53 protein-coding genes, 1 tRNA gene and 1 riboswitch (1 of these 55 running past the window's edge) are annotated in these 56,507 nt (G+C 66.9%); of the genes, 33 read left to right on the top strand and 21 right to left on the bottom strand.

Translation table 11 applies throughout. The features are described from left to right. From gap to xth, 9 genes are all read left to right on the top strand, one after another. A protein-coding gene (gene gap / locus QMB55_RS14595) for a type I glyceraldehyde-3-phosphate dehydrogenase (RefSeq protein ID WP_497589465.1) crosses the window boundary here: on the top strand, nt 1-505 show its 3' portion. 497 nt of this gene lie to the left of the window's left edge; the window shows 505 of its 1,002 coding nt (coding positions 498-1,002); its start codon lies off the left edge, out of view; it ends in the stop codon at nt 503-505. Between the two features lie 70 nt (nt 506-575). Next, nucleotides 576-1,745 (top strand): phosphoglycerate kinase, encoded by a 1,170-nt coding sequence (locus QMB55_RS14590; RefSeq protein ID WP_497589464.1) that lies wholly within the window; start codon nt 576-578, stop codon nt 1,743-1,745. Between the two features lie 176 nt (nt 1,746-1,921). Next, entirely contained in the window at nt 1,922-2,713 is a 792-nt protein-coding gene (locus QMB55_RS14585) for a hypothetical protein (protein WP_497589463.1), read from the top strand. A gap of 222 nt (nt 2,714-2,935) precedes the next feature. Next, nucleotides 2,936-4,381, top strand: a complete 1,446-nt coding sequence (gene pyk, locus QMB55_RS14580; protein WP_497589462.1) for a pyruvate kinase — start codon at nt 2,936-2,938, stop codon at nt 4,379-4,381. A gap of 71 nt (nt 4,382-4,452) precedes the next feature. After that, nucleotides 4,453-5,517 (top strand): class II fructose-bisphosphate aldolase, encoded by a 1,065-nt coding sequence (gene fba / locus QMB55_RS14575; RefSeq protein ID WP_497589461.1) that lies wholly within the window; start codon nt 4,453-4,455, stop codon nt 5,515-5,517. Between the two features lie 160 nt (nt 5,518-5,677). Then, on the top strand, nt 5,678-6,616 hold the full coding sequence (locus QMB55_RS14570; RefSeq protein WP_497589460.1) for a phosphoribosylaminoimidazolesuccinocarboxamide synthase: 939 nt from the start codon (nt 5,678-5,680) through the stop codon (nt 6,614-6,616). Between the two features lie 151 nt (nt 6,617-6,767). Further along, a complete protein-coding gene (locus tag QMB55_RS14565; RefSeq protein ID WP_497589459.1) occupies nt 6,768-8,834 on the top strand; it encodes a M3 family metallopeptidase in 2,067 nt (688 codons plus the stop codon). A gap of 22 nt (nt 8,835-8,856) precedes the next feature. Beyond that, nucleotides 8,857-9,411, top strand: a complete 555-nt coding sequence (locus QMB55_RS14560; protein ID WP_497589458.1) for a DUF4124 domain-containing protein — start codon at nt 8,857-8,859, stop codon at nt 9,409-9,411. Continuing rightward, complete coding sequence (gene xth, locus QMB55_RS14555; RefSeq protein WP_497589457.1) at nt 9,408-10,175, top strand: exodeoxyribonuclease III; 768 nt, start codon at nt 9,408-9,410, stop codon at nt 10,173-10,175. The genes QMB55_RS14560 and xth overlap by 4 nt, the downstream gene beginning before the upstream one ends. A gap of 88 nt (nt 10,176-10,263) precedes the next feature. Here xth and QMB55_RS14550 read toward each other — a convergent pair whose 3' ends face one another. Further along, nucleotides 10,264-11,121: an oxidoreductase gene (locus tag QMB55_RS14550; RefSeq protein ID WP_497589456.1), complete on the bottom strand. Its 858-nt coding sequence runs from the start codon at nt 11,119-11,121 to the stop codon at nt 10,264-10,266. A 107-nt stretch (nt 11,122-11,228) separates the two neighbouring features. Between QMB55_RS14550 and QMB55_RS14545 the strand changes: the two genes are divergently transcribed. Continuing rightward, on the top strand, nt 11,229-11,435 hold the full coding sequence (locus tag QMB55_RS14545; protein ID WP_497589455.1) for a YgaP family membrane protein: 207 nt from the start codon (nt 11,229-11,231) through the stop codon (nt 11,433-11,435). 19 nt (nt 11,436-11,454) lie between these two features. On the opposite strand, the gene rsmA is transcribed toward QMB55_RS14545, so the two are convergent. The 4 genes from rsmA to pagP form a co-directional block, all read right to left on the bottom strand. Next, on the bottom strand, nt 11,455-12,234 hold the full coding sequence (gene rsmA, locus QMB55_RS14540) for a 16S rRNA (adenine(1518)-N(6)/adenine(1519)-N(6))-dimethyltransferase RsmA (RefSeq protein WP_497589454.1): 780 nt from the start codon (nt 12,232-12,234) through the stop codon (nt 11,455-11,457). 185 nt (nt 12,235-12,419) lie between these two features. Beyond that, entirely contained in the window at nt 12,420-13,421 is a 1,002-nt protein-coding gene (gene pdxA / locus QMB55_RS14535; RefSeq protein ID WP_497589453.1) for a 4-hydroxythreonine-4-phosphate dehydrogenase PdxA, read from the bottom strand. Between the two features lie 2 nt (nt 13,422-13,423). Next, nucleotides 13,424-14,713: a peptidylprolyl isomerase gene (locus QMB55_RS14530; RefSeq protein ID WP_497589452.1), complete on the bottom strand. Its 1,290-nt coding sequence runs from the start codon at nt 14,711-14,713 to the stop codon at nt 13,424-13,426. A 15-nt stretch (nt 14,714-14,728) separates the two neighbouring features. Next, a complete protein-coding gene (pagP, locus tag QMB55_RS14525) occupies nt 14,729-18,694 on the bottom strand; it encodes a lipid IV(A) palmitoyltransferase PagP (RefSeq protein ID WP_497589451.1) in 3,966 nt (1,321 codons plus the stop codon). Nucleotides 18,695-18,807: 113 nt separating this feature from the next. Here pagP and QMB55_RS14520 point away from each other — a divergent pair, with 113 nt between their 5' ends. From QMB55_RS14520 to QMB55_RS14505, 4 genes are read left to right on the top strand one after another with little or no spacing between them, the layout of a single operon-like run. Beyond that, a complete protein-coding gene (locus tag QMB55_RS14520) occupies nt 18,808-19,833 on the top strand; it encodes an aminoglycoside phosphotransferase family protein (RefSeq protein WP_497589450.1) in 1,026 nt (341 codons plus the stop codon). A gap of 13 nt (nt 19,834-19,846) precedes the next feature. Further along, a complete protein-coding gene (gene murU / locus QMB55_RS14515; RefSeq protein ID WP_497589449.1) occupies nt 19,847-20,548 on the top strand; it encodes an N-acetylmuramate alpha-1-phosphate uridylyltransferase MurU in 702 nt (233 codons plus the stop codon). A 22-nt stretch (nt 20,549-20,570) separates the two neighbouring features. Continuing rightward, nucleotides 20,571-21,869, top strand: coding sequence for an aminopeptidase P N-terminal domain-containing protein (locus QMB55_RS14510; RefSeq protein ID WP_497589448.1), 1,299 nt, complete (start codon nt 20,571-20,573; stop codon nt 21,867-21,869). After that, on the top strand, nt 21,862-23,037 hold the full coding sequence (locus QMB55_RS14505) for an FAD-dependent oxidoreductase (RefSeq protein WP_497589447.1): 1,176 nt from the start codon (nt 21,862-21,864) through the stop codon (nt 23,035-23,037). The genes QMB55_RS14510 and QMB55_RS14505 overlap by 8 nt, the downstream gene beginning before the upstream one ends. Before the next feature lie 72 nt (nt 23,038-23,109). On the opposite strand, the gene QMB55_RS14500 is transcribed toward QMB55_RS14505, so the two are convergent. After that, nucleotides 23,110-23,736, bottom strand: coding sequence for a LysE family translocator (locus tag QMB55_RS14500; RefSeq protein WP_497589446.1), 627 nt, complete (start codon nt 23,734-23,736; stop codon nt 23,110-23,112). Between the two features lie 264 nt (nt 23,737-24,000). Here QMB55_RS14500 and QMB55_RS14495 point away from each other — a divergent pair, with 264 nt between their 5' ends. From QMB55_RS14495 to QMB55_RS14485, 3 genes are all read left to right on the top strand, one after another. Then, the gene (locus QMB55_RS14495; RefSeq protein ID WP_497589445.1) at nt 24,001-24,897 is read left to right on the top strand and encodes a LysR family transcriptional regulator; all 897 of its coding nucleotides are present in this window, start codon (nt 24,001-24,003) and stop codon (nt 24,895-24,897) included. A 198-nt stretch (nt 24,898-25,095) separates the two neighbouring features. Further along, complete coding sequence (locus QMB55_RS14490; protein WP_497589444.1) at nt 25,096-26,316, top strand: hypothetical protein; 1,221 nt, start codon at nt 25,096-25,098, stop codon at nt 26,314-26,316. 118 nt (nt 26,317-26,434) lie between these two features. After that, nucleotides 26,435-26,632, top strand: coding sequence for a hypothetical protein (locus QMB55_RS14485; protein WP_497589443.1), 198 nt, complete (start codon nt 26,435-26,437; stop codon nt 26,630-26,632). Between the two features lie 12 nt (nt 26,633-26,644). Here the strand turns inward: QMB55_RS14485 and QMB55_RS14480 are convergent, their stop codons facing one another. Then, on the bottom strand, nt 26,645-27,529 hold the full coding sequence (locus QMB55_RS14480; protein ID WP_497589442.1) for a DMT family transporter: 885 nt from the start codon (nt 27,527-27,529) through the stop codon (nt 26,645-26,647). Between the two features lie 211 nt (nt 27,530-27,740). Beyond that, nucleotides 27,741-28,043 carry a hypothetical protein gene (locus QMB55_RS14475; RefSeq protein WP_497589441.1) on the bottom strand — a complete coding sequence of 101 codons (303 nt, stop codon included), beginning with the start codon at nt 28,041-28,043 and terminating at the stop codon, nt 27,741-27,743. Between the two features lie 362 nt (nt 28,044-28,405). On the opposite strand from QMB55_RS14475, the gene minC reads away from it, so the two are divergent. The 8 genes from minC (at nt 28,406) to hemF (ending at nt 36,045) form a co-directional block, all read left to right on the top strand. Continuing rightward, nucleotides 28,406-29,206, top strand: a complete 801-nt coding sequence (minC, locus tag QMB55_RS14470) for a septum site-determining protein MinC (RefSeq protein ID WP_497589440.1) — start codon at nt 28,406-28,408, stop codon at nt 29,204-29,206. A 74-nt stretch (nt 29,207-29,280) separates the two neighbouring features. Then, nucleotides 29,281-30,102, top strand: a complete 822-nt coding sequence (gene minD, locus QMB55_RS14465) for a septum site-determining protein MinD (protein WP_497589439.1) — start codon at nt 29,281-29,283, stop codon at nt 30,100-30,102. A 3-nt stretch (nt 30,103-30,105) separates the two neighbouring features. Next, on the top strand, nt 30,106-30,369 hold the full coding sequence (gene minE / locus QMB55_RS14460; RefSeq protein WP_497589438.1) for a cell division topological specificity factor MinE: 264 nt from the start codon (nt 30,106-30,108) through the stop codon (nt 30,367-30,369). Nucleotides 30,370-30,550: 181 nt separating this feature from the next. After that, on the top strand, nt 30,551-31,600 hold the full coding sequence (gene dusB, locus QMB55_RS14455; protein ID WP_497589437.1) for a tRNA dihydrouridine synthase DusB: 1,050 nt from the start codon (nt 30,551-30,553) through the stop codon (nt 31,598-31,600). Between the two features lie 73 nt (nt 31,601-31,673). After that, nucleotides 31,674-31,919, top strand: coding sequence for a helix-turn-helix domain-containing protein (locus QMB55_RS14450; protein ID WP_497589436.1), 246 nt, complete (start codon nt 31,674-31,676; stop codon nt 31,917-31,919). A 117-nt stretch (nt 31,920-32,036) separates the two neighbouring features. Beyond that, the gene (purH, locus tag QMB55_RS14445; RefSeq protein ID WP_497589435.1) at nt 32,037-33,629 is read left to right on the top strand and encodes a bifunctional phosphoribosylaminoimidazolecarboxamide formyltransferase/IMP cyclohydrolase; all 1,593 of its coding nucleotides are present in this window, start codon (nt 32,037-32,039) and stop codon (nt 33,627-33,629) included. Between the two features lie 131 nt (nt 33,630-33,760). Next, entirely contained in the window at nt 33,761-35,041 is a 1,281-nt protein-coding gene (purD, locus tag QMB55_RS14440) for a phosphoribosylamine--glycine ligase (protein ID WP_497589434.1), read from the top strand. Nucleotides 35,042-35,115: 74 nt separating this feature from the next. Next, nucleotides 35,116-36,045 (top strand): oxygen-dependent coproporphyrinogen oxidase, encoded by a 930-nt coding sequence (hemF, locus tag QMB55_RS14435; protein WP_497589433.1) that lies wholly within the window; start codon nt 35,116-35,118, stop codon nt 36,043-36,045. A 114-nt stretch (nt 36,046-36,159) separates the two neighbouring features. Here the strand turns inward: hemF and QMB55_RS14430 are convergent, their stop codons facing one another. The 7 genes from QMB55_RS14430 to QMB55_RS14400 form a co-directional block, all read right to left on the bottom strand. Beyond that, on the bottom strand, nt 36,160-36,393 hold the full coding sequence (locus QMB55_RS14430) for a hypothetical protein (RefSeq protein ID WP_497589432.1): 234 nt from the start codon (nt 36,391-36,393) through the stop codon (nt 36,160-36,162). 185 nt (nt 36,394-36,578) lie between these two features. Further along, nucleotides 36,579-37,763 carry a heme biosynthesis HemY N-terminal domain-containing protein gene (locus QMB55_RS14425; protein WP_497589431.1) on the bottom strand — a complete coding sequence of 395 codons (1,185 nt, stop codon included), beginning with the start codon at nt 37,761-37,763 and terminating at the stop codon, nt 36,579-36,581. Further along, nucleotides 37,760-38,923, bottom strand: coding sequence for a uroporphyrinogen-III C-methyltransferase (locus QMB55_RS14420; protein WP_497589430.1), 1,164 nt, complete (start codon nt 38,921-38,923; stop codon nt 37,760-37,762). The genes QMB55_RS14425 and QMB55_RS14420 overlap by 4 nt, the downstream gene beginning before the upstream one ends. Continuing rightward, a complete protein-coding gene (locus QMB55_RS14415; RefSeq protein WP_497589429.1) occupies nt 38,916-39,713 on the bottom strand; it encodes a uroporphyrinogen-III synthase in 798 nt (265 codons plus the stop codon). Before QMB55_RS14415 ends, QMB55_RS14420 begins: the two co-directional genes overlap by 8 nt. Further along, nucleotides 39,710-40,675, bottom strand: coding sequence for a hydroxymethylbilane synthase (hemC, locus tag QMB55_RS14410; RefSeq protein ID WP_497589428.1), 966 nt, complete (start codon nt 40,673-40,675; stop codon nt 39,710-39,712). Before hemC ends, QMB55_RS14415 begins: the two co-directional genes overlap by 4 nt. Nucleotides 40,676-40,860: 185 nt before the next feature. After that, a complete protein-coding gene (locus tag QMB55_RS14405; RefSeq protein WP_497589427.1) occupies nt 40,861-41,652 on the bottom strand; it encodes a LytR/AlgR family response regulator transcription factor in 792 nt (263 codons plus the stop codon). Further along, nucleotides 41,645-42,700, bottom strand: coding sequence for a sensor histidine kinase (locus QMB55_RS14400; RefSeq protein WP_497589426.1), 1,056 nt, complete (start codon nt 42,698-42,700; stop codon nt 41,645-41,647). Before QMB55_RS14400 ends, QMB55_RS14405 begins: the two co-directional genes overlap by 8 nt. Nucleotides 42,701-42,841: 141 nt before the next feature. Between QMB55_RS14400 and argH the strand changes: the two genes are divergently transcribed. Together argH and QMB55_RS14390 are read left to right on the top strand one after the other, a co-directional pair. Then, nucleotides 42,842-44,260 (top strand): argininosuccinate lyase, encoded by a 1,419-nt coding sequence (gene argH, locus QMB55_RS14395; RefSeq protein ID WP_497589425.1) that lies wholly within the window; start codon nt 42,842-42,844, stop codon nt 44,258-44,260. A gap of 17 nt (nt 44,261-44,277) precedes the next feature. Then, nucleotides 44,278-45,564 carry a protein kinase domain-containing protein gene (locus QMB55_RS14390; RefSeq protein ID WP_497589424.1) on the top strand — a complete coding sequence of 429 codons (1,287 nt, stop codon included), beginning with the start codon at nt 44,278-44,280 and terminating at the stop codon, nt 45,562-45,564. A gap of 6 nt (nt 45,565-45,570) precedes the next feature. Here the strand turns inward: QMB55_RS14390 and QMB55_RS14385 are convergent, their stop codons facing one another. Then, nucleotides 45,571-46,113 carry a hypothetical protein gene (locus QMB55_RS14385; RefSeq protein WP_497589423.1) on the bottom strand — a complete coding sequence of 181 codons (543 nt, stop codon included), beginning with the start codon at nt 46,111-46,113 and terminating at the stop codon, nt 45,571-45,573. Between the two features lie 151 nt (nt 46,114-46,264). Between QMB55_RS14385 and QMB55_RS14380 the strand changes: the two genes are divergently transcribed. Beyond that, nucleotides 46,265-46,624, top strand: a complete 360-nt coding sequence (locus QMB55_RS14380) for a carboxymuconolactone decarboxylase family protein (protein ID WP_497589422.1) — start codon at nt 46,265-46,267, stop codon at nt 46,622-46,624. 60 nt (nt 46,625-46,684) lie between these two features. Here the strand turns inward: QMB55_RS14380 and grxD are convergent, their stop codons facing one another. From grxD to hemA, 4 genes are all read right to left on the bottom strand, one after another. Further along, nucleotides 46,685-47,008 carry a Grx4 family monothiol glutaredoxin gene (gene grxD, locus QMB55_RS14375; protein ID WP_497589421.1) on the bottom strand — a complete coding sequence of 108 codons (324 nt, stop codon included), beginning with the start codon at nt 47,006-47,008 and terminating at the stop codon, nt 46,685-46,687. 56 nt (nt 47,009-47,064) lie between these two features. Then, nucleotides 47,065-47,910 (bottom strand): peptide chain release factor N(5)-glutamine methyltransferase, encoded by an 846-nt coding sequence (gene prmC / locus QMB55_RS14370; RefSeq protein WP_497589420.1) that lies wholly within the window; start codon nt 47,908-47,910, stop codon nt 47,065-47,067. Then, nucleotides 47,907-48,989, bottom strand: coding sequence for a peptide chain release factor 1 (gene prfA / locus QMB55_RS14365; RefSeq protein ID WP_497589419.1), 1,083 nt, complete (start codon nt 48,987-48,989; stop codon nt 47,907-47,909). Before prfA ends, prmC begins: the two co-directional genes overlap by 4 nt. Before the next feature lie 65 nt (nt 48,990-49,054). Then, nucleotides 49,055-50,302: a glutamyl-tRNA reductase gene (gene hemA, locus QMB55_RS14360; RefSeq protein ID WP_497589418.1), complete on the bottom strand. Its 1,248-nt coding sequence runs from the start codon at nt 50,300-50,302 to the stop codon at nt 49,055-49,057. Nucleotides 50,303-50,529: 227 nt separating this feature from the next. Next, a riboswitch (cobalamin riboswitch) is annotated at nt 50,530-50,729 on the top strand. 318 nt (nt 50,730-51,047) lie between these two features. Here hemA and nrdD point away from each other — a divergent pair. Beyond that, entirely contained in the window at nt 51,048-53,249 is a 2,202-nt protein-coding gene (nrdD, locus tag QMB55_RS14355) for an anaerobic ribonucleoside-triphosphate reductase (RefSeq protein ID WP_497589417.1), read from the top strand. Then, nucleotides 53,246-53,704, top strand: a complete 459-nt coding sequence (gene nrdG / locus QMB55_RS14350) for an anaerobic ribonucleoside-triphosphate reductase activating protein (protein WP_497589416.1) — start codon at nt 53,246-53,248, stop codon at nt 53,702-53,704. Before nrdD ends, nrdG begins: the two co-directional genes overlap by 4 nt. Before the next feature lie 97 nt (nt 53,705-53,801). Here the strand turns inward: nrdG and QMB55_RS14345 are convergent. Continuing rightward, nucleotides 53,802-53,878 (bottom strand) — tRNA-Met (locus QMB55_RS14345). A gap of 175 nt (nt 53,879-54,053) precedes the next feature. On the opposite strand from QMB55_RS14345, the gene QMB55_RS14340 reads away from it, so the two are divergent. From QMB55_RS14340 to QMB55_RS14330, 3 genes are all read left to right on the top strand, one after another. Beyond that, nucleotides 54,054-54,416, top strand: a complete 363-nt coding sequence (locus QMB55_RS14340; RefSeq protein ID WP_497589415.1) for a hypothetical protein — start codon at nt 54,054-54,056, stop codon at nt 54,414-54,416. A 12-nt stretch (nt 54,417-54,428) separates the two neighbouring features. Beyond that, a complete protein-coding gene (gene miaB, locus QMB55_RS14335; RefSeq protein WP_497589414.1) occupies nt 54,429-55,766 on the top strand; it encodes a tRNA (N6-isopentenyl adenosine(37)-C2)-methylthiotransferase MiaB in 1,338 nt (445 codons plus the stop codon). Continuing rightward, nucleotides 55,763-56,507 (top strand): PhoH family protein (locus QMB55_RS14330; RefSeq protein WP_497589413.1); only part of this gene is annotated, 745 nt, incomplete at its 3' end. The genes miaB and QMB55_RS14330, both read left to right, overlap by 4 nt.

Here is a 56,507-nt window from a genome sequence, read left to right as displayed (position 1 = left end):
CACCTGGGGCATCAAGCGCGGCCTGATGACCACGGTGCACGCCGCCACCGCCACCCAAAAGACCGTCGACGGCCCGTCGAACAAGGATTGGCGCGGCGGCCGCGGCATCCTCGAGAACATCATCCCGTCCTCGACCGGCGCCGCCAAGGCCGTCGGTAAGGTCATCCCGGCGCTCAATAAGAAGCTCACCGGCATGGCCTTCCGCGTCCCGACCTCGGACGTCTCGGTCGTCGACCTGACCGTCGAGCTCAACAAGGAAGCCACCTACGCTGAGATTTGTGCGGCGATGAAGGCCGCCTCGCAAGGCGCGCTCAAGGGCGTGCTCGGCTACACCGAAGACAAGGTCGTCGCCACTGACTTCCGCGGCGAGCCCTGCACTTCGGTGTTCGATGCCGAAGCCGGCATCGCGCTCGACAGTACCTTCGTCAAGATCGTCGCCTGGTACGACAACGAGTGGGGCTATTCGAACAAGGTTCTCGAAATGGTGCGCGTGATCGCCAAGTAATTCACGCCAAGGAAGGGCACTGCGCGTCAGTGCCCTTTTTTTCTCTTCATTTTGTGCATCGGACACCACCATGACTTTCAAGCGTCTCACCGACCTTAACGTCAAAGGGCTGCGCGTCTTCATCCGCGCCGACCTCAACGTCCCGCAGGACGACTCTCTCGCCATCACCGACGACACCCGCATCCGCGCCGCGTTGCCGGGCATCCGCTACGCCCTCGAACAGGGCGCGGCGGTGATGGTCACCTCCCACCTCGGCCGCCCCACCGAAGGCGAATTCAAGACCGAGGATTCGCTCGCACCGGTCGCCCAGCGCATGGCCGAGCTGCTCGGCCAGCCCGTCCGCCTCGTCCAGAACTGGGTCGACGGCGGCTTCGAGGTCAAGCCCGGCGAAATCGTGATGCTGGAGAACAGCCGCTGCAACAAGGGCGAAAAGAAGTGCAACGAAGAACTCTCCCAGAAGATGGCCGCGCTGTGCGACGTCTGGGTGATGGACGCCTTCGGCACCGCCCACCGTGCCGAGGCCACGACCTACGGCATGGGCAAGTTCGCCAAGATCGCCTGCGCCGGCCCCTGCGTCGCCTCCGAACTCGAAGCCCTGACCAAGGCCCTCGCCCAACCGGCGCGGCCGCTGGTGGCCATCGTCGGTGGCTCCAAGGTGTCGACCAAGCTGACCGTCCTCGAAAGCCTCGCCGACAAGGTCGATCAGCTGGTCGTCGGCGGCGGCATCGCCAACACCTTCCTGCTCGCTGCGGGCAAGAAGATCGGCAAATCGCTCGCCGAACACGACCTCGTCGACCAGGCCAAGGCCGTGATGGCCAAAGTCAAGGTACCGCTGCCGACCGACGTCGTCTGCGCCAAGGAGTTCTCGGCCACCGCCGTCGCCACGGTGAAGAGCGTCGATGAAGTCGCCGATGACGACATGATCCTCGACATCGGCCCGCAATCGGCGCAAGCGCTGGCCGCAATCATCGCCCAGGCCGGAACCGTGGTCTGGAACGGCCCGGTCGGCGTGTTCGAAATGGACGCTTTCGCCAACGGTACCAAGGCACTGGCCGCAGCGGTCGCCAGCTCCAAAGCCTTTACCTTGGCCGGCGGCGGCGACACCGTCTCGGCAATCAATGTCTTCGACATCCAGGACAAGGTCGGCTACATCTCGACCGCTGGCGGGGCCTTCCTTGAGTTCCTCGAAGGCAAGCGCCTGCCTGCCGTCGACATCCTCGAAGCGCGCAACGCAAACTAGATGCCACAGTCGCCGGAGCGCCCGCCCCTAGGGCGCTTCGGCCGCGATGACATCCGCCCGCCAGCCCCCTATAATCGACTCGACGGCCACAGGGTGAGCCGTTGGCACCGTGAAGAAGCGGTGCACAGCCGGCCTCGGTCGGCTGACGAAAAATAATTTTTGAGAAGGGTATGGCAATGACCGTTCATCTGTATTTTTCGCTGATCCCCGAAGCGCTCATCGCTTCCAACCTGCCACCGGAAGAATTCGGCCAGTACTACGCCACCGGCAGCGGTTTCAAGTCCAAAGGCCAATGCCTGTTCTTCGAAGTCGATCCGACCTTCCGTCACCCGTATTTCGAGATCGATACCGCCTTCGCTCGCTGCGTCCCGGCGCCCGACGGCACGCCCAAGCACTCGGTCTATGTTTCGACCTACCGCGTGCTCGAGCACCTGCCGCTCAGCGCACTGGGCAAGCTCTACCTGACCACGGCCTACGGCCACACGCTGGGCCTTGAGCGCGGCGACGCCCTGCCCGCGCGCGACAGCAGCGGCCGCCACCTCTATCAAGACCTCTCACCGGTCAACAGCCTGGTGGTCAGCAACCTTGAGCCGCATGGCTTCTACGAGAGCGTCACCGTAAAACCGACCAAGTTCGTGCGCTTCCCGGCGCTCGTCTTCGTCGAACTGCGCCTCGACGACCTGGCCACCGACCCGGAAAATGGCCAGGCCAACGACCTGCCCTACGACTACCTGCATCACCTGCGCGAAGCCCTGATGATCCTGACCCCGCGTCGCAGCAACGACGATACGCCGACGACGAAGGACAGCAAGATGGTGCAGCGCGTCCACCCGCTCGACTTCCCGTTCCGCATGGTCAAGAACGGCTTCTTCGTCGGCAACGGCAATGACTTCGCCTACTACCCGATGCCGTCGTACCGGGAACTGCGCGACAACCACAACCACTGGTGGCGTTCTGCGAACGCCTGACGCGAGGAAATCCATCGCACCAAACGACAGCTCTGTGCCGGCCAACACTGGGACAGGGCTGTTTTTCCATCCACCACAATTTATCTTTTTGTCATAACTATAACCTTCGTAAGCCCGTGTTTACTGGCACTGCAGGGAGCAATAGGCTAAAATCGACATCTTGCCTCAAGGAAATGTAACTTCGGGAGAACGCATCTCCCTCGACAAAAAAAAGGACGCACCATGAATCGCCACACCAAGATCGTCGCCACCCTCGGCCCCGCTTCCTGCGCCCCGGAAACCCTCGAAAAACTGATCCGCGCCGGAGTCGATGTCTTCCGCATGAACTTCTCGCACGGATCGGCGCAGGACCACATCGATCGTGCCGCGCATGTGCGCCAAATCGCCGCCACGGTCGGCCGCCCGATCGGCCTGCTGGCTGACCTGCAGGGTCCGAAAATCCGGGTCGGCAAGTTCGAGAACGGCAAGATCAACCTCAAGGACGGTGACAAGTTCATCCTCGACGCCAAGTGCGAACTCGGCAATCAGGAGCGCGTCGGCCTCGATTACAAGGACCTGCCGAACGACGTCGAAGCCGGCAACATCCTGCTCCTCGACGACGGCCGCATCGTGCTCGAAGTCGAGCGCGTCGTCGGTGCCGAGATCCACACCTTCGTCCGCCACGGCGGCGACCTCTCGAACAACAAGGGCATCAACCGTCAGGGCGGTGGCCTCTCGGCCCCGGCGCTGACCGCCAAGGACATGGAAGACATCAAGACGGCGGCCAAGATCGGCGTCGATTTCGTCGCTGTGTCCTTCCCCAAGAGCGCCTCCGACATGTACATGGCGCGCCAGCTGATGCGCGCCTCGGGCGGCCACGCCCTGACCATCGCCAAGATCGAACGCGTTGAAGCCGTCGCCGCCCTCGAGGAAATCCTCGACGCCTCCGACGGTCTGATGGTCGCGCGCGGCGATCTGGCGGTTGAAGTCGGCGACGCTGCCGTGCCGGCCCTGCAAAAGCGCATGATTCATCTGGCGCGCGAGAAGAACAAGCTGACCATCACAGCAACGCAGATGATGGAATCGATGATCCTGGCCCCGACGCCGACCCGTGCCGAAGTCTCCGACGTCGCCAACGCGGTGCTCGACGGCACCGACGCGGTGATGCTCTCGGCCGAAACCGCCGCCGGCAACTACCCGGTGCAAACCGTGCAGGCGATGGCCCGCATCTGTCTCGAAGCCGAAAAGTCGCTGCAGATCACGCTCGACCGCGAGTTCCTCGACCGCACGTTCACCCGCATCGACCAGTCGATCGCGATGGCCTCGCTGTTCGCCGCCTACCACCTCAAGGTCAAGGCCGTCGCGGCGCTGACCACCTCGGGTTCGACGGCATTGTGGATGAGCCGCCTCAACTGCGGCATCCCGATCTTCGCCCTGACGCATGAGCCGACCTCGCAAACCAAGATGACGCTCTACCGCGAAGTCTTCCCGCTGCTCCTGCCGAATGCCAAGAACGATCGCGATGACATGCGCTACAACGCCGAGCAACGCCTGCTCGAAGCCGGCGTCGTCGAGAAGGGCGATCTCATCGTCATCAGCTACGGGGACCAGCACGGCGTCTCGGGCGGGACCAACACGCTGTCCATCGTCCGCGTCGGCGAACGTCAGCCGCCGAGCCGCAAAAAGTAAGGGGAAACGGCGGCGCGCCGCCGTTTTTATGACTATCATGTAGTCTTTCACCCTTTTGCACGGAGATCACCATGCCTCTCGTCTCGCTTCGCCAGTTGCTCGACCATGCCGCCGAACACGACTACGGTCTGCCGGCTTTCAACGTCAACAACATGGAGCAGGTCTGGGCCATCATGGAAGCCGCCAATCAGGTGGACGCTCCGGTGATCATGCAGGCCTCGGCCGGCGCGCGCAAATACGCCGGCGAGCCCTTCCTGCGCCACCAGATTCTGGCGGCGCTCGAAGCCTATCCGAACATCCCGATCGTCATGCACCAGGACCACGGCCAGTCGCTGCCGGTGTGCATGGCGGCAATCCGCTCGGGCTTCTCCTCGGTGATGATGGACGGCTCGCTCGAAGCCGACGGCAAGACCGTCGCCTCGTACGAGTACAACGTCGCCACGACCAAGAAGATCGTCGAACTGGCGCACGCGATCGGCGTCTCGGTCGAAGGCGAACTCGGCGTGCTCGGCTCGCTCGAGACGATGAAGGGCGACAAGGAAGACGGCCACGGCGCCGAAGGCACGATGACCCGTGAGCAACTGCTCACTGACGTCGAACAGGCCGCCGATTTCGTCCGCCAGACGCAGTGTGACGCGCTGGCCATCGCCATCGGCACCAGCCACGGCGCCTACAAATTCACCAAGAAGCCCACGGGCGACATCCTGGCGATCGACCGGATCAAGGAAATCCACGCCCGCATCCCGAACTGTCACCTGGTCATGCACGGCTCGTCGTCGGTGCCGCAGGAACTGCTCGCCGAGATCCGTGAATTCGGCGGCGACATGAAGGAAACCTACGGCGTCCCGGTCGAGGAAATCGTCACCGGCATCAAGCACGGGGTGCGCAAGGTCAACATCGACACCGACATCCGCCTGGCGATGACCGGCGCGATCCGCCGCTACTTCGTCGAGAAGCCCGGCATGTTCGACCCGCGCGACTACCTCAAGCCGGCGCGCGAAGCGGCCAAGAAGATCTGCCTCGCCCGCTTCGAAGCCTTCGGATGCGCCGGCCAAGGGAGCCGCATCAAGCCGATCTCGCTCGACAAGATGGCCCAGCGCTACGTCAACGGCGAGCTTGCCCAGACCGTACGCTAAACCGCTCCGCCGCTGACCGCGCGGTCGTTTTTCCCGCCGTCCGGTCACGACGACACAAGCTCACGAGGCCGGCCCATTGCCGGCCTCGTTCTATTTTATAATTCGACCTGCGGCAGCCTTGCCGCACCGCCCCCTACGTTCACCCCTCTGGATCGGAATCATGACCCAAGCCCTGTTCGAATCGAACATTAAGAGCCTGCAACTCCTCGGCCGCGGCAAGGTACGCGACATCTACGCCGTCGACGCCGACAAGCTACTGATCGTCACCAGTGACCGCCTCTCGGCCTTCGACGTCGTTCTGCCCGACCCCATTCCGGGCAAAGGCATCGTGCTGACCCAACTGGCCAACTTCTGGTTCGAAAAGCTCGGCCACATCATTCCGAACCAGCTCACCGGCATCGATCCGGAAAGCGTCGTCGCCCCGGAAGAGCGGGCGCAAGTGCGCGGCCGCGGCCTCGTCGTCAAGCGTTTGAAGCCGCTGCCCATCGAAGCCGTGGTGCGCGGCTACCTGATCGGCTCGGGCTGGAAGGACTACCAGGAAACCGGCGCCGTCTGCGGCATCAAGCTTCCGGCCGACCTGCCGCTCGCCGCCAAGCTGCCGACACCGATCTTCACCCCGGCGACCAAGGCCGAGCAGGGCGACCATGACGAGAACATTTCGTTCGAGCACGCCCAGACGAGTTGCGCCGCCGCGCTCGCCGAAGTCCTCAAGGGCACGGGCAAGAACGGCGCCGAGATCGCCACCCAGGCCCGCGATGCGGCCATCGCCCTCTATTCCGCCGCGGCCGACTACGCCCTGACGCGCAACATCATCATCGCCGACACCAAGTTCGAATTCGGCCTCGACCAGAACGGCACCCTGCACCTCATCGACGAAGCGCTGACCCCGGATTCGTCGCGCTTCTGGCCGATGGACGCTTACCAGCTGGGCAGCAACCCGCCGTCGTACGACAAGCAGTACGTGCGCGACCACCTGGAAACGCTGACCTGGAACAAGAAGGCCCCCGGCCCGGCCCTGCCCGCCGAAGTCATCGCCCGCACCAGCGCCAAGTACCGCGAAGCCTACGAACAACTCACCGGCCACAAGCTGCCCGAGTAAGCGCGGCGTTTTAATCGACGCACCAGGGCGGCTTCGGCCGCCCTTCTTTTTTTGCCCTGCCCCTTGTTTTTTCGGGCGCCGCCGCCAACTCCAAAAGATACGCCCCACACTCCTCGTCCCACATTCCGCATTCGTCGCCCGAGAGGACCCCATGACCGTCTCCGCCAATCCGCTGCTCGACTTTTCCGGCCTGCCACGTTTCGACACCGTTGAACCGGCGCACGTCGAACCGGCGATCCGCCAACTGCTCGCCGAAAGCCGTGCGTTGATCGAGCGCCTGACCGCCCCGAACGCGGATGCGGCAACGCCAAGCTGGGACAACTTCGCCGCGCCGCTGACCGACGGCATGGAGCGCCTGTCGCGCGCCTGGGGCATCGTCGGCCACCTGCACTCGGTGCTCGACATCCCGCCCTGGCGTGAGGCCTACAACGCCATGCTGCCCGAGGTTTCGCGTTTTTACGCCGAACTGGGACAGAACCTCGCCCTCTTCGCCCGCTACAAGGCGCTGCGCGCCAGCCCTGAATACGCCACACTCAGCGCCGCGCGCCAACGCATCCTCGACAACGAGATTCGCGACTTCCGGCTCTCCGGCGCCGAACTTCCGGAAGCGCAGAAACCGCGCTTCCAGGCCATCCAGGAAGAACTCGCCGCACTCGGCGCCAAGTTCTCGGAAAACCTGCTCGACGCCACCAATGCCTTTGCCGAATACGTCAGCGACCCCGCCGAGCTTGCTGGCCTGCCGGCCGACGCCATCGAAGCCGCGCGCGAAGCGGCCGAGAAGGATGGCAAACCCGGCTGGAAGTTCACCCTGCACATGCCGTCCTACCTGCCGGTGCTGCAGTACGCCGACAGCCGCCGCCTGCGCGAGACGCTTTACCGCGCCTCGGCGACGCGGGCTTCGGAATTCGGCCCGGAGGCGCTCGACAACGCCCCGTTGATCCGTCAGATCCTGGCGCTGCGCCACGAAGAAGCCGGGCTGCTCGGCTACGCCAGCTTTGCCGAAGTCTCGCTGGTGCCGAAGATGGCCGAGTCGGTCGCGCAGGTCCGCGCCTTCCTCGACGATCTCGCGCGCAAGGCCAAGCCCTTCGCCGAACAGGACATCGCCGCCCTGCGCGCCTACGCGCGCGAGACCCTGAAGCTCGAAACACTTGAACCCTGGGACGTCGCCTACGTTTCGGAAAAGCTGCTGCAGGCCCGCTACGCCTTCTCCGAGCAGGAGGTGAAGCAATATTTCACCGAGCCCAAGGTCCTCGCCGGCCTGTTCCGCGCCATCGAGGCGCTCTACGGCGTGCGCGTCGAACCGGACCACGCACCGGTGTGGCACGAGGACGTGCGCTTCTTCCGCATCTCGACCCCGGACGGCGCCCTCGTTGGCCAGTTCTACCTCGACCTCTACGCGCGCGAGACCAAGCGCGGCGGCGCCTGGATGGACGAAGCGCTGACCCGCCGGCGGGTATTCAAGGACGGTGCCACCGGCGTGCAGACGCCGGTCGCCTACCTCAACTGCAACTTCCCGCGCCCGGTCGGCGGCAAGGACGCCACCTTCACCCACGACGACGTCATCACCCTGTTCCACGAAACCGGGCACGGCCTGCACCACCTGCTGACCCACGCCGATGAGTTGGGCGTCTCCGGCATCCACGGCGTCGAATGGGACGCCGTCGAGCTGCCCTCGCAGTTCATGGAAAATTACTGCTGGGAATGGTCCGTCGTCGAAGGCATGAGCGCCCACGTGGACACCGGCGCGCCGCTCCCGCGCGCGCTGTTCGACAAGATGCTCGCCGCGCGCAACTTCCTTGCCGGCATGCAAACCGTGCGTCAGCTCGAGTTCTCGCTCTTCGACCTGCGCCTGCACGCCGAATACGCGCCCGCCGCGCCGCGCGAAGCCCTCGACCTGCTCGCCGAGGTCCGTCGCGAGGTGGCCGTCATCGTCCCGCCGGAATGGCACCGCTTTCCGAACAGCTTCTCGCACATCTTCGCCGGCGGTTACGCGGCGGGCTACTACAGCTACAAGTGGGCCGAAGTCCTCTCGGCCGACTGCTACGCGGCCTTCGAAGAGGCTGGTGATCCCTTCGATGCCGCCACCGGCCAGCGCTTCCTCGACGAAATCCTGGCACGCGGTGGCAGCCGTCCGGCACTTGAGAACTTCCGCGCCTTCCGTGGCCGCGAGCCGCAGGTCGAAGCCCTGCTCCGGCACAGTGGTATGATCCCGGCGTAAGCATCGCCCCAAAGGAGAGGCCATGACCCCGCACCGTCCGCCCCCGTCCATCGCGACCGCACTGGCCGTGCTGCTGGGCATCGCACTGACAGCCTCCGCCAGCGCCCAGACCACGTACCGCTGGGTCGACCGGACCACGGGCCAAACCGTTTACTCCGACCAGCCGCCTCCGCCCGGCGTCCGCTACACCACGCAAGGCAGCACGCGCGAAACGGAGACCAGCGAAGCGATGGCAAGTGACGCCCCCTCCTCGCCTTCCTACGCCGTGCGCCAAGCTGCGGCCAAATACCCGGTGGTGCTCTACACCGCCGCCCACTGCACCGAGCCCTGTCAGCAGGCGCGCAGCCTGCTCAACGGGCGCGGCGTCCCGTTCGCCGAGCGCATGCTTGCCAGCCCGAAAGACATCGAGGACTTCAGCAAACGCTTCGGCGAAAGCGCCGGAATCCCCTCGCTCAGCGTCGGCCAGCAGATCGTCTCCGGGCTTGAGAACGGCGCCTGGAACAACCTCCTCGACCTCGCCGGCTACCCCAAGACCGCCCCTTACGGCAGCAAGCCCTCAGGCACCTTTACCCCATGAAACTCGCCGCCTGGAACGTTAATTCCCTCAAGGTTCGCCTGCCGCAGCTGCTGGACTGGCTGGCGTCCGCACAGCCCGACGTGATCTGCCTGCAGGAGACCAAGCTCGAGGATCACAACTTCCCGCAGGCCGAGATCGAGGCCGCTGGCTACCACGTTGCTTTTTCCGGGCAAAAAACCTACAACGGCGTCGCCCTGCTCTCCCACGCGCCGCTCACCGACGTCATTTGCGGCAACCCGCATTACCCCGACGCGCAAAAACGCCTGATCGCGGCGACTGTCGGTGATTTGCGCGTCATCTGCGCCTATGTGCCGAACGGGCAGGAGGTCGGCAGCGAAAAATACGCCTACAAGCTCGACTGGCTCGCCGCGCTGGAAAAATGGCTGGCCGAGGAAATCGCCGCGCACCCGCAGCTGATGCTCGCCGGCGACTTCAACATCGCTCCCGACGACCGCGACGTGCACAACCCCCAGGCCTGGGCCGGCAAGATTCTCTGCTCAGAACCCGAGCGCGAGGCCTTCCGTCGCTTGCTGGCGCTGGGTCTCGTCGACAGCTTCCGCCTGTTCGAGCAACCCGAAAAGACGTTCTCGTGGTGGGATTACCGCATGCTCGGTTTTCAGCGCAACCTCGGCCTGCGCATCGACCACGTCCTGCTGACCGCGCCGCTCGCCGCGCGCTGCACGGCCGCCGGCATCGAACGCGAACTGCGCAAGCTCGAACGCCCCTCGGACCACGCACCGGTCACGGCGACGCTCACCGAGTAGGAACCTTGCCGCCGCGCGGCTGGGGAGCCCCCTGCCCGCAGGGGCGCATCCACAAAGGGCTGGCGCCCGGCTGCAGGGCGCGCCCTGCTTAGCCTCCGGCGGGCCCGTCCGCAGCCCGTGCGCGGGCTTCGCCGGCCAGCATCTGGGCACGCAGTTCCTCGATCTTCTCGAAGGCGCCGTCGATCGCTACGTTGCCGAGCGGCATCCGGTGCGGCGGCTGCCCCGAGGCGACCGCTTCGATCACGCTGCGCACCAGGCGGGCCGGGTCGCCGGCTTGTTTGCCCGAGTTGCCGCGCACCTTGTCGCGACGTTGACCGGCCGTCGCCGCATAGGCGTCGATGCGCGCTGCGCTCTCGGCCGCCGAACGCCCGGCCCAGTCGGTACGAAAGCCGCTCGGCTCGACCAGCATGACCTTGATCCCGAGCGGTTCGACTTCCTGCCAAAGCGCCTCGGAAAGGCCTTCGACGGCGAATTTGCTGGCGTTGTAGTACCCGAGCGAAGGCGCACCGCGCAGGCCGGCGATCGACGAAAGATTGACGATGCAGCCGCGCTTTTGCCGGCGCATCGTCGGCAGCACGGCACGGGTCATTGCCGCCAGACCGAAAACGTTGATGTCGAACAGCCGCCGGATCGCCGCTTCCTCGCCTTCCTCGACGGCGGCAAAATAGCCGATGCCGGCGTTATTGACGAGCACGTCGATGCGTCCGAAACGCTGCTCGGCCGCCGCCACCGCCGCGGCGATCTGGGCCGCATCGGTGACGTCGAGCGCCAGCACGCAAGCCGCAGGATGTGCGGCGAACTCGGCCAAATCGCCCGCCCGGCGGGCCGTCGCGACGACGCGATAGCCGCCGGCCAGCAGTTGATGAACGAACTCCCGGCCAAAGCCGGTCGAACAGCCGGTGACGAACCACACCGGTGCGGAATCTTGGGACGTGCTTTCGGACATTGCCTTCTCCTGGGAGGGGAAACCGCGAGGCTGGCAAGTGAGAGCGCCTAGGCTACACTCGTGCCGTCGCAAGCCTTGAATGATGCCCCAATCGTGGAGGACTCGCCATGCAAAAGAACGTCGGCGGAATCGACAAAATCGCCCGTCTGGCGGTCGGCCTGGTGCTCTGCATCCTCGCCCTGGCCGGAACGATCGGCGCCTGGGGCTGGATCGGGCTGGTGCCGCTGGCCACCGGACTGATCGGCTGGTGTCCGGCCTACCTGCCCCTGGGCCTCAACACCTGCCGCCGTCCCGACGACGCGCCGCCGGCCTGAAACCCTCGCGCCAGCGCGCTCAGGAAAGCGCGTTGGCCAGCCGCACGTAGTCGGCGACCGCGAGTTCCTCGGCGCGCGCCGTCGGCGCGATACCTTGGGCGACAAGGAAAGCCTCGTCGCAGACGCCCTTCAGGTTGTTGCGCAGCATCTTGCGCCGCTGGGCGAAGGCCGCCGCAACGAGTGTGGCGAAGCGTTCCGGGTCGCGCGCCGTCAATTGCTCGGCCGGGCGCGGAATCAGGCGCACCACCGCCGAATCGACTTTGGGCGGAGGATCGAAAGACTCGGGCGGCACGTCGAGCAGCCAGTCGGCGACGAAACGGTACTGGAGCATCACCGTCAACCGCCCGTAATCCGCCGTTCCCGGCGCGGCAACGATGCGCTCGACAACCTCTTTTTGCAGCATGAAATGCATGTCGACCACCTGCTCGGCATAATCGGCGAGGTGGAAGAGGAGCGGCGTCGAGATGTTGTACGGCAGGTTGCCGACAATGTGCATCTTCTGCGCAGGGTTGGTGCAGACGCTCGAAAAATCGAATTCAAGCGCATCGCCGGCATGGATGATCAGGCGCTCGGCCGGATGCTGACGCTCAAGGCGAGCGACGATGTCACGGTCGATCTCGACCACGTGCAGGCGGTCGATGCGTTGCAGGAGCGGCTCGGTCAAGGCGCCCAGCCCCGGGCCGATCTCGACCACGCAGGCCTCGCGGCTCGGCGCGACGGCATTCACGATGTCGGCGACAACCTGCCGATCGATCAGAAAATTCTGCCCAAACCGCTTGCGCGCAACGTGTTGTTTCATTCCATACCCTTCGATCCAAGCGGTTCAGCGCAGGCTAACCCGCACCAGCGGGTTACGCCGGAGCTAAAACCTTGAAGCCCCAGCAGCTGTTTCATTCGTTCAATCAAACCACAACAAAAACCAAGCACGGGGAACACCAAGAAAGCTTGAATTCTGGTCTTGCGCTTTCTCCGCGCCTTCCGTGGTTAAAGATTTTCAGCCGTCCCCGCCCGCGCCACCATCTCGCACGCCTGCTCAAGCGCAACGAACAGGCTGCCGGGATCGGCACGGCCCGTGCCGGCGAGGTCAAGCGCCGTACCGTGATCGACCGAAGTGCGGATGATGGGCAGACCCAGCGTGACGTTGATGCCGTGACCAAAGCTCGCGTACTTGAGCGCAGTCAGCCCCTGGTCGTGGTACATCGCCAGCACGCAATCGCCCTGGCTCAGGCTCGGCGGGGTAAACATCGTGTCGGCCGGCAAGGGACCGATCAGTTGCAGGCCCTCGCCGCGCAGGCGCTCGAGTACCGGTGCGATGATGTCGATCTCTTCGCGCCCGAGGTAGCCGCCTTCGCCCGCATGCGGATTGAGGCCAGCAACGAGGATGCGCGGTGCAGCGATCCCGTACTTGCGTTGCATCTCCACCTGCAGGATGCGCAGCGTGGTCGCCAGAGATTCTGCGGTAATCGCGTCCGGAACATCGCGCAGCGCAAGGTGCGTCGTCGCCAGGGCGACGCGCAGGCCACCGCCGGCCAGCATCATCACCACCTGCGGTGTTCCGGTGCGCCCGGCAAGGTATTCGGTATGCCCGGTGAAGGCGATCCCGGCCTGGTTGATGACCCCCTTGTGCACCGGCGCGGTGACCATGGCGGCAAACTCGCCCGTACGACACCCGTCGCAGGCAAAATCGAGCAGGCGCAGAACGTAGGCGGCGTTGGCCGGATCAAGGCGACCGGGCTGGACCGGTTCGGCCAGCGGCACGTGCAGCACGTCGAGCGTCCCGGACAAGGGCTCGACCTCAGGACGCCAGTCGCGCAGCGTTACCTTCAATCCGAGTGAAGCGGCGCGCTCGGCGAGCAGCCCGCGATCACCGAGGACGAGAATGCGGGCCGAGCCCAAGGCAAGCTGCGCCTCGGCGAGGCGCAGGCAGAGTTCGGGGCCGACGCCGGCAGGTTCGCCGGAAGTGACGGCGATCACCGGCCGCGTCATGTTCAGCGTTCCTCGAGGCGCAACTCAACGTAGGCGCGGTCACGCATCTGGCGCACCCAGTCCTGATAGGCCTCGTCGATCTTGCGCTCCTTGAGCACCTGACGCGCGGCGGCGCGTTGCCGCTCGCTCGACACGTCCTGAACGCGCCGTTCGAGCACCTGAATCAGGTGGAAGCCAAACGGCGACTGGACCGGAGTGCTGACGACGCCGATCGGCAGTTCGTTCATCGCCCGCTCGAAATCGGGCACCGTGTCGCCGGGATAGATCCAGCCCAGATCGCCGCCCTTGGCCGCAGAGCCGTCCTGGGAATACAGCCGGGCGAGTTCCTCGAACTTTGCGCCGTGCTTGATGCGTTCGTAGATGCCGTTCAGGCGGTGGCGCGCATCAGCCTCCGAAACGACTTCATTCACCTTGATCAGAATGTGCCGGGCTCGGGTCTGCTGCACTGCGGGCAGGGTCGCGCCGCCGCGCTTGCCGATCAGCTTGACGAGGTGAAACCCGTTGGGGCTGCGCAGCACCGGCGCGACTTCGCCCGACTGCAGGCGCTGCGCGACCTCGGCGAAAATGCTCGGCAGGCGGTTGAGCGGGCGCCAGCCGAGGCTGCCGCCCTGCAGCCCATCCGGCGCATCCGAATACGCGGCGGCCAGCTTGGCAAAGTCCTCGCCCTGGCGCAGACGCTCGTCGATCTGATCGGCCTTGAGCTTGAGACGCTGCAATTGCTCGGGCGTCGCCGATTCAGGCGCGCGCAGCAGGATGTGGGCCACCTCGTACTCTTCACCGCCACCGCGGCTCGGATCGCCGCTCAGGTAATTGTCGATCTCGGCTTCGGAGATCAACAGCTTGCTCTCGACCTCGCGTTCGCGCAGACGCGAGATCGTGATCTCGTCGCGGATTTCCTCGCGGAATTTGGCGAAAGCGATCCCGTCCTTCTGCAAGGTGTCGCGGAACTGCGCCAAGGACATCTTGTTGTTCGCCGCGATGCGCTGGATGGCGCTGTCGAGCTGGCCGTCGTCGACCCGCAGGCCGATCTCTCTCGCCCGTTGCAACTGGACGCGGTCGATGATCAAACGCTCAAGCATCTGCCGCTCGAGCACATCGCGCGGCGGCAAAGGCGTGCCCTGGCGCTGCAACTGCCCCAAGGCCATGTTGAGGCGGGTGCGCAGCTCATGCAGCGTCACCACCTCGTCGTTGACCACCGCAACGATGCGGTCGGCCGGCAGCGGTTCATTCTGGGCGTGGGCCAGGCCGATGAAACACAGGGCGGCGAGAAAAACGCGCATCAGCATCGTCATGCATACCTCTTGGAATCAATAACTGGAATCAGCACTGGGCTGATTGATCAGGCTGTAGCCCTGAACGCTGCGGCTCAACAGCTTAAGCGGATTGCTGCCGATGCGCGAGAAGTCGTTCAGCTCGAGCTGGACAAAGAAACTGGTCGAGGCGTCGTCCTCTTTCAGCGCCAAACGCTGAACAACGCCGCGCAAGACCCAACAACCACCGTTGTACTCGAGGCCACCCAAAGTCTCGATGAAGCGCCCCTTCTGCGTTCCCGACGTAGAGAGCACGCTGCCATCATCACGGAACGAATAATTGAGCCTACCAACGGCGTAGAGCTTGCCGCTCAGCGGCCACTGGGCCGAGAAATCGACCTGGTCGACCGGCGCGTTGGGATCGCGGTTGTAGCGGTAGGCCGCGTTGAAGGTCTTGCCCGGTTCGGGGTTGTAGCGTCCGCCGACGGCAAAGCGCTGCACTTCGCGGTCGGCCAGGTTGTACTGCCAGGCAAAGTCGGCATAGATGCGCGGCAAGACCTGGCCACTGAAGGCGGCGAGGAAGTCCGAACGCCGCCAGCGGTCATCGTCCGCTGCCGGAAGCGTTGCGGAATTCAGAGCCACCTTGTTGCGCTCGAAGTAATAGCGCTGACCGACCATGGCGCGGAAAATCTCGTTCCCGGTCGTCGGCTCGATCAGGCGCGACGACAGCGCTGCGGTCAGCTGGTTCGCATTGCTGATCCGGTCCCAGCCGGTGTACTGGTTCTCCGAGAAGATCTGCGCGAAATTGAAGTCGGCGAGCGCCGTGTCGAAATTCGGGATCAGGCTCTGATCCTTGTACGGCACGTTCAGGTAATAGAGGCGCGGCTCGAGCGTCTGTGTGTAGTCACGCCCGAACCACTTGTCGGTGCGCTCGAAGGTCATCCCAGAATCGACGCTGAAAATCGGCAGGTTGCGCGTGATCGTATCGGGCGTCTCGGCCTTCTGGCCGCTCAGGCTGTAGTGAGTCGAGTTGACTCCGAACTTCGGCGTCACGTACCAGCCCGGCGTCTCGAAGGGCAGCGCCAGTTGGGGATAGAGCACCGTACGCTTGCCATCGGGATCGCTGATCGGAATCCCGTTGATCACCTGCTTGGCCTTGGTAAAGTTGGTGTACTGCCCCATGAAGCTCGCGTCGGTCCCGAAGAAATCCGGGCGCCGCGCATTCAACGTCAGTTGCGGCAGCAAGCGGTACTGCTCGAGCACTGGGTTTTTGAGGTCGGTCTGCAACGTCTGATACTGCTGGACGTTGGCCGTCGCCGACCACCAGCCTCCGCCACCGTAGGTGAGCAGCCCCCGTTGCAAGAGCTGGGTCTGCGCGGTTTTGACGACATTGTTCGAGAGGTCGGTGTTGTAGTCGTCGTCCGACACCTTGGTGTAGTCGATCTGCCCGGTAAAACCATTTGACGTTGACTGCAGATGTTTCAAGGACAGCGCGTAGCGCTGATCGCCGTTGCGCTCGCGGTCGCTGGGCAGAATCTCGGCATTGACCTCGCCACGGTAGACGCCACCATAGGCGGTGTTCAGGTAGCGGAACTCGCTGCCCAGTTGGGTGCCGCGCTTGCTCATCGTGCGCGCGACGAGGGTCGCGTCCATGTTCGGTGCGATGTTCCAGTAATAGGGGATCGTGGCCTCGAAGCCGCGATCGGTGTTGGTGCCCAGCGAAGGCGCAAGGAAGCCGGACTTGCGCTCGTTGTTGAGCGAGAACGAGAGCCAGGGCGAATAGAGGATGGGCACGTCCTGGAAGTAAACCGTGGCATCCTCGCCCTCGCCGACCTCGCGGTCGTAGTCGAGCTTGAGCTTGCTGGCGCGGGCATACCAGCCGTTGTTGCCGGGCATGCAGGTGGTGTAGGTGGCGTTGCTCAGGCGGACCTGGTTTTCGCCCTCGAAGTCGATCCGGTCCGCTTCACCGCGCGCTTCAGTGGCGCCCTTCTCGCGCTTGAGCGGGTCGATCTTGCCCTGGCCGGGCTTGATGTCGAGGACGCGCGGGGTGGCGAAGCCCGAGCTGAACCACTCGTCGCTCGCCACCTGCGCTGCCTCGCTGCGTGCGAAGGCCTTGTTCGCCGCGGCCTGGCTGCCGGCCTGCGGCACCCGTTTCATGGTGTAGGCCGGTTGCTCGAAGAAACCGACCTGATCTTCGAGCTTCATGCGCATGCGCGGCCCGGTCACCACGTCGTCGCCTTGCTGCAGTCGGACGTTACCCTGCGCCTCGACCTCGTCCTCGAGCGGCCAGTAGGTCAGCTGGTCGGAATTGAGCACGGTGCCAATCTTGCGCAGTTCAGCGTCGCCCTCAGCGGAGAACTCGCGCTCAACTTCGCCGCCCATGCGGTAAGCGCTGAGGAAGACCGGGCGCGGCGTCTCGCTGCTCTTGGGCGGCGGGGTCATGCCTTTGGCCGGACGCAGGGCCAAGGCCGGCGTCGGATCGGGAACATAAACCTCGTCGCGACGGCCGGTCGCCGGCACGAGCGGCGGCTGCGTCCCGGACGCCAGTCCGGAACCAACGCCCGCAGTCGCACTTGCAGCCACGCTCGGCTGCGCGCTGCCTGGGCCGTCCGTCGCCGCGCCCGCAACGGTGGTGACCGCCACCTCGGGGCCATACGGCACTCGCTGCGCGAGCGGAACTGCGGGGCCGAAGCGCGCCTCGGCAAATTGCACCTGCGGCTCGGGCTTGGGCGCGGGAGTGCCGATCTTCTCACCCGGTTTGCCGAGTTCCCACTTGGCCCAGATGAAGAAGATGTTGCCGTTGCCTTGCCCGCCCGGGATGAAGGTCCCTTCAAGGCTGAGGTTCTTGTAACCGAAGGACGCGATCGGCAGGATGTACGGGAAGGGCAGATAATCGTTGATGTCGGTCCGCGACAGCAGGCCGGCGGTATAGCCGAGGCCGAAGCGGGTGTTTTCCGAAGTGTTCCAGACGCTCTTCCAGCCGTAGCCGAGCATGTACATCGGCTTGAAGTGCGAATCCTGGAAGGCCAGGCCGTAAACGCCTTCCCAGTTACCCTTCTCGTTGTAGAACCCCTTGCCGAGGCCGAACCCGTAAGGCGTTTCCTGGTAGGAGTCGATCTGCTCCTTGGTGTACTTGCTGCGCAGGTGATGCGTGTGCAAGGGCAGGTAGAACTCCCAATTCCCCTTGTCGTAGGGCGCGGTCGCCGTATCCCAGGCGCGGCGGTACCAGGGTTGCGGCGGCTCGGCCGGAAGCGCTGCGCCCGAAGCGGCGGCCAGCGTTTGCGGCCGAGTCCCGGCCGGCGCGGCGGGGCGCGCTTCTGGACGCACCGGAGCCGAATAAGTCGTCGCGGGCCGGGCTGCTTGTGCGGCAACAGCCTCGGGCGGCAGGCCCAGCAAGGCCGGATCGACACGCAGCGGCGCCTGAGCCGAGGTGGGCGCGCGAGGCGCCGGTGCGGGGCTGGGGATCGGCTGCGGCTGCGATACAACGGGTTGCGGAGCAACGGGCTGAGGTTGCGGCGCCGAGCGTGGTGGCGGTGCCGCCGGAGCGCTCGGCACAACCGGGGCGCTCGGCGCGCCTGGAACGCTTGATCTTGGCCCCGGCGCGGGCGCCGGCGCCGGCACGCGCTCTGCCGTGCGGGGCGCTGGTTCCGAAGTTGGTGCCTGCGGACGCTCGACGCGTTCCTGCGGCGAAGATGTAGGCGAAGGCGCCGCGACCGGCTCGGCCACGCCGGGCTTTGAGGCCGCAGCAGGCGACACGGTTTCCGCTTCGGGAGTCGGACTCGCCAGAGGACGGGCTTCGGGCGCGGGCGCCTCGACCGGGCGCACGTCGACACGCGCCGGTTCCGGCTGAGCCGGTGCCGGAGGCGGCACGGGCTTGGCTGGCGGCAGGCCGAGCAACACCGGGTCGACCCGCAAGGGGGTCGACTGGGCGTGCGCTGGGCCGACATGCCCGCCAACGATGGCGCCGGCAAAGCCGTAGCAGAGGAGCAGCGCGATGGGGGTGCGCCGAACGGGAACAGTCATCCGAATACCGTCGTCAGTCTTGCCGCCCCGCCATGCTGCCGGTCTGGCGAGACCTGAGCGCAGCGGGTGTTAAAATCCGCGCATTTTAGCATCAACCCCCGAGGAGAAGCGGCATGCCGCGTACCACCTTGCTGCGCGAATGGATCGACGCGCAGTTTGCCCCGAAATTCCCCGGCCAGACCGTCGCGCTCGCCCCGGCGTCGGCCGACGCCAGCTTCCGCCGCTACTTCCGCGCCACGCTGCCCGACGGCGGCACGCGCATCGTCATGGACGCCCCGCCCGAGCACGAAGATTGCCGCCCCTTTCTCAAGGTTGCGGCGCTGCTGCACGACGCCGGGGTGCATGTTCCCGAAGTCCATGCCGAGAACCTCGCCCACGGTTTTTTGCTGCTCTCCGATCTCGGCCACACCACTTACCTCGCCGCACTCAACGCCGACACCGCCTGCGCGCCGACGCTCTACCGCGAGGCCAACCGCGCCCTCGTCGCCCTGCAGCAAGCGAGCCGCCCCGGCGTCCTGCCCGAGTACGACCGCGCCCTGCTGGCGCGCGAACTTGCGCTCTTTCCCGACTGGTACGTCGCCCGCCACCTCGGTATCGAACTCACTGCCGCCGAGCGGGCTGACCTCGACGCCGTCTTCGAGCGCCTCCTCGCCAACAACCTCGCCCAGCCGCAGGTCTTCGTGCATCGCGATTACCACTCGCGCAACCTGATGGTCAGCGGCGACGCCTTTCCGGCGACGCCGGGCATCCTCGACTTCCAGGACGCCGTCTACGGCCCGATCACCTACGACCTCGTCTCGCTCTACCGCGACGCCTACATCGACTGGCCCGAAGCGCAGGAACTCGACTTCGTGATCCGTTACTGGGAACTGGCGCGCACCGCCGGCCTGCCCGTCAGCCCGGATTTCGACGCTTTCTACCGCGACTACGAATGGATGGGCGCGCAGCGCCAGCTCAAGGTGCTCGGCATCTTCGCCCGCCTCTGCCACCGCGACGGCAAGACCGGCTACGTCAATGACATGCCGCGGGTGATGGCCTACCTGCGCCGCACCGCCGCCCGTTACGCCGACCTTGCCCCGCTCGCCCGCCTGCTCGCCCGCCTGGACGACGCGCCAGCGCAAGCGGCGTACTCCTTCTGAGCCCCCGCCTCTCATGAAAACGATGATCCTCGCCGCCGGTCGCGGCGAACGCATGCGCCCGCTCACTGACACCACGCCCAAGCCACTACTCGCCGCCGGCGGCAAACCGCTGATCGTCTGGCACCTCGAACGCCTGACCGCGGCCGGCTTCACCGACATCGTCGTCAATCACGCCCACCTCGGCGAGAAAATCGAAGCCACGCTCGGCGACGGCCGCGGGTTCGGCGTTTCCATCACGTATTCGCCCGAGCCTCCGGGCGCGCTGGAAACCGCCGGCGGCATCGCGCGCGCGCTGCCGCGCCTCGGCGAAGCGCCCTTCCTGGTGGTCAACGGCGACATCTGGTGCGACTGGGATGTTGCCCGCGCCCCGGCGCTCGCCGCCACGCTCGGCCCCGAGCACAACGCCCTCGCCCACTTGGTCTTCGTCCCCAACCCGGCGCAGCACGCTGGCGGCGACTTCACGCTGAAGGGCAACACGGTGACGCTGGCCCACGGCGGGCCGACGCACACTTACGCCGGCATCGGCATCTTCCACCCGGCCTTCTTCGCCGGCGTCTGCCCGAACACGCCGCTCAAACTGCGCCCGCTGCTCGACGCCGCGATCCCGCGCGGCCACGTTCAGGGCGAACTGCACACCGGGCGCTGGACCGACGTCGGCACGCCCGAACGGCTGGCGGAACTCGATCGCCAACTGCATACTCCCATTTCCTCCTGACCTCACGCTGCTCGCCCACGCCATGAGCCACGCTCCCTACGCCGCCCGCCGCCAGGCGCTCCTCGAACGCCTCGGTGACGGCGTCGCGATCATCCCCACCGCTGCGGAAAAAGTCCGCAACCGCGACACCCACCACCGTTTCCGCTTCGACAGCTACTTCTGGTACCTCACCGGCTTTCCCGAGCCCGAGGCGGTGATCGTCCTCGTCGGCGGCGCGGCGCCCAGGAGCATCCTCTTTTGCCGCGAGAAAAACGAAGAACGCGAGGTCTGGGACGGCTACCGCTACGGCCCGCCGGCGGCGCGCGAGACCTTCGGCTTCGACGAGGCCTATCCGATCGATGAATTCGACCAGCGCCTGCCCGACCTCATCGCCGACCGGCCGACCGTCTGGCACGCCCTCGGCCTCGACCCGGCGTGGGACCAGCGCCTCATGGCGGCGATCAACGTCGTGCGCGGCCAGGTTCGCGCCGGTCGCCGCGCACCGACCACCTTCATCGACCTGCGCGGCGCGCTCGACGCCATGCGCCTCGTCAAAGACGCACACGAAATCGACGTCATGCGCCGCGCCGCCGCGATCACCTCGGCCGGCCACCTGCGCGCCATGCGCACCTGTCGTCCGGGCATGGCCGAATACGAACTCGAAGCCGAAGTCGCCTACGAATTCCGCCGTCGCGGCGCCAGCGGCCACTCGTTCTCGCCCATCGTCGCTGGCGGGCATCATGCCTGCGTCCTGCACTACATCGAGAACGACAAGCTGCTGCCCGAACACGGCCTGGTGCTGATCGACGCCGGATGCGAACTCGAAGGCTACGCCGCCGACATGACGCGCACCTTCCCGGTCAGCGGCCGTTTCTCGCCGGCGCAGAAAGACGTTTATGAAGTTGTCCTCGCCGCGCAGCAGGCGGCAATCGACGCCGTGCGCCCCGGCGTGCCGTTCAACGCCTACCACGACGCCGCGCTGCGCGCGCTGGTGCAGGGCCTCGTCGACCTGGGCGCGCTGGAAGGCAGCGTCGACGGGCTGATCGAAAGCGAAGCCTACAAACCCTATTACATGCACCGCGCCGGCCACTGGCTGGGCATCGACGTCCATGACGCGGGCGAGTACAAGACCGGCGAGGACTGGACGACGCTCGCCCCGGGCATGACGCTCACCGTCGAACCCGGCCTCTACATCCGCCCAGGATCGGCCGCGCCGGCGCACCTGCATGGCGTCGGCATCCGCATCGAGGACGACGTCCTGGTCACCGCCGACGGCAACGAGGTCTACACCAGTACGCCCAAGACCGTCGCCGACATCGAGGAGACGATGCGGCGTGACTGACCCGCTTGCACGACACGCCGGCACCGATCCCGACATCCTCATCGTCGGCGCCGGCCCGGTCGGCCTCACCCTCGCGCGCGCCCTCGCGCCCGGCCCGTGGCGCATCGCCCTGCTCGACCGCCGCCCCCGCGGCGCCGGCACGAACGACCCGCGCGCGCTCGCGCTCTCCTATGGCGCGCGCCAGTTGCTCGAACCGCTCGGCGCCTGGCCTACGCATGCCGAATCGCCGATCCGCGAAATCCACGTCTCGCAACGCGGCGGCTTCGGGCGCACCCTGATCCGCCCCGAAGACTACGGCCTGCCGGCCCTCGGCGACGTCCTGCGCTACGGCGACCTCACCACCGCGCTCGAAAGCGCCCTCGACCGCCAAGCCGCCCCGCCCGCCTGGCTCGCGCCCGCCGCCATCCAACGCCTCGCCGCACTCCCCGAACGGGTGAGCGTCCTCCTTGCCGACGGCCGCACGCTGAAGCCGCGCCTCGTCGTCCATGCCGAAGGCACGCCCGGCGATGAGGCGGCCTGCGCCGCCTTCCGCTACCGCCAGCACGCCGTCATCTGCGAAGCCACGCCGCGCGAAGCGCACCACGGCCGCGCCTGGGAACGCTTCACGCCCGACGGCCCGCTCGCCCTGCTGCCGCTCGGCCAGGCTTACGCCGTCGTATTCACCGTCCCGCCCGAGAAGGCCGACGCCCTGCTCGCGCTCGACGACAACGCCTTCGCCCGCGCCCTCGAAGCCCAATTCGGGCGCCGCCTCGAAATCGCCGCCTGCGGCCCGCGCCACGCCTTCCCGCTCACGCTGCGCCTGCGCAAAGCGCTCGTCGCCCCGCGCGAAGTGTGGATCGGCAACAGCGCGCAAACGCTGCACCCCGTTTCCGGCCAGGGCTTCAACCTCGGCCTGCGCGACGCCGTCGAACTCGCCGACCGCCTGCTCGCCGCCGCCGATGCGCAAGAACTGGACCCCGGCGCCAGCGCCACGCTCGCCGCCTACGCCCGCGGCCGCCAGCTCGACCGCCTGGGCGGCGCGCTGTTCACCGACGGCCTCGTCCGCCTCTTCTCCAACGACCTGCCGCCGCTGCGCGCCCTGCGCGGCCTCGGCCTGCTCGCCCTCGACACCCTCCCGCCGCTGCGCCACCTCGTCGCCAAGCGCATGCTCTGGGGCGCCCGCGCCTGAGCGCCAAGCAGGGCGCGCCCTGCAGCCGGCCTGGAGGGCGCATGCAATGGCGCTCCCAGCCGCGCAAAAGCCTCAGCCCCGCGCCACCAGCAAGCCGCTCCCCAGCAGCACGAAAGCCGCGCCCGAGGCGTAGCGAAAGCGCCGCCGCCCGGCTTCTGAAGCCAGCCAGGGCGCGACCTGGCGCGCGGCGGCGAGGTAGGTCGCATGCGCGACCAGGGCGCAGCCCGAGAAGGTCGTCGCCAGCAGGAAAAACTGCGGCAGCAGGGGCGCGTCGGCGCGCACGAACTGCGGCAGCAGCGCGCTCAGAAAGATCAGCGCGCTGGGGTTGGTCGCGGCGACGGTGAAGCCGGATCGGAACAGCGCCGCGCGGCCCGGCGCACGCTCCGTTGCCACACCGGCCGCCCGCCAGGGGCGCGCGGCCAGCCGCCACTGTCCCCAGCCGAGGTAGAGGAGGTAGAGCGCGCCGCCCAGGCGGATGGCGGCAAGCGTCCACGGCGCCGCGGCCAGCGCTGCGCCGACGCCGAGCCAGGTCAGCGCCGCCAGGGCGAACAATCCGGCGGCGTTGCCGAGCGAGCTGAACGCCGCCTGCCGCGCGCCGAGGCCGATGGCGTTCGAAACGGCCAGCAGCAGCGCCGGGCCGGGACTGAAGGTCGTCGCCAGCGCGGCGGCGACGAAAAGCAACCAGTGGGAAAAACTCATTCGTCATCCTTTCTTCCAGGCCGCATCCCGCCGGCCGTCGCGGCCGGGCATGGGAGATACCACGGCGCTGAGCATCAAAAAAACGCCGGACCGGCCACCCGCGACGACAGAACGTTCGCATGGGGGGCGCGCTTCGGCCGCCTTCAGGCAGCCGGCCCGGCGACCACGGCAGCCGGGCCAAGACAACGCGGCAGCGACCACCGAACGAAACGATACAAAATCAAATAGAATCGATTAATCCGCCAAAACCGATATGATTTTCAAATGAACATTGAAAACATCCAGGACCTGCGCATCCTCGTCGAAACGGCGCGCGGCGGCACGCTCTCGGCCGCCGCCCGGCGCCTCGGCCTCACGCCCGCGGCAGCCAGCGCGGCGCTCAAGCGCCTGGAGACGCAGCTCGCGCTGCGCCTCTTCGAGCGCTCGACGCGGGCCATGCGCCTGACCGAAGCCGGGCAGACGCTGCTCGCCTACGCCGAACGCGCGCTCGACTTGCTCAACGAGGGCGTGGCGCAGGCCGACAACGCCCGCGGCGGCCTCACCGGCGTCATCCGCCTCGCGGCGCCGCAAGGGCTCGCGCACAGCGTGCTGCTGCCCTGGCTCGACGACTTCCTGCGCGCGCACTCCGGCGTACGCCTGCACCTCACGGTCGGCGACCGCTTGCAGGATCTGCTGCGCGACGAGATCGACCTCGCCCTGCGCTTCGGTGCCCTGCCCGACTCGGCGCTCGTCGCCCGCCCGTTGTGCGCCACTGCGCGCATCGTCTGCGCCGCGCCGGACTACCTGGCGCGCGCCGGCGCCCCCGCGCACCCGAACGAACTGCCGCGCCACAACTGCCTGACCTTCGACGCCAACGGCCGTCGCCTCAAACAGTGGTCGCTCGTGCGCGGCAGCGAAACCTGCACGGTGCAGGTCGACGGCGACCGACACAGCAACGACGCGGCGCTCGCGTTGCGCTGGGCGCTGCTCGGTCGCGGCCTGGTGTTCAAGGCCGAAGCCGGGCTGCGCAGCGAACTCGCCTGCGGCGCGCTGGTGCGCGTGCTGCCCGAGTGGCAGGGCGAGTCCTACCCGCTGCACGCGGTGCTGCCGAGCCGCCGCTTCGTCCCGCAACGGGTGCGCGTGCTGGTCGACTTCCTGGCCGCCAAATTCGCCACCGGCTAAGGCCGTAGCGACTGCGCTTTCCCGGCGAGCCCCTCGTTTTTTACCCCTGCCCCGGAAGGCGCATGCAATGGCGCCGACAGCACGTGCCGGCCTGGAAGCCGCATCCAGATGCGCTTTCCAGGCCAGGCCGGCGGATTGTCGATGCCAATGGCAAGGCGTAGGATGGCGTCAGACCATGACCATTGAAGAGGGGTGCAGATGAATCGAGAAACCGATCCCGCCTCGGCGCCAGCGCCGGCGCCGGAAACACACGCGGCCTCCTGGTCGCTGTCGCTGGTGCGCAACGACCCGCTGTACCGCCTGCAGCGCAAGATCGGGCTGATCCCCGAAAACGGCCTGGGCATCGTCCGGCGCATGCTCTTCTGGACGCTCTTCGCCTGGCTGCCAACGGCGCTGTGGGCCTGGCACGTCAACCACCTGCTGCCGGGAACGATCAGCGAGCCGCTGCTCGGCCACTTCGGCATCAACGCCCGCCTGCTCGTCGCCGTGCCGCTGTTCATCCTCGGCGAGGGCTTGGTGCATGCCACCCTGACGCAGCAGCTGCCGCGCCTGATCACCTCGGGCCTCGTCCCGCCCGAGCAGCATCCGGCGCTGCGCGCCATCCTCACCGACACCGCCCGGCTGCGCGACGCGCTCCTGCCTTGGGTGGCGATGGCCGGCCTGATCGTCGTCTTCTTCGTCTTCGGCACGCCCGGGCACACGCCGCACGAACTCTCCTGGGCCGGCACCGAAGGCGAGGCCACGCCGCGGATCGGCTTCGGCGGCTGGTGGTACCTCTACGTCGGGCGCACGGTCTTCCTCACCCTGCTGCTCGCCTGGCTGTGGCGCACCCTGCTCTTCGCCCGGCTGCTGATGCGCATCGCGCGCCTGCCGCTGGCGCTGGTGCCGACCCACCCGGACCGCTGCGGCGGCCTCGAATTCCTCGGCCGCCTGCCGATCATGTTCGCGCCGCTGGTGCTCGGCATCTCCTCCGTCTTCGCCTCGTCGTGGGCGCACCAGCTCGTCTATCACGAGGTGCCGCTGGCGGCCTTGCGCATCGAGATCGCCGCCTTCGTCGTCCTCGCCCCGGCGCTCTTCGTGCTGCCCTTCCTGCCCTTCATGGGGGTCATGCTGCGGGCCAAGAAAGACGCCTTGCGCGCCTACGGCGAACTGATCGCCCACCACGGCCGCCTGGTGCATGCGCGCTGGATCGAGAAGAAAGAGGTGCCCGAGCAGCCGCTGCTCGACGCGCCGGAACTCGGCCCGGTCGCCGACATCGTCGCCCCCTACGAGTTGATCTCGGCGATGCGCCCGCTGCCGCTCGCCCTCCCCTCGCTGCTGCCCCTGCTCGCGGCGGCGCTGGTGCCGATGATCGTCCTCGCCTCGATCCAGATGCCGATCCAGGCCGTGCTCAAGGGCCTGCTCAAGATGCTGGTCTGACATCCACGCCTTGGCTTCGCCGTCCGCCGGTCGCGAGGTCGGCGGATGCGCGCGGAGATTGCGTCTCCCCCACGGTCGGCTAGCATGAAAGTCCACCCCGCCCCCTCGGGAGGCCGTCATGAAGCACACCGCCCTCTGCCCGAAGTGCAACGCCCCCGTCACCAAGCTCAGTTTCGAGGTCGTCGACATCGTCGACCATGACCAGAACGTCGCCGCCGGCGGCGTCTTCCTCTGCCCCAGCTGCCACGCCGTGCTCGGCGTCGGCCTGCACCCCGAAGTCTTCGTCAGCGACCTCGTCGAACGGCTCAAGGCCTGAGCGGAACGCCCGTCAGCGCGGCCGCGACACCGTCCCGACGGCCGCCAGGATGAGCAGCACGGCCAAGGCCTCGCGCCCGCCGAACGGCTCGCCGAGCAGCAGCACCCCGCCCAGCACGCCGACCAGCGGCGTGCTCAGCGAGGACAGCGAAGACACCGCCACCGGCACCATCAGCGCGATGCGCGTCCACGCCCAGTAGCAGAACATGAACGAGACGAAGACGTTGTAGAGCAGGCCAAAGGCCGGCCAGAAGCTCGGCCAGACAAGGCGCGCCGACTCAAGCGGCACGGCCACCGCCAACACCGGCAGCCCGCCGAGCAGCATCATCCAGCCGGTCAGCGCCGCGGGCGGCAGCGCCACCGGCAGGCGCTTCAAGAGCACGATCCCGAGCGCCCAGCTCCACGCCGCCAGCAGCATGCAGGCGATGCCCAGCGGCGCCTGCAACATCCCGTCCAGGCTCCCGCCGAGCAGCACGGCGATGCCCGCGAGGCCCAGCCCCAAGCCGAGCACCCGGCGCGAGGTGAGTTTCTCGCCGAGCAGCCAGGCCGAGAGCAGCATGCCCCACAACGGCATGGTGTAGCCGAGCAGCGCCGCGCGCCCCGAGGGCAGCAGCGCGACGCCGTAGATCGCAAGCACGTTCCAGCCCAGAATGTTGAACAGCGCCAGCAGCAGCAAGCGCCCCCACTGCCCCTCCGGCACGCGCACCGAATGCCCGGCCAGCCGGGCGATGAGCAGCACGCCGAAACCGCCGACGATCAGGCAGCCGGCGCGGAAATAAAGCGGCGGCACCTCGGAGAGAACGACCTTCATCACCGGCCAGTTGAGCCCCCAACCGAGGGACAACAGGGCCAGCAGGATCAGCCCCTGGCGGGGCAAGCGTTGGTGGGGGCTGTGCATCGGGAATCCAGATAAAACAGACGCGCCGGTCAGGACGACCGGGCCGACCCGGCATTATCCGGGAAAACGCGGGGCGGGACGAATCTGAGGCGGATGCAGCAGAGGGGTGACGCGACGGCTGGGGGTGCAGAGGTCCGAAAGGACAAATGTCTCTGCCATTTTTATCGTGGTCTGTCCCCTATTATTCTCTATTGATTGTGATCGGATAAAATCAGAGAAACCAATAAAATACTCCGTAAAAATATGAAAAAACAGCACAAAAACCAAGGTATGTATAAAAATAAAACCGCAGCGGGGAACGGAATGCTCTTGGTTGATAAATAATTTTAAAATACCCAACAAAAGCAAAAAGCAGCGCGACAGTTGCTTTAAAAACAGCAACCGTCGGCCCCTGGTTGTCGATTTGCACGAACCCGTTTACCCACCAACCCCCTATGGCTAAAAAAATTAAACCAAACCCAAGAAAATCAATACACACCAACATAATTCTTGCGACAACCGAAAAAATCTTCATCACCACCTCATTTAGCAATTAGGGGACAGACCACGATTCCCTCGCAAAACTGCTATCCACGCGCATCCTACGCTTTGCCAACGTCATTCTCAATCGCCTGTTTTACCCGGCTCAGGAAGGCGCATCCAGCGGTCTTCCCAGCGACCACCTGCCTGGAAGGCGCATCTGGATGCGCCTTCCAGGCAAGGTGCAAAAAACTCGCCGAGCACCACGGGCCGTCCTCAGCGCCCGACGCAACTAGGTTTCCGGAGATCGGCAGGCGCCCCGAAAACCCCGCCCGTCCCGCGTCAATTTCATTTCTTGGCCCGACTCGGCTAGACTTCGCCCCCTGACGCCACAAGAAAACGCAACGCGCCGCACCGATGTCTCGTCCCAAAACCAACGCCCTGATTGAATTCAAGGGCACGACGCTGCCCGTGGTCAGCGTCACGCTGCACAGCCTCGAGCCCGAAGTTTTGGCCCGGAGTGCCGCCGAGCTCTTCGGCGGCGATGCCTTCTTCGACGGCGACGCCGCCGTGCTTGAACTCGAGGGCCTCGCGGTGCCGCCGTCCGCGCCGATCGACTGGCTGGCCGTCCGCCGCACCTTTGCCGGCCACGGTCTGCATGTGATCGGCATCCACGCCGAAAACCCGGCCCTGCGCGAAAGCGCGGCCCGCGCCGGCCTGCCGCAGCTCGCGCCCTACACCCGACCGCGCCGCGCCGCCGAAGCGGAGGCCCCGGTCAAGGCCGCGCCTCCGCCGCCCCCTGCGCCGGCCCCCGCTCCGGCTGCTGTCGTCCCGCCGCCCCCGCCGCCTGCCCCGCCAACACTTCCGGTGCGCATCCTCGACAAGCCCTTGCGCTCGGGCCAGCAGGTCTATGCGCGCGGCGGCGACCTCGTCGTTCTCGCCGCAGTCAATCCCGGCGCCGAGGTGATCGCCGACGGCAGCATCCACGTCTACGCGCCGCTGCGCGGCCGCGCGCTGGCCGGCGCCAGCGGCCAGACCGACGCGCGCATCTTCACCACCCGCTTCGAGGCTGAACTCGTCTCGATCGCGGGCATCTACCGTACCTTCGCGAGCGGCATTCCCGACGGCCTCGGCGGCCGCCCGGTGCATGTCCAGCTGGCGCCCGACGCCGACGGCAAACGCAACCGCCTGACGCTGGCGGCCTTGAGCACCGACTAAGGCCGCACCATGACGACCCTTTTTTGTCAGACCCCTGCAGGAAGCTCCCTGCGCTTTTCATTGGAGAAACGTCCTTGACTCGCATCGTTGTTGTGACTTCCGGCAAGGGTGGCGTCGGCAAGACCACCACCAGCGCCAGTTTTTCCACCGGCCTCGCCCTGCGCGGCTTCAAGACGGCCGTCATCGATTTCGACATCGGCCTGCGCAACCTCGACCTGATCATGGGCTGCGAGCGCCGCGTCGTGTATGACCTCGTCAACGTGCTCAACGGCGAGGCGACGCTGACCCAGGCCCTGATCAAGGACAAGCACTGCACCAACGACAAGCTCTACGTGCTGCCGGCCTCGCAGACGCGCGACAAGGACGCGCTGAGCGAAGAGGGCATCGAGCGCATCCTGAAGGAGCTGGCGACGATGGGCTTCGACTACGTGGTCTGCGACTCGCCGGCCGGCATCGAGCACGGCGCGGTGATGGCGCTGACCTTCGCCGACGAGGCGCTGATCGTCACCAACCCGGAAGTCTCGTCGGTGCGCGATTCGGACCGCATCCTCGGCATCATCCAGGCCAAGTCGCGGCGCGCGCTCGCCGGCGGCGAGCCGGTCAAGGAACACCTGCTGATCACCCGCTACTCGCCCAAGCGCGTCGAGGAAGGCGAGATGCTCTCGCACGCCGACGTGCAGGAAATCCTGCGCATTCCGATCATCGGCGTGGTCCCGGAGTCGGAAACCGTGCTCCAGGCCTCGAACCAGGGCACCCCGGTGGTGCACCAGAAAAACAGCGACGTCTCCGAAGCCTACTTTGACATCGTCGACCGCTTCCTCGGCGAGGACAAGCCGCTGCGCTTCGTCGACTACGAGAAACCCGGCCTGTTCCAACGGCTCTTCGGAGGCAAGTAAGCCATGTCTCTCCTCTCCATGCTGTTCGGCAACAAGCCGAAGACGGCCACGGTCGCCAAGGAACGCCTGCAGTTGATCATCGCCCATGAGCGCAGCGGTCCTTCGCGGGCGCAGGATTTCCTGCCGGCGATGCAGAAGGAGCTGATCGCCGTGATCTCGAAGTACGTCGCCGTGAACCCCGACGACATCAAGGTCGCGCTCGAAAAACAGGGCAATTACGAGGTGCTCGAAGTCAACATCGTGTTGCCCGACGGCAAGCCGCGCTAAGCCCCGTTTCGCACAAAGCCCGTCCGCCGCCCGCCGGGGCGGCGGACGGGCTTTGTGTTGTCCACGGGAACCTCGACCTGCGCGCCGGCTCAAACGCCTTCGCGCCGCAACTGCCTTTTTTTTAGGCAGCAAACCGGGTAGAATCCCCCCCCTTCGCTCCCCCCATCGCAGATCCCACCCCATGCATTTCGTCGGCTTTACGCTCAGGAACAATCTTTTTGTCGCGCCGATGGCCGGGGTGACCGATCGTCCGTTCCGCCAACTGTGCAAGCAGATGGGGGCGGGCCTCGCGGTCTCGGAGATGGTGACGTCGAACTCGCTGCTCTACGGCAGCGCCAAGACGCAGCGCCGCGCCAACCATGAGGGTGAGGTCGAGCCGATCGCGGTGCAGATCGCCGGCGCCGACCCGAAGATGATGGCCGAGGCGGCGCGGCACAACGTCGACCGCGGCGCGCAGATCATCGACATCAACATGGGCTGTCCGGCCAAGAAAATCTGCAACGTGATGGCCGGTTCGGCGCTGATGCAGGACGAAAAACTGGTCGGCGAAATTCTCGACGCCGTCGTCGCAGCAGTCCCGGAAACGCCGGTGACGCTCAAGTTCCGCACCGGCTGGAACATGGCCAACCGCAACGCGCCAAACATCGCCCGCATCGCCGAGAACGCCGGCGTGCGCGCCATCGCCATCCACGGTCGCACGCGCTGCCAGCAATACACCGGCGAGGCCGAGTACGAGACCATCGCCCACGTCAAAACCCTGGTGAACATCCCGGTCGTCGCCAACGGCGACATCGACACGCCGGAGAAGGCGCGCCACGTCCTCGCCGTCACCGGCGCCGACGCGGTGATGATCGGGCGTGCGGCACAGGGCCGGCCGTGGCTGTTCCGCGAAATCGAACACTTCCTCGCCACCGGCGAGCACCTGCCGGCGCCGCGCGTCGACGAAATCCACGCCATCCTCCTCGCCCACCTCGAGGACCTCTACGCCTTCTACGGCGTGGAGACGGGCGTTCGCGTCGCACGCAAGCACATCTCCTGGTACACCAAGGGGCTGGTCGGCTCGGCCGCCTTCCGCCACATGATGAACCAACTCCCGACCGTCGCCGAACAGCGGCAGGCGGTCGACGCTTTTTTCCACGGACTGGCCACGCTCGGGGAACGCCTGAGCTACGCCCAAAACGATGCTCGCGACGACCGCGACAGCCAGCCGGCCGTCGCCGACGCCGCGTAAGTCCGTCGCCGTACCTGCCCTGCCTGCGCAGATGGGCAGGGTGAACAACAACAGCAACAAAGGGGCCTTTCGCATGAAACCGAAAAACGACCACAACGACATTTCCGCCTGCATCACCGGCGCGCTGCAAAGCTACTTCCGCGACCTCGACGGCGAGCAGCCCTCCGCCATCTACGACATGGTCATCAAGAGCGTCGAGCGCCCGATGATCGAAGTCACGCTGCAACAGGCCGGCGGCAACCAGACGCTGGCCGCCGAAATGCTCGGCATCAACCGCAACACCCTGCGCAAGAAGATCACCGAATACCGCCTGCTGTAAGCGCCTCGGGCCTGCCGCCCACCCCGCGTTTCCCGTTTCACCCTCTTTTTCCTCGTTCCACGCCGGCGCCCGCACGGGACCGCCCGGCGCGATCCACCTCCCTCGAGAACACTCAGCATGAAGATCCGTCAAGCCCTGATCAGCCTGTCCGACAAGCGCGGCGCGCTCGAATTCGCCCAAGGCCTCGTGGCCCAGGGCGTCAAGCTCCTGTCCACCGGCGGCACCGCCAAGCTGCTGCGCGATGCGGGCCTCGCCGTGACCGAGATCGGCGACTACACCGGCTTCCCGGAAATGCTCGACGGCCGCGTCAAGACGCTGCACCCCAAGGTGCACGGCGGCATCCTCGCCCGCCGCGACCTGCCTGAGCATCTGGCAACCATCGAGGCGCACGGCATCCCGACCATCGACCTCGTCTGCGTGAACCTCTACCCCTTCGCCGCGACGATCGCCAAGCCCGGCGTGACGCTCGAAGACGCGATCGAGAACATCGACATCGGCGGCCCGGCGATGGTCCGTTCGTCGGCCAAGAACTACGCCGGCGTGGCCATCGTCACCGATCCCGACGACTACCCGGCGCTGCTCGCCGAGATGCAGGCCAACGCCGGCGCGCTCAAGCTCGAGACCCGTTTTGCCCTGGCCAAGAAGGCCTTCACCCACACCGCGCGCTACGACAGCATGATCGCCAACTGGCTGACCGGCCTGCCCGCCGGCGCCGAAGCTCAGGCCGAGGCCGCCGCGCCGGTTCCGGCCGTCTTCCCCGAGCGCCTGCAGCTCGCTTTCGACCGCGTCGAGACGCTGCGCTACGGCGAGAACTCGCACCAGCAGGCCGCCTTCTACCGCGATATCACGCCGCTGCCGGGCAGCATCGCCGCCTACAGCCAGCTGCAGGGCAAGGAACTCTCGTACAACAACATCGCCGACGCCGATGCGGCCTGGGAGTGCGTCAAGGCCTTCAGCGCCCCGGCCTGCGTCATCATCAAGCACGCCAACCCCTGCGGCGTCGCCGTTGGCGCCGCGCTGCTGCCGGCCTACGAAAAAGCCTTCCAGACCGATTCGACCTCGGCCTTCGGCGGCATCATCGCCTTCAACGGCGAAGTCGGGATCGACGTCGTCGAAGCGATGAACGCCCGCAAGCACTTCGTCGAAGTGCTGATCGCCCCGTCCTACACCGCTGAAGCCAAGGCGGCGCTGGCCGCCAAGCAGAACCTGCGCGTGCTGGTCGTGCCGCTGGGCGGCAACCTCAACACGCTTGAACTCAAGCGCGTCGGCGGCGGCCTCCTGGTCCAGACGGCCGACGACTTCACCGCGCAGGCCGCCGGCCTCAAGGTCGTCACCAAGGTGCAGCCGACGGCGCAACAGATCGAAGACCTGCTCTTTGCCGAGCGCGTCGCCAAGTTCGTCAAATCCAACGCCATCGTCTTCTGCGGCGGCGGCATGACGCTCGGCGTCGGCGCCGGCCAGATGAGCCGCGTCGATTCGACCAAGATCGCCAGCATCAAGGCCAAGAACGCCGGCCTCGAACTCAAGGGTTCGGTCGTCGCTTCGGACGCCTTCTTCCCCTTCCGCGACGGCCTCGACGTGCTCGCCGAAGCCGGCGCGGTGGCCGTCATCCAGCCCGGCGGCTCGATGCGCGACGAGGAAGTCATCGCCGCGGCGGATGAGCATGGGATTGCGATGGTCTTCACCGGCGCCCGCCACTTCCGCCACTAATCATTCCCGCTCGAAAGCGCGGTGTTGCGCCAAGCCCCGTCAATCCTCATGGCCAGCCAGGCCATTCCGGTTGCCGGGGCTCGCCGCGCCTAGCGCTTTCTTCGCCGACCCCCTTCGGAAAAGGACTTCACATGAAACTATTGGTCATCGGTTCCGGCGGGCGCGAACACGCGCTGGCCTGGAAGCTCGCCCGCACGCCCGGCCTGCAGAAGGTCTATGTCGCCCCCGGCAACGCCGGCACGGCCCGCGAGCTTGAGCTCGAGAACATCGACATCAGCGCGCCCGAGGCGCTCGCCGACTTCGTCGAGCAGGAAGGCATCCACCTCACCGTCGTCGGCCCCGAAGCGCCGCTCGCCGCCGGGGTGGTCAACGTCTTCCGTGCCCGCGGCCTCAAGATCTTCGGCCCGACCAAGGAAGCCGCCCAGCTCGAAAGCTCGAAGGACTTCGCCAAGCGCTTCATGGCCCGCCACGGCATCCCGACCGCGGCCTTCGCCACCTTCACCGACGCCGCCGAGGCCCACGCCTACGTCGACGCCCAGGGCGCGCCCATCGTCATCAAGGCCGACGGCCTCGCCGCCGGCAAGGGCGTCGTCGTCGCCATGACGCTCGCCGAAGCGCACGCCGCGATCGACGACATGCTCGCCGGCAACAAGCTCGGCAGCGCCGGCGCGCGCGTCGTCATCGAGGAATTCCTCGACGGCGAGGAAGCCAGCTTCATCGTCATGGTCGACGGCAAGAACGTCCTGCCGCTCGCCTCCAGCCAGGATCACAAACGCATTTTCGACGGCGACACCGGCCCCAATACCGGCGGCATGGGCGCCTACTCGCCCGCCCCGGTCGTCACCCCGGAAATCCACGCCAAGGCGATGCGCGAGATCATCCTGCCGACGGTGCGCGGCATGGCCGCCGACGGCATGCCCTACACCGGCTTCCTCTACGCCGGGCTGATGATCGGCAAGGACGGCTCGGTCAAGACCGTCGAGTTCAACTGCCGCATGGGCGATCCGGAAACGCAGCCGATCATGAGCCGCCTGAAATCCGACCTCGTCGCCCTCGTCGAACACGCCATCGCCGGCAAACTCGATCAGATCGAAGCCGAATGGGACCGCCGCGTCGCGCTCGGCGTCGTGCTCGCCGCCGCGAACTACCCGGACACCCCGAAGAAGGGCGACCCGATCCACGGCCTGCCCGCCAAGGGCTGCGAAATCGCCGAGGACGTCCGCGTCTTCCACGCCGGCACGGCGGACAAGGACGGCCAGGTGGTCACCACCGGCGGCCGCGTGCTCTGCGTCACGGCCCTCGGCGACAACGTCAAACAGGCTCAGAAAGCCGCGTACGACGCGATCACCGGCCTCCACTTCGACGGCATGCAGTTCCGCCGCGACATCGGCCACCGCGCGATCAACCGCTAAGCATCCAGCGCGGCGCCTTCCGGTGCCGCGCTTTCTGGCATCATGGCCGTCTCCGCCCCACAAAGTCGAGCACCATGACCGCCCACCCCGACCTCTCCGCCCTCCACGCCTATTTCAGCGGCCTGCAAGGCCGCCTCGTCGCTCAGCTCGAAGCGCTCGACGGCACGCCCTTCCGGCGCGACGCCTGGGACCGCCCGGAAGGCGGCGGCGGGGTTTCGGCCTTGATCGAAGGCGGCAAAGTGTTCGAACGCGGCGGGGTCAATTTCTCGCACGTCGCTGGCGCCGCACTGCCACCTTCGGCCACCGCCGCGCGGCCGCAGCTCGCCGGCCGGCGCTGGGAGGCGCTCGGCGTGTCGCTGGTGCTGCACCCGGAAAATCCTTACTGCCCGACGGCGCACATGAACGTGCGCTTCTTCGTCGCCCAGCCGACCGGCCCGGACGACGTTCCGCTGTGGTGGTTCGGCGGCGGCATGGACCTCACGCCCTACTACCCCGAGACCGAGGACATCCGCCACTTCCACGCCAGCTGCCAGGCCGCGCTGACGCCCTTCGGGGCCGACGTGCATCCGCGCTACAAGGCGTGGTGCGACGATTATTTTTTCCTCAAGCACCGCAACGAACCGCGCGGCGTCGGCGGCATCTTCTTCGATGATCTGAACACCACCGGCCCCGGCGGCGAAACGGCCTTCGAGCGTTGCTTCGCGCTCACCCGCGCGGTCGGTGACGCGTTCGCCGACGCCTACCTGCCGCTCGTCGAACGCCGCCGCGCCACGCCCTACGGCGAACGCGAGCGGGACTTCCAGGCCTACCGGCGCGGGCGTTACGTCGAGTTCAACCTGGTCTGGGACCGCGGCACGCTCTTCGGCCTGCAGTCGGGCGGACGGGCCGAAGCGATCCTGATGTCGCTGCCGCCGATCGTCAAATGGCGCTACGACTGGCAGCCCGAGCCAGGCTCGCCCGAAGCGCGGCTCTACGAACTGTTGCCGCCGCGCGACTGGGTTTGATTCCGATCCACAATAAAACCGATACTTTGTCGACGGCGCCTCGTCGTGCTACAGCACTGTCTTCGGCTTGTCTTCGCGTCTCGCTTTTATTGCGAATCGGAATAGGCCGCGCCCCTACTTCAGCACCCCCCGCACCACCCGCACCCGTTCGGGGTGTTCGACGCTGAGCTTGCCCTTGGCGCCGTGCAGGTTGCCGCAAGCGCAGGCGACCTTGATGTGCGGCACCGAGCTGACAACCTTTTCGCAGTCGAGGCATTCGTAGTACAGCTCCGCGCCGGTCGGCAACGCACCCGCCGGAGGCGCGTCTTCGAGCGGGTAGAAATTGTAGATCTTGCGCATGTCGATCATCGCAACGGCTCCGGCCGGATACGGGGCACCGCCAATCGTCCAAGGGCGCGGGAGCGCCGGCTTAGCCGCTTGAATGCACGCCGTACAAACGGTGAGAAGGGGCGGGAACGACGCGGCCGGGGCCGCGCCATGATCCAGCATAGACGCGCGTTCGCGGCCTTGCCGAAGGGCGTCGGTAACGCGCCTCAGGACGGCCGTTCGGCGGCGGCGCGATAGTGCGGCAGCGCGGCGTCGGGCTGCCCGGTGGCCTCGCAAAGCTGCGCCAGCGCAAGGCGCACGACGCGCGTATCGGCGCGGGTCAGCGCCGCCTCGAGGTAGCCCTGCGCCGGCCCCCACAGCCGCGCGGCCAGGCACATCCGGCCGAGCGCCAGGAGCAGATCGGCATCCTCGCCGTGCGTCGCGAGCCAGGCTTCGGCACAGGCAATGCGCGGCGCCGGGTCGCCCGGAAGCTCGCCGTAGAACCGCACCAACTCGCCGTCCCAGGCCCTGGCCAGTTGGGCCTCCAGGCAGCGCCGGGCAGCGTTCGTCTCGCCGCAGGCGGCCAGCGCGCGTGCCGCGGCCGCGGCGACGGGGGCATCGAATTCGCCGTCGGGTATCGAATCGACGCGTGCGCGCAAGGCTGCGCGGGCATCGGCCAGCGCCGACGGCGCCGACAGCTCCGCGAGGCGTCCGAGATGGGCCGCCTGGCGCACGCGTGCAGCTTCGTCGGCCGGCAGCGCGGCGTGCTTTTCGAGCAGGCGCGAGAGGCGCAGGACTTCGTCGTGATCACCGCACAGGCGATGCGCACGCAAGGCCAGCAGCAATTCGGCGAAGTGGCGGCCAGCCCCCTCTTGTGCCTGCGCCAGCGCCGCCAGCGCCGCAGGGCCGTCGTTGGCGGCAAGGTGCATTTCGGCCTCGAGCAGGTAGCTCGCCGGTTTCAGGTTCGCTTCGCCTTGCCGCGCGCGCGCCAGCCAGTCGTTCTGCTTCGCCGGCTCACCCAGACGTTGCGCCGCGCGGGCGGCGATCAGCGCAATCAGGCCGGGATGACGGTGCGCGGCATGGGCTTCGCCCGCCAGCTTGAGCACCTGCGCATAGCGGCCTTCGAGCAGCAGGCGAACGCATTCGAACAGCGCCGCGTCGGCCTTCTCACGCTGCTTGCGGGCGCGGAATTCGCGCACCCGGCGCGGCAGCGAGGCGGTCAGGGCAATCCCGCGCAACAGGCCATAGACCACGACGAAGACGGCCAGCAGCAGAAGCAAAGCCAGATTGAGCGAAATTTCCGCACGGTACGGCGGCAGGACCAGGAGCAGGTAGCCGTCGTTGTACTGCGCCGCCAGAGCCACGCCGGCGGCAAGCGCGCACAACGTGAGCAGCCAGAGCAAAGCCCTCATCGCGCCTCCTTGCCGGCGCGCAAGGACCTGATCGCCGACAGGCTGGCGTTGAGCGTCGGCAACTCGGGCGCGATCTCGCTGACCTGCAGTTGGGCAAGCGCGGTCTGCGCCGTGCGCACGGCTGCGGTGCCGCCGTCGAAATGACGCTCGAGCCAGAGCTGCGCCTGCGCGAGCTCGTTGCGGAAAGTCCATTGATCGCGCATGAGCAGCGCCAACCGGGCGTTGAGCAGGCGCAGCTTGAGGTTCTCGCGCAGGAAGAAACTCTGCCCCGGCGCCATCAGCACCGGTTCGCTGCGGTCGAAGCGCTGGATGCGGATCAAGCCGCGCAGTTCGGACCACAGTTCGCGCCCCAAGCGCTGCCAGTATTCGCCCTTGGCCAGCGCGGCCAGGGAGAACGGCTCGTTCGCTTCCGGCATGAAGTCTTCGCGCGGCCGTCCATCGACGACGAGCGGCAAGCTGTCGATGGCGACGATGACCGTGTCCAGGCGTACGTTAAGCCCCGGATAATCGACCAGTGGCTGGGCCTGCAGGCGGTCGAGGTCGCGCAACAGCACCTTGCGCAGGCTGATGAACTGCGGCCGATTGCTCGCCGCCAGGCGGGCATCGGCGGCCTGCAGGACCAGCACCGCGCCCTGCACGTTGCCGGCGAGTTGCAGTTGCTGCGCGGCCAGGGTGATGCCCTGCTCGATCTCGGCGAGCACCCACTCCTCACGCCCGCGCGCCAGGTCCTGATAGAGCTTTTCCAGCGCCGCCTGCTGGCTTTGCGATTCGGCGAGCCGGTTCTCGAGTTCGTCGACTTTGTCCTGCAAGCGCCCGACCTGCTCCTGTCCGGCCTGGACCAAGCCCTGATTCTTGGCCACCGCCGCCTCACTCGCGCTCAGACGACGCGCCAATTCCTTCTGCGTCCCCGACAAGCGGGTGCGCGTGTCATAGGCCTGCCAGCCGGCCACCAGCAGCGCCAGCACGGCCACCACCACCCAGGGGGTGACGGCGGCAAAGCGGTCGGCGAAACTTTTTTCGGACGGCGGCGTGCGCGCCGGCGGCGAAGCCTCGGCGCTTGCGCCGGACGCCGGTTGGGCGCTGGCGGAGGATTCGGTGGCGGCGATGGACGGAGCGCTCGCCGCGTCGGGGAGGGGGGAGGTTTCGTTCGGACTACTCATTTTCGGACCACGGGTATTCGCGCAGGGCGCGCAGGATGCCGGCATCGGCCGCCCCGGTCTGCACCACGCGGCGCAGGCCCAGTTCGGCGGCCGTGGCGGCGATGCGCGGATGCGGCACAAAGCACGGCAGATGGGTCAACCGTGCAGCATTTTCAGTATCGAGCAGGGCAAAAAGGTTGCGCAAACCCTCGCTCGAGGAAACGGTCAGCGCATCGACCGCCTTGTTGCGCAGCCACGACACGAGCGGCTCGGCCCGGCCTGGGGCCAGGCGCCGGTAGCAAGCGACCGCGTCGACCTGAGCGCCACGCTCGGCCAGCGTCGAGGCGAGCAGGTCGCGCCCGCCGTCGCCGCGCACCAGCGCCACGCGGCGGCCGACCACGGCCGCCGGCTGCAGCTCGGGCAATTCGAGCATGCCTTCCGAATCGAAATGCTCGGCCGGCACCCGGGCAACGACGCCGAAATCGGCCAGCCGCGCGGCGGTGCCCGGACCGACGCCGATCGCCGTCAGCCCCTCGGGCCACGGCCCCACGGCAAGCAGGGTCGGCAGACTGTGTTCGACCGCGTTCGGGCTGACGAAGACCGCCAGCGCATAGGTGGCGCGGGCCGCGACGAAGGCCGCGAGCGGCTCAGGATCGGTCGCCGGGGCAATGTCGATGAGCGGAAAACACCGCGCCTCGCCGCCTTCGGCGGCAATTGCGGTGGCCAAGGGCGCGGCTTGCGCCGCCGGCCGGGTGACGAGGATGCGTCGCCCGGCGAGGCATCCGGAAACGGCTATCGCGCGGGTCGTCACGCGTTGCCCGTGCCGGCCGCGGCGCAGGCCAGCGCAGCCAGGATCTCTTCGCCGCCCTCGGCACGCAGGCGCAATGCGAGGCCTTGACCCAGCGCCTCGGCCTCGTCGAGCCGCCCCCGCGTTTCGCCGCGCACCATGCGGGTGCCATCGGGCGTGGACAGAAAACCGCGCAAGTGAAGCCCCCCCCCCTCGAGCTGGGCATACGCGCCGAGCGGCACCTGGCAACTGCCGCCGAGGGCGCGCGAGAAAGCGCGCTCGGCCAGCACGCAGGCGGTCGTCTCCGGGTCGGCGAGCGGCGCGACCCAGGCCGCAAGCTCGGGCCGCGCGGCGGGAATTTCGATCCCCAGCGCCCCCTGACCCGGCGCCGGCAAGGACAACTCGGGCGGCAACAGCGCCCGGATGCGCGCCGAAAGCCCGAGGCGGATCAGGCCAGCAGCGGCAAGAATGATGGCGTCGTAATCGCCGGCGTCGAGCTTGCGCAGACGGGTGTCGAGGTTACCGCGCAGGCTCTCGATGCGCAGCTGCGGGAAGCTCGCGCGCAGGAGTGCCGCGCGGCGCAGGCTGGAGGTGCCGACCACGGCGCCGGGCGGCAGCGCTTCGAGATCGGTATAGCGGGACGAGACAAAAGCGTCGAAGGGCGTCTCGCGCACCGGTATCGCGGCCAGGACGAAGCCCTCGGGCATCTCCATCGGGATGTCTTTGAGCGAATGCACAGCGAGGTCGGCGCGCCCTTCGCCCATCGCCACTTCGAGTTCTTTGATGAACAGGCCCTTGCCACCGATCGCGGCCAGCGGCCGGTCAAGGATCTGGTCGCCGCGGGTGGTCATGCCGAGGATCTCGACCGCCGCCGAAGGATGGAGGGCGCGCAGCCGGTCGCGGACATGTTCAGCCTGCCACAGGGCCAGGCGCGACTCACGCGAGGCGATGACGAGGCGCGACGGAGCGGGAACGTTCTGGGTCACGGCAAAACCTTGGCGACGAAACGAAAGACGGGGAAGGCAAGGTGGTCACGGCATGCAGCCGCAGCCTCTTGCTGCGGTTTTGATTCTAACACGGCCGCATCAGCGCCCCCGGCGCTGCGGGGCCTTGCCCGCCGCCCGCATGCAAGGCGAAAGACGCGCCGCGCCGCCGCGCGTCCGACAGGCGCTCAGGTCGAGAATTGCTTGACGCACTGACGCACTTGCGACCACTGCCGCCGGCTGACCGGCAGGCGTTCGGACAGCCCGCGCAGGATCGCCTGCCAGGCGGGTTCGCCGTCTTCGGCCGGTCCTTTCTCGAAACCGACGATGGCCTCGCGCGCGGCCAGGGCGTTGCGGTGCAGGCGAATGAAGCGCTCGCCGAACTCTTCCTCGAGCTGGGTGAGTGACTCGTCGAGCAGGTATTCGCGCACGACGGTGCGCGCCGCGACGTATTTGAGGTCGGCCTTGAGGTAGAGGATGTCGGCGAGCGGAACCAGCAGCAGCCGCCCGCGCTCGTGGCAGGGCAGGTGCGTGCGCACGCTGCCCGCCTGCCGCGCCACGCGCTCAAGCTGCTCAACCGCCGGCCGGCGCTGTTGCGCCTTGCGCAGGGCGTCGGCGAGGCGTTGCGCGCGCACCGGCTTGACGAGGTAATCGACGGCGTTGAGTTCGAAGGCCTGGACCGCGTAGGTGTCGTAGGCGGTGACGAAGACCACAGCCGGCGAAACGGGCAGATGCGCAAGGTGACGGGCGAACTCGATGCCGTCCATGCGCGGCATGCGGATGTCGACCAGAACGACGTCGACGGTCTGCTCGGCGGCCATCGCCAGCGCGGCCTCGCCATCGGCGGCTTCGCCGCAGGCGGTGTTGGGCAGCTCGGCAGACACATCGGCCAGCAGGTCGCGCAAGCGGCGGCGTGCCGGCGCCTCGTCGTCGACGATCAGGACACGCAGCGGTGGTGAGGACGGGACGGCTTCAGTCACGGGCAAGGCTCCGGCAAGGCAGGACGATGCGAACGCGGAATTCGCGCAGCCCGTCGGCACGCGTCGCTTCCTGCGTCTCCAGCCGGGCTTCCAGGTCATAGTACAACGCCAAGCGCTCGCGGATGTTGTCCAGCGCCATGTGGCTGCCCGCCGGGCCGCCCGGCCGCCCGGCCCGGCCGCCCGGCGGCGGCAACGGGTTGGTGACATCGAGGCGCAAGGTATCGCCTTCCCGGACGCAGCGGATCGACAGCAGGCCCGGTTGCCCGAGCGGTTCGATCCCGTGATAGACCGCATTCTCCAGCAGCGGCTGCAGCATCAGCGGCGGCACGAGGAGGGAAGCGGGCATGGCGTCGAGCGCCCACTCGACCTGCAGCCGCTCTCCCAGGCGCAAGGATTCGAGCGCCAGGTACTGCCGGCACAGGGCGATCTCGTCGGCCAGCGGCAGCAGTTCGCGATGATCGCGCATCAGGGCGCGGAACAGCTCGGCCAGCTCTTCGAGCGCCGCTTCGGCGCGGCGCGGCTCACTGCGGATCAGCGCCAGCACGGCATTGAGGCTGTTGAACAGGAAATGCGGCCGGATGCGCGCGGTCAGCGCCTGCAGGCGGGCTTCGCTCAGCGCCGGGGAGAAGGCGCGCGCGCGCAGCTCGAAATAGAGCAGCAGGGCCGCGGCCGGCAGCATGCCGGAGAACATCACGCGCAGACGGGCGTCGAGGCCGGCGGGGGCCAGACCAAGGCCGACCCACAGCTCCGCGTAGAGCCCGGTCGATACCCCCGCCAGCGCCAGGATCGCGGCCTGCGCCAGCCGCACCGGAAGACGCTGCAAGGGCGCGTGACACAGGGCGAGCAGGCACAGGTCGAAGAGCAGCACGGGCTGCACCCAGGCCGCCTGCTCGGCGAAGCGCTGCACCGCGTCGCTCAAGCCGCCGCCCTGTCCGAGCGCGACCGCGAAAGCCATCAGGTTCACGCCGAGCAACACGCGCAGCATGACACCGAAATTGCGGAAGTCGGGCACGGGAAGGCCGGCCGGGTTTTGCTTTATACTTGGCATCTCGTCCTCGGCAAGGTTCGCAAAGCTCAGACTCGCCGCCGCCCGGCGCCTGCGGTCGCCCCGACAGCCGGATCACGCGGGCGCTCCGTCGATGACAACCTCGTTCTGCCCGCCATTTTAGCCCACTGCCACGCATTCATCATGACTTCTGAGCACGCCCTTCCGCCCGCCGGCCAAGCCGACGCTCCCGCCCAATACACCTGGGCCGGCCGCTTCTCCGAACCAATGTCCGACCTCGTCAAGCGCTACACCGCGTCGGTCAATTTCGACCAGCGCATGTGGCGACAGGACATCCGCGGTTCGCTGGCGCACGCCCGCATGCTCGCCAAGCAAGGCATCATCGGCGCTCAGGACCTCGCCGACATCGAGCGCGGCATGGCGCAGATCGTGAGCGAGATCGAAAGCGGCCGCTTCGTCTGGTCGCTCGACCTGGAAGACGTGCACCTCAACATCGAGAAGCGCCTCACCGCCCTCGTCGGCGATGCCGGCAAGCGCCTGCACACCGGCCGTTCACGCAACGACCAGGTGGCGACCGACATCCGCCTCTACCTGCGCGATACGATCGACGCCATCCTCGTCCTCATCGGCGACTTCCAGAAGAGCCTGCTCGACCTGGCCGAGCGCGAGGCGGCGACTCCGATGCCCGGCTTCACCCACTTGCAGGTGGCGCAGCCCGTGACCTTCGGCCACCACGTCCTGGCCTGGTACGAGATGACCCGGCGCGATGCCGAACGCTTCGCCGACGTGCGCCGCCGCACCAACCGTCTGCCGCTCGGCGCCGCCGCGCTGGCCGGGACGACCTACCCGATCGACCGCGAATTCGTCGCCGCCGAACTCGGCTTCGACGGCGTCTGCGAGAACTCGCTCGACGCCGTCTCCGACCGCGACTTCGCGATCGAATTCTGCTCGGCCTGCGCGCTGCTGATGATGCATGTCTCGCGCATGTCCGAAGAGCTGGTGCTGTGGATGACGCCGCGCTTCGGCTTCATCCGCATCGCCGACCGCTATTGCACCGGCAGCTCGATCATGCCGCAGAAGAAGAACCCCGACGTCGCCGAACTCGCGCGCGGCAAGACCGGCCGCGTCTACGGCCACCTGACCGCCTTGCTGACCCTGATGAAAGGCCAGCCGCTGGCCTACAACAAGGACAACCAGGAAGACAAAGAGCCGCTGTTCGACGCCGCCGACACGGTCAGCGACACGCTGCGCATCTTCGCCGACATGATCCCGGGCATCAGCACCCGTCCCGAGAACATGCGCGACGCCCTGACCCAGGGCTACGCCACGGCCACTGACCTTGCCGACTACCTCGCCAAGAAAGGCCTGCCCTTCCGCGATGCGCACGAAGTGGTGGGCCTGGCCGTGCGCCGCGCCGAGGAACTCGGCGTCGACCTGCCACAGCTCTCGCTCGCCGAGCTGAAAACGTTCTCTCCGCTGGTCGAGGACGACGTCTATTCGGTGCTCACCGTGGAAGGTTCGCTCGCCCAGCGCGCGCACATCGGCGGCACCGCACCTGACACCGTGCGCGCGGCGATCGCCCGCGCACGCGCCAGAGGCTAACGCACCCCGGGGGCGCCATGGACAAGATCGGCAAATACTCGCTGATCCATGAAATCGGCCGCGGCGCCACCGCCACCGTCTATCTCGGGCACGACCCCTTCGCGCAGCGCGACGTGGCGATCAAGATCGCCACGCCCGCCGCCCTGCGCCACGCTGAACGCGGCACGCTCTACACCCACCTGTTCATGAACGAAGCGGCGCTGGTCGGCCGCCTCGTTCATCCGCACATCGTACAGATCTACGACGCGGTGGTCGCCGAGGAACTGTGCTACATCGTCATGGAATACGTTGCCGGCGGAACCCTCGAAGCCTGCTGCCACGCGCAAACGTTGCTCTCGCCTGAACGCATCGTCGAGATCGTCTTCAAGTGCTCGCGTGCGCTCGACTTTGCCTACCGCAGCGGCATCACCCACCGCGACATCAAGCCGGCCAACATCCTGTTTTCCGGCGACGACCCCAGCCGGGGCGAGATCAAGATTTCCGACTTCGGCGCCGCGCTGGTCGACGGCCCCGAGCGCACCCAGGTCACCGGCATCGGCTCGCCCGCCTACATGTCGCCCGAGCAGGTCAAGGAACTTCCGCTCGACCACCGCACCGACATCTATTCGCTGGGCGTGGTGATGTACCAGCTGCTCACCGGGCAACTGCCCTTCCAGGCCAGCTCGAACTACAGCATGGTCTACCAGATCATCAACAGCGAGCCGCTGCCCCCCTCGTCCTTGCGCACCGGCATCCCGCCGGTGATCGACGCCATCGTCGCGCGCGCGATGAGCAAGGACCTCGAAACGCGTTACGCGAGCTGGGCCGATTTTTCACACGACCTGGCGCAAGCCTTCCGGCAAAAACAGTTCGGCAGCAAGCGGCGCGGCTTCGCCGACACCGAGAAGTTTGACTTGCTGCGCGAGATGCCCTTCTTCGCCGACTTTGCCGACGCCGAAATCTGGGAAACCCTGCATTTCTCGCGCTGGAGCCGCGTCGCCCAAGGCGAGGCCATCCTGAACGACGGCGATGAGGGCGACTATTTCTGCTTTCTGGTCGAGGGCGAACTCAAGGTCACCAAGAACGGCCGCATCCTCAACCTGCTCACCGCCGGCGATTGTTTCGGCGAGATGGCAGTCATCGGCAAGGGGCCGCACCTACGCGGTGCCGACGTTGTTGCGCTCACCGAGGCCAAGATCGTGCGCGTCGACGGGGCCGCGCTGCAGCAGGCGTCGGAAACCTGCCGCATGCACTTCTATCAGGGCTTCCTCGAAGTCCTCGCCGCCCGGCTGGCGCTGGCCAACGCCCGCCTCGCGTCGGCCTGATTCCCATTACTGGCCGCAGCCCGGGGGCACGCCGTCCCAGCCGTTGAGGTTCTGGCGCTGCATGGTCGAGCGCACAAGCTTGCTGGTGCCGTCAAAGAGCACGTCGAAGAAGGCCTCCTGATTCCAGTTGTCGCAGAACAGCCACTCCCACACCAACTCGTCGCGCGCCTTGAAGTATTGCGTCCAGTGCGGCTGCGGCGGGCCGATCAGGCGCAGCACCTGCTCCTGCGTCATCCCCGGCTGGATGCGGGCGAACACCTCCGGCCGCAGCACCTTGTCGATGCGCAGCAGCTTGCCGTCCGGCCCGAGGTAAGCCATGAAGGTCTGCGTCCCGGCCGGGCCGCGCGGATACGCCAGCTGGACGCTGCCATCGGGCTCGAGCCAGCGCATCGCCGGCGCGCCCATCGTGGACACAACTTCGGGCTCGGTCGCCACCCCCGCCTTGAGCGAATAGCCGCTGTACGAAGCGCACCCGCCCAAAGCCAGTACAAATGCCACTGCCCCGACAAGCCGGCGCGCGCCGCCCGTCCCTTTAGCATCGTTCGTCATGTCTCTCTCCTTACTGCCGGCGGCCGCCCGCCAAACGCTCCAGTTCCGATTCTAGGCCAGCCTGCCGCATCGATGCCAAGCAAGTTTTGCTTCCCGCGCCCGAAACGATGTGCTAAATTAGAGTTTTCTAATATGCGTTAGGGAGAACACGATGAGCAAATCCTTCACCACCATCACCACCGACGTTTCCAAGGCCCTCGCCACGCTGCGCAAGGAAATCCCCGAAACCATGCAGGGCTTCGGGGCGATGTCCAAGGCCGCGCTCACGCCCGGCGCCCTGTCGGCACTCGACAAGGAACTGATCGCGCTGGCGATCGGCGTCTCCAGCCGCTGCGATGCGTGCATCGGCTTCCACGTCAAAACCCTGATCCGTCTGGGCGTCACCAAGGAACAGCTGATGGAAACGCTGGCCATCTGCACCTACATGGGCGGCGGCCCGACCCTGATGTATGCCGCCGAAGCGGTGCGCGCCTACGAGGAATTCACCGCTGGCAACGCGCCGACCGCCTAAATCCGGCGCCAAAAAGATCAAGCCGCCCGCAGGCGGCTTGTCCTCGGCGCGATTTCGAACTCAGTCCGGTGCGGCGATACCTTCGAGCAATTGCTTGAGCTCGCCGCTCTGGAACATCTCGCGCATGATGTCGCAGCCGCCGATGAACTCGCCGCGGATGTAGAGCTGCGGAATCGTCGGCCAGTCGGAGAAGACCTTGACACCTTCGCGGATGGCGCTGTCTTCGAGTACGTTCACGCTGAAGAAGAGCGGCAGGTTGCAGGCCTGCAGGATTTTCACGGCGGTGGCCGAAAAGCCGCACATCGGCGCCTGCGGGGTGCCCTTCATGTAAAGCACCACGGGGTGAGTGGTGACCTGTTCCTGGATGATGTCCTGCACGTCCATGTCTAACCTCGTTTATCAATCAAAGAGAAATCTTGCCTCGACCCGCGCGCCGGCACTCACGCCGGCGCGGGCCATCGGCCACCGCTGACCCGCTCGATGCCGGCGCCGTCGCGCCAGGAATCGACCTCGGTAAACCCCGCGGCCAGCAGCAAAGTGCGGGTTTTGACCGCCTGATCGTAGCCGTGTTCAATGCGCAGCGCGCCACCCGGCGTCAGGTGCGCGGCGGCGTGCGCCACCAGATGCGCGATGCAGGCCATCCCGTCGCCCCCGGAAACGCCGTCGGTGAGCGCCCCTTGCGGCTCGAAGGGCAGGCCGTCGCGCGTCAGGTGCGGATCGCCCGCCGCCACGTAGGGTGGATTGCTGACGATGAGATCGAAACACTCGCCAGCGAGCGGCGCGAACCAGTCGCCGGCGAGGAAACGCACCGTCGCGCCGAGCCGCGCCGCGTTGCTGCGTGCCACGTCAAGCGCCGCGGGCGAGATGTCGACCGCGCTCACTTCGGCATCGGGCCGCGTCAAAGCCAGCGTCACCGCGACGATGCCCGAACCGGTGCCGAGATCGACGAGGCGCGGCGCCGTCTTTCCGGCGATCGCCGCCAAGCCTTGTTCGACCAGCACCTCGGTGTCGGGGCGCGGGATCAGCACCGCGGGCGAAACCGCAAACTCGCGCCCGGCGAACCAGGCGCTGCCGAGCAGGTAGGCGAGAGGCTCGCCCGCTGCGCAGCGGGCCACGAGGTCGGCGTAGCGCACCGCCTCGTCCTCAGCCAGCACCGCATCGCCGCGCGCGATCAGCTCGGCGTGCGAACACGCACAGACGAGCAGCAGGAGCTCGCGCGCTTCGCGCCGGCCGATCTGCGGCGCCGCGTCGGCCAGGGCCTGCGCGCGGGAGAGGCTTGCAGTCATGCGTTGTCGGCCAGTGCCGCGAGCAGCTCGGCCTGATGTTCGGCAGTCAGGGCGCCGAAGACTTCGTCGAGGTCGCCGTCCATGATCATGTCGATCTTGTACAGCGTCAGGTTGATGCGGTGGTCGGTCACCCGCCCTTGCGGGAAGTTGTAGGTACGAATGCGCTCGGAACGGTCGCCGCTGCCGATCAGGCTCTTGCGCTCGGAGGCGATGCGCGCGTGCTGCTCGCGCTCCTGCATGTCGCGGATGCGCGCCACCAGCACCGACATCGCCTGCGCCTTGTTCTTGTGCTGCGAACGCCCGTCCTGGCATTCGACGACGATGCCGGTCGGCAGGTGCACGATGCGCACCGCCGAATCGGTCTTCTGGATGTGCTGGCCGCCGGCGCCGGAAGCGCGGAAGGTGTCGATACGGATGTCGGCGGGGTTGATCTGCACGGCCTCCAGCTCGTCAGCCTCGGGCATCACCGCGACGGTGCACGCCGAGGTGTGGATGCGCCCCTGCGACTCGGTCGCCGGCACCCGCTGTACGCGGTGCCCGCCCGACTCGAACTTGAGCCGCGCATAGACGCCCTGCCCGGAAATCCGGGCGATGACTTCCTTGTAGCCGCCCAGTTCGGACTCGTTGGCCGAGACGACCTCGACCTGCCAACGCTGGCGCTCGGCGTAGCGCGAATACATGCGGAAGAGGTCGCCGGCGAACAGCGCCGACTCGTCGCCGCCCGTGCCGGCGCGAATTTCGAGGAAGACGTTGCGCTCGTCGTTGGCGTCCTTGGGCAGGAGCTGCTTCTGCAGCTCGAGCTCCAGTCCGGGCAGGCGCGCTTCGGCGGCCTCGATCTCCAGCTCCGCCAGTTCCTTCATCTCGGGATCGGCCAGCATTTCGCGCGCCGTCGCGATGTCGGCCTCGGCCTGCTGCCACTCCTTGTACAGGGCGACCACCGGGCCAAGCTCGGCGTGTTCGCGCGTCAGCTTGCGGTACTGGTCCATGTCGCGCGTCGCCTCGCCGCTGGCCAGAATGCGGTCGAGTTCGTCGAGGCGGCCGACGAGGCTTTCAAGTTTGTCGCGGATGCTCTGTTTCATCGTGTCTTGGTCTATGGATTCGCGTTCTCGCCGCCGGCGGTTCGCCCGCGGCGCAAGGCACGGCGCTACTCGCCGTGGAGGCCGAAAAGGCGCCGGACGACGGCGTGCATTTCTTCGCGCCCGGCGTCGGACTGGCCGAGCGCCTGCGTCGGCGCGTGCAGAAATTTATTGGTCAGGCGTTGCGACAGCTGTTCGAGCACCGCTTCGGGCGCCTCGCCGCGCGCCAGTCGCTTCAAGGCGTGTTCGACCTCGTGCCGGCGGCTGCGCTCGGCGCCGTCGCGCAGGGCCCGGATCAGCGGCACCGACTGGCGGCTCTCGAGCCAACCGCAAAAGCTTTCGACCCGTGCGTGGACAATGCTCTCGGCGCCATCAACCGCCGTCTGACGCGCTTCCCGCCCCGATTCGATGACCTGGGCGAGGTCGTCGACGGTATAGAGGAAGACGTCGTCGAGTGCGGCGACCTCGACCTCGATGTCGCGCGGCACGGCGAGGTCGACCATGAACATCGGCCGCCGCCGACGCGCCCGTATTGCCCGCTCGACGAGCCCCAGGCCGAGGATCGGCAACTGGCTGGCGGTACAGGTCACCACGATGTCGAACTCGTGCAGCCGCTCACCGACCTCCTCGAGCCGGATCGCGGTGGCGCCGAAGCGCTCGGCCAGCGCCCGCCCGCGGTCGAGCGTGCGGTTGGCGACGACCAGCCGCTTGGGTTGCTGCGCCGAAAAATGCGCCGCGCACAGCTCGATCATCTCGCCAGCGCCGATGAACAGCACCTGCTGCTCGGACAAGCGCTCGAAGATGCGCCCCGCGAGGCGTACCGCGGCGGCAGCCATCGAAACGATGTTCTCGCCGATCGCCGTCGTCGAACGCACGTCCTTGGCCACCGAGAAGGCGTTCTGGAAAAGCTTGTCGAGCGTCACGCCCAAGGTCCCGGTCTCGCGCGCAATGCGCACCGCTTCTTTCATCTGACCGAGAATCTGCGGCTCGCCCAGGACCATCGAATCAAGCCCGCTCGCCACCCGGAAAGTGTGACGCACGGCTTCGCGCCCCGGATGAGTGTAGAGGTAGGGCGAAAAATCGCTGCCCGCCACCTGCCGGTAATCGGCGAGCCAGCGCACCGCGGCATCAGGCGTATCGCTCTGGCAGTAGATTTCGGTGCGGTTGCAGGTCGACAGGATCGCCGCCTCGTAGACCTGGCCGGAGCTCGCGAGGTCGGTCAAGGCGCGGCGCAACTCCTCGGTATGGAAGGCCAGCCGCTCGCGCACCGAAAGCGGCGCCGTGCGGTGATTCAGGCCGAGGGTGAGCAACGCCATGGGGGACAAATCGGGAGAGCGGACAAGGCGGCATTATATATCAGCACCTCGCGCGCCCTTTCGACGCCACGGAAAATGAACGCCAGGCAACGCTTACTCAGTGGCCGCTCGCCCGCACATCGCCGCAGGCAGCGACTTTGGCACAAAACCGCTACATCTAGTGCATAAGCACCAGAAAACCACTACCGGTAGTATTCTGCACTTGACCCGCCGCCGGCATCGCTTATAGACTCCCGCCTGTTGATGGTTCCCCGACCGGGGATTAAAAGGGAATCCGGTGCCCGGCCCCAAGCCAGAAATCCGGAGCTGCCCCCGCAACTGTCATCGGCGAGCGTTCCGCCTCTCCCTGCCACTGGATGCGTCCGGGAAGGCCGGCGGAACGCACCGACCCGAGAGCCAGGAGACCTGCCCCAACAACGTTCCAATCAATGAGGGGACGGGGTGTCCCTGACGAAAGGATGAACGTGTTGCGGCCGGTATCCGTACAAGTGGCGTCGCCCAGCGGGATCATCCCCCAGGGCAGCGTTCGCGTTCACGGCGCGCCGCTGCGCATGCCGGCCCCGCGGATTTCGACCACCTCGCCCGCCCATGCACGCAAGCGCCCGACCTCGGCCGAACCGAAGCGTCGAGCGCATACGCCCTGCCCCCAAAACACGGCGCAGGGCATCGGTTTTGTTTTTTGGATCAGCGTCACGGCCCTGCGGCTTCGCACGCCATGAAGGCGCTTCGACAATAGGAAGTTTCTATGCACACAGTACTCAAGCGCGACGGCACGAGCGCCGCTTTCGACATCATCAAGATCGCCACGGCCTGCCAGAAGGCGGCTTTGGCCGCGCGCGTCGACAATCCAAGCGCCCTGGCGCTGTCCGTCGCCGCTGAAGTCGAGAAGCGGTGCCGCCAGCACACCGACGCTGATGCGGTCCTGGACATCCCGACGATCCAGAAGTACGTCGAAAATGCCCTGATGCGCTCGCACCCCGAAGTCGCGCGCCTCTACATTGAGTATCGCCACGACCGCGACAGCATCCGCGTGCGCGGTTCGGCCCTACACGCCCAGCTCATGGGCCTCGTGGACAAGACCGATGAAGAAGCGGTGACGGAGAACGCCAACAAGGATGCCAACGTCTTCCCGGTAATGCGCGACCTGATGGCCGGCATCGTCTCCAAGCAGTTCGCCGGCAACTTCCTCGACAAGGACGTGCGCCAGGCGCACGAGAGCGGCGACCTGCACTACCACGACCTCGACTACTCGCCTTTCCTGCCATTCACCAACTGCTGCCTGGTCGATCTGAAGGGCATGCTGGAGCACGGCTTCCACCTGGGCAACGCCGGCATCGAAAGCCCGAAGTCCGTTGGCGTCGCCTGCGCCGTGACCGCGCAGATCATCGCCCAGGTCGCCAGCCATCAGTACGGCGGCACGACGATCCCGAACATCGACCAGACGCTCGCCCCCTACGTCCAGAAGACCTACGAGAAGAACCTCGAGATCGCCCGGCAATACAGCATCCCCGACCCCGAACGCTACGCGCGCGAGCGCACCGAGAAGGAAACCTACGACGGCATCCAGGCCTGCGAGTACGAGATCAACACCCTGTTCTCGTCCAACGGCCAGCAGCCCTTCGTCACCTTTTCCTTCGGCATGGGCGACAGCTGGCAAGCGCGCGCCGTGCAGCGCGCGATCCTGCAGGTGCGCATCAAGGGCATGGGCAAGGAAGGCATCACCCCCGTCTTCCCGAAGCTGGTGTTCTTCATCGAGGACGGGCTCAACCTCAAGCCCGGCGACCCGAACTACGACATCAAGCAACTGGCCCTGGAATGCGCCTCCAAGCGCATGTATCCGGACATCATCTCCGCCAAACTCAACCGGCAACTGACGGGATCGAGCGTCCCCGTGTCGCCGATGGGCTGCCGCAGCTTTCTGTCCGCATGGCAGGACGAAAACGGCCGCGAAGTGCTGGACGGACGCAACAACCTCGGCGTGGTCAGCATCAACCTGCCGCGGATCGCCATCGAGGCGCGGCAGAACGAAGCGCGCTTCTTCGAACTCCTCGACGAACGCCTGACGCTGGCACACAAGGCCTTGATGACCCGCATCCGGCGCCTCGAAGGCGTGAAGGCCAACATCGCGCCCATCCTCTACACCGAGGGCGCCTTCGGCGTACGCTTAAAGCCCGACGATGAGATTCTCGACCTCTTCCGCAACGGCCGCGCCTCCATCTCGCTGGGCTACATCGGCCTGCACGAAGTCGCGCTGCTGATGTCCGGCGGCGAGCATCCCTTCGACAACCCCGTGCTGCAGGACTTCCTGCGTCGCGTCGTCAGCCACCTCGCCACCACCGCGCGGCGCTGGAAGCGTGAATCGGGCTGGGGCTTCTCGCTCTACTCGACCCCCAGCGAATCGCTCTGCCACCGCTTCTGCAAGCTCGACACCGCGCGCTACGGCGAAATTCCCGGCGTCACCGACAAGGGCTACTACACCAACTCCTTCCACCTGGACGTGGCGCGCAAGGTCAATCCCTTCGAAAAGATCCAGTACGAAAAGGGCTACTCCGACTCGGCCTCGGGCGGCCACATCTCCTTCGTCGAACTGCCCAACATGCGCCACAACCTCAAGGCGCTGGAGCGAATCTGGGACCACGCCATCGAGCACGTGCCTTACTTCGGCACCAACACCCCGGTGGACTCCTGCGGCCAATGCGGCTTCATGGGCGAAGCGCTCGCCACCGCCGAAGGCTTCACCTGCCCCGACTGCGGCAACCGGGACAGCGCCAGCCTCTCGGTGACCCGCCGGGTCTGCGGCTACCTCGGCAGCCCCAACGCGCGCCCCTTCAACGCCGGCAAACAGAAGGAAGTGATCCGCCGCGTCAAGCACCTCGCCCAAGGCGCCGCCTCAGAAGAGAGCATCACCGAGGCTGACCAGGAGCAGCCCGAAGCCCTGCCGGCATGAACTACGACCGCTACTACGCCTGCGACGTGGTCAACGGCGAAGGGCTGCGGCTCACCCTGTTCGTCACCGGTTGCGCGCACGCCTGCCCCGACTGCTACAACCGTAGCACCTGGGACCGGCGTGCCGGCCAGCCCTTCACCGAAGCGATCCGCGACCGCATCCTCGACCTCTGCGCCGAACACGACGGGCTGAGTCTCTCCGGCGGCGATCCGCTGTTCCCCGCCAACCGCACCGCGGTCGCCGACCTGTGCCGCCGCTTCAAGCAGCGCTACCCGGACAAAGACATCTGGCTGTGGACCGGCTACCGCCACGAAGAAGTCCAGCACCTGCCGCTGCTGCAAGACGTCGACGTCCTGATCGATGGCCCTTACCTGAAAGACCTGCCGACCACAAAACCCTGGCGCGGCTCCGACAACCAGCGCCTGATCCGGCTGGCGAGCGGCGAAACGATTTAGCGGACGGGCAGGCAGATGCGCTGAGCGCACTGCTGCCATATCCGGCCCTAGAAACGAAAAGGCCGTCGAACCTTGCGGATCGACGGCCTCTTGAATTTGGTGGTGATGGGCAGAATTGAACTGCCGACCTATGGGTTATGAATCCATCGCTCTAACCAACTGAGCTACATCACCTTGAAGGCGCGGAATTATAGGGGGCCGTCGCGAGCCGGTCAAGCGCTTCGGAGAGCTCACCGCTCGAACTACCCGGCGGCTTGCGCTAACCCCATGCGGCAACGCGGTTTTTCTCACCGCACGAGGGACATATCGGAATGCCGCGGGCGGGTCCGGTCTGCTTTATAATGCCGCCATGCCGATTCCTTCATCGCTCATCGCGTCCGTCGTCAGCGCCGTCATCGAGGCTGCGATGCAGAACGCTTCGCCCGAGGCCGCCGCACAGCTCGAATTGTATGCCGCGCAGCGGGCCCTGCCGCCCGATGCCAAAATCGGGGTGATGCAGCCGCCGCCCGGCGACGGCACGGTGATGATCGACGGCAAGCTCCTGGCCCTCTCGCCGGTGTCGCAGTTCCGCAATCGGCAGAACCTGATCATCATGCCGATGTCCATCCAGGGCAAAAACGACGTGGTCTTCCTCACCGACGCCTCGGGCGCCGTGCACCGCGTCTGGATGCTGCAGCCCACCGAAGCCACCACCTACCCGCAAAAGAAATAGCAGAGCAATTCAATGGCAAAAAAACTGTTCATCCGCACCTTCGGGTGCCAGATGAACGAGTACGACTCGGACAAGATGGCCGACGTGCTCGCCGCTTCTGAAGACATCGTCAAGACCGACACCCCCGACGACGCCGACATCATTCTCTTCAATACCTGTTCGGTGCGCGAGAAGGCGCAGGAGCGCGTGTTCCACGACCTCGGACGGGTCCGCCTGCTGAAGAAGGAAAAACCCGGCCTGATCATCGGCGTCGGCGGCTGCGTCGCCAGCCAGGAAGGCGAGGCCATCGTGGCCCGCGCGCCTTACGTCGACGTCGTTTTCGGCCCGCAGACCCTGCACCGCCTGCCGCAGCTGATCGCCGACCGGCGCGCCGCTGGCCGGCCGCAGGTCGACATCTCCTTCCCCGAGATCGAGAAGTTCGACCACCTGCCGCCGGCCAAGGTCGAGGGCGGCGCGGCCTTCGTCTCGATCATGGAAGGCTGCAGCAAGTTCTGCACCTATTGCATCGTGCCCTACACCCGTGGCGAGGAGGTCTCTCGCCCCTTCGACGATGTGCTGACCGAAGTCGCCGGCCTCGCCGCACAGGGCGTCGGCGAAGTCACCCTGCTCGGCCAGAACGTGAACGCCTACCGCGGCGCCATGGCCGGCAGCGAAGAGAAGGCCGACCTCGCCCTGCTGATCGAATACATCGCCGAGATTCCCGGCATCGAGCGCATCCGCTACACCACCTCGCACCCGCGCGAGTTGTCGCAGCGCCTGATTGACGTCTACGCCCAAACGCCCAAGCTCGTCTCGCACCTGCACCTGCCGGTGCAGTCGGGCTCGGACCGCGTCCTCGCAGCGATGAAGCGCGGCTACACGGCGCTCGAGTTCAAGAGCCTGGTGCGCAAGCTGCGCGCAGCGCGCCCCGACCTCTCCCTGTCCTCCGACTTCATCGTCGGCTTCCCCGGCGAGACCGCCGAGGATTTCGAAAAGACGATGAAGCTGATCGAGGACGTGCGTTTCGACGCCTCCTTCTCCTTCATCTACAGCCCGCGCCCCGGCACGCCGGCGGCCGAACTGGCCGACGACACCCCGCCCGAGGTGAAGCTCGAACGCCTGCAACGCCTGCAGCAGCGCATCGACGCCTTCGCGCAGGAGGTTTCGCAGGCCATGGTCGGCAGCGTGCAACGCGTGCTCGTCGAAGGCCTCTCGAAAAAGGACGAACGCGAACTCGCCGGGCGTACCGACAACAACCGCATCGTCAATTTCGAAGGACAGGCACGCCTCACCGGCCGCTTCGTCGACGTGCGCATCACCGCCGCGTTGCCGCACTCGCTGCGCGGCGAAATCGTCACCCGCGAATCATGAACACCAAGGCGCCGCCAAAACCCAAGGCCGTGGACCTGCTCCTCTCGCCGGTCCACAACACCCAGCTAGCCAACCTGTGCGGCGCCCTCGACGAAAACCTGCGCCAGATCGAAACCGCGCTCGACGTGACCATCGCCCGCCGCGGCGAGCGCTTCACCATTCGCGGCGAGCGCAGCCAGACCGCGCTGGCCTCGGAGGCGCTGCAGACCTTCTACGCCCGCGCCAAGGCCTCGCTCACCGTCGACGAAATCCAGCTCGGACTGATCGAACTCATCAATCGCCCCGGCCGGCATGATGCCGCCGCTCCCGGCCATTCGCCGGCGCTGATGACGCGCAAGTCCGACCTGCACGGCCGCACCCCGCGCCAGGTCGAGTACCTCAAGCAGATCCAGGAACACGACATCACCTTCGGCACCGGCCCCGCCGGCACCGGCAAGACCTACCTCGCCGTGGCTTCGGCGGTCGACGCCTTCGAGCGCGAGCTGGTGCAGCGCATCGTCCTCACCCGCCCGGCGGTCGAGGCCGGCGAGCGCCTAGGCTTCCTCCCCGGCGACCTGGCGCAGAAGGTCGACCCTTATCTACGCCCGCTCTACGACGCGCTCTACGACCTGATGGGCTTCGACAAGGTGGCCAAGCTCTTCGAGCGCGGCGCAATCGAAATCGCCCCGCTCGCCTACATGCGCGGACGCACGCTGAACCACGCTTTCATCATCCTCGACGAGGCGCAGAACACCACGCCCG

The sequence above is a fragment of the Propionivibrio sp. genome (genome assembly GCF_041441355.1).
In the GTDB taxonomy this organism is placed as follows: Bacteria; Pseudomonadota; Gammaproteobacteria; order Burkholderiales; family Rhodocyclaceae; genus Propionivibrio.
The sequence above is the reverse complement of the archived record's forward strand: the minus strand, read 5'-3'. Positions and strand labels throughout refer to the sequence as shown.

Bases quoted from the DNA above. Each gene is read 5' to 3' on its own strand.
- QMB55_RS14590 (WP_497589464.1), top strand. From the start codon at position 576: ATGACTTTCAAGCGTCTCACCGACCTTAACGTCAAAGGGCTGCGCGTC.
- QMB55_RS14585 (WP_497589463.1), top strand. From the start codon at position 1,922: ATGACCGTTCATCTGTATTTTTCGCTGATCCCCGAAGCGCTCATCGCT.
- pyk (WP_497589462.1), top strand. From the start codon at position 2,936: ATGAATCGCCACACCAAGATCGTCGCCACCCTCGGCCCCGCTTCCTGC.
- fba (WP_497589461.1), top strand. From the start codon at position 4,453: ATGCCTCTCGTCTCGCTTCGCCAGTTGCTCGACCATGCCGCCGAACAC.
- QMB55_RS14570 (WP_497589460.1), top strand. From the start codon at position 5,678: ATGACCCAAGCCCTGTTCGAATCGAACATTAAGAGCCTGCAACTCCTC.
- QMB55_RS14565 (WP_497589459.1), top strand. From the start codon at position 6,768: ATGACCGTCTCCGCCAATCCGCTGCTCGACTTTTCCGGCCTGCCACGT.
- QMB55_RS14560 (WP_497589458.1), top strand. From the start codon at position 8,857: ATGACCCCGCACCGTCCGCCCCCGTCCATCGCGACCGCACTGGCCGTG.
- xth (WP_497589457.1), top strand. From the start codon at position 9,408: ATGAAACTCGCCGCCTGGAACGTTAATTCCCTCAAGGTTCGCCTGCCG.
- QMB55_RS14550 (WP_497589456.1), bottom strand. From the start codon at position 11,121: ATGTCCGAAAGCACGTCCCAAGATTCCGCACCGGTGTGGTTCGTCACC.
- QMB55_RS14545 (WP_497589455.1), top strand. From the start codon at position 11,229: ATGCAAAAGAACGTCGGCGGAATCGACAAAATCGCCCGTCTGGCGGTC.
- rsmA (WP_497589454.1), bottom strand. From the start codon at position 12,234: ATGAAACAACACGTTGCGCGCAAGCGGTTTGGGCAGAATTTTCTGATC.
- pdxA (WP_497589453.1), bottom strand. From the start codon at position 13,421: ATGACGCGGCCGGTGATCGCCGTCACTTCCGGCGAACCTGCCGGCGTC.
- QMB55_RS14530 (WP_497589452.1), bottom strand. From the start codon at position 14,713: ATGACGATGCTGATGCGCGTTTTTCTCGCCGCCCTGTGTTTCATCGGC.
- pagP (WP_497589451.1), bottom strand. From the start codon at position 18,694: ATGACTGTTCCCGTTCGGCGCACCCCCATCGCGCTGCTCCTCTGCTAC.
- QMB55_RS14520 (WP_497589450.1), top strand. From the start codon at position 18,808: ATGCCGCGTACCACCTTGCTGCGCGAATGGATCGACGCGCAGTTTGCC.
- murU (WP_497589449.1), top strand. From the start codon at position 19,847: ATGAAAACGATGATCCTCGCCGCCGGTCGCGGCGAACGCATGCGCCCG.
- QMB55_RS14510 (WP_497589448.1), top strand. From the start codon at position 20,571: ATGAGCCACGCTCCCTACGCCGCCCGCCGCCAGGCGCTCCTCGAACGC.
- QMB55_RS14500 (WP_497589446.1), bottom strand. From the start codon at position 23,736: ATGAGTTTTTCCCACTGGTTGCTTTTCGTCGCCGCCGCGCTGGCGACG.
- QMB55_RS14495 (WP_497589445.1), top strand. From the start codon at position 24,001: ATGAACATTGAAAACATCCAGGACCTGCGCATCCTCGTCGAAACGGCG.
- QMB55_RS14490 (WP_497589444.1), top strand. From the start codon at position 25,096: ATGAATCGAGAAACCGATCCCGCCTCGGCGCCAGCGCCGGCGCCGGAA.
- QMB55_RS14485 (WP_497589443.1), top strand. From the start codon at position 26,435: ATGAAGCACACCGCCCTCTGCCCGAAGTGCAACGCCCCCGTCACCAAG.
- QMB55_RS14480 (WP_497589442.1), bottom strand. From the start codon at position 27,529: ATGCACAGCCCCCACCAACGCTTGCCCCGCCAGGGGCTGATCCTGCTG.
- QMB55_RS14475 (WP_497589441.1), bottom strand. From the start codon at position 28,043: ATGAAGATTTTTTCGGTTGTCGCAAGAATTATGTTGGTGTGTATTGAT.
- minC (WP_497589440.1), top strand. From the start codon at position 28,406: ATGTCTCGTCCCAAAACCAACGCCCTGATTGAATTCAAGGGCACGACG.
- minE (WP_497589438.1), top strand. From the start codon at position 30,106: ATGTCTCTCCTCTCCATGCTGTTCGGCAACAAGCCGAAGACGGCCACG.
- dusB (WP_497589437.1), top strand. From the start codon at position 30,551: ATGCATTTCGTCGGCTTTACGCTCAGGAACAATCTTTTTGTCGCGCCG.
- QMB55_RS14450 (WP_497589436.1), top strand. From the start codon at position 31,674: ATGAAACCGAAAAACGACCACAACGACATTTCCGCCTGCATCACCGGC.
- purH (WP_497589435.1), top strand. From the start codon at position 32,037: ATGAAGATCCGTCAAGCCCTGATCAGCCTGTCCGACAAGCGCGGCGCG.
- purD (WP_497589434.1), top strand. From the start codon at position 33,761: ATGAAACTATTGGTCATCGGTTCCGGCGGGCGCGAACACGCGCTGGCC.
- hemF (WP_497589433.1), top strand. From the start codon at position 35,116: ATGACCGCCCACCCCGACCTCTCCGCCCTCCACGCCTATTTCAGCGGC.
- QMB55_RS14430 (WP_497589432.1), bottom strand. From the start codon at position 36,393: ATGATCGACATGCGCAAGATCTACAATTTCTACCCGCTCGAAGACGCG.
- QMB55_RS14425 (WP_497589431.1), bottom strand. From the start codon at position 37,763: ATGAGGGCTTTGCTCTGGCTGCTCACGTTGTGCGCGCTTGCCGCCGGC.
- QMB55_RS14420 (WP_497589430.1), bottom strand. From the start codon at position 38,923: ATGAGTAGTCCGAACGAAACCTCCCCCCTCCCCGACGCGGCGAGCGCT.
- QMB55_RS14400 (WP_497589426.1), bottom strand. From the start codon at position 42,700: ATGCCAAGTATAAAGCAAAACCCGGCCGGCCTTCCCGTGCCCGACTTC.
- argH (WP_497589425.1), top strand. From the start codon at position 42,842: ATGACTTCTGAGCACGCCCTTCCGCCCGCCGGCCAAGCCGACGCTCCC.
- QMB55_RS14390 (WP_497589424.1), top strand. From the start codon at position 44,278: ATGGACAAGATCGGCAAATACTCGCTGATCCATGAAATCGGCCGCGGC.
- QMB55_RS14385 (WP_497589423.1), bottom strand. From the start codon at position 46,113: ATGACGAACGATGCTAAAGGGACGGGCGGCGCGCGCCGGCTTGTCGGG.
- QMB55_RS14380 (WP_497589422.1), top strand. From the start codon at position 46,265: ATGAGCAAATCCTTCACCACCATCACCACCGACGTTTCCAAGGCCCTC.
- grxD (WP_497589421.1), bottom strand. From the start codon at position 47,008: ATGGACGTGCAGGACATCATCCAGGAACAGGTCACCACTCACCCCGTG.
- prmC (WP_497589420.1), bottom strand. From the start codon at position 47,910: ATGACTGCAAGCCTCTCCCGCGCGCAGGCCCTGGCCGACGCGGCGCCG.
- prfA (WP_497589419.1), bottom strand. From the start codon at position 48,989: ATGAAACAGAGCATCCGCGACAAACTTGAAAGCCTCGTCGGCCGCCTC.
- hemA (WP_497589418.1), bottom strand. From the start codon at position 50,302: ATGGCGTTGCTCACCCTCGGCCTGAATCACCGCACGGCGCCGCTTTCG.
- nrdD (WP_497589417.1), top strand. From the start codon at position 51,048: ATGCACACAGTACTCAAGCGCGACGGCACGAGCGCCGCTTTCGACATC.
- nrdG (WP_497589416.1), top strand. From the start codon at position 53,246: ATGAACTACGACCGCTACTACGCCTGCGACGTGGTCAACGGCGAAGGG.
- QMB55_RS14340 (WP_497589415.1), top strand. From the start codon at position 54,054: ATGCCGATTCCTTCATCGCTCATCGCGTCCGTCGTCAGCGCCGTCATC.
- miaB (WP_497589414.1), top strand. From the start codon at position 54,429: ATGGCAAAAAAACTGTTCATCCGCACCTTCGGGTGCCAGATGAACGAG.